Below are 57671 nucleotides of genomic sequence, written 5' to 3'. Positions count from 1 at the left end.
CTGTGGATCAGATTTATGAGAGAAGCAGTTTAGGGAGTTGTGGAGCGCCGCAGTGACGAGTGAAGTGAAGAATAGGGCGTTGAAGAAGCTGGCGGAGAGGATTGTGTATAATCGGGAAGGGAATCTGGTGGAGTTGACGGTTTGTTATAGATGAAATCCCTTTAATTGGGTTTATTTAATAGATAGGAAAGCGAGCCTCTGGAAACAGTCCAGAGGCTTGGTCATTTGTAATAAAATCTACAACTTAAGAACCTAATTTAAAGGCAAACAAACGTTCTTCAAAATTGGTAGCCTAAATGGTAGAATAAATTCATGGTAATTTTTTGAATTGTGTTTTCTTTATATACTCTATAAATTTCAATTGGGGGAAAATGTGATTATGATTAAACCAGATTGGAATATATTCAAAGCGAAGTTTAGTGAGAACCCACAGAGTAACTTTGAATGGATGTGCTATCTACTTTTTTGTGTTGAGTTTAAGTTGCCATTAGGTATTTTTCGCTACAAGAATCAATCTGGTATTGAAACCAATCCTATAACTCATGATAACGATGTGATTGGATGGCAGGCAAAATTCTATGAGACTACATTATCAGCGCACAAAATTGATCTATTAGAGATGTTGGAAAAAAGCAAAGATAGATATCCTGACTTAACAAAAATCATCATTTTTACTAATCAAGAATGGGGACAAGGTAAACTTCAAAGTGATTCTGAGGTTAAGCTTGCAGTTGAGAAAGAAGCTGAAAAACTCAAGATTCAAATAGAATGGAGAACCGCTAGTTATTTTGAATCACCTTTTGTGGTATTAGAAAATAAATTAATCTCGCATTACTTCTTCAGCTTAAAAAAGAACATTATGGATTCCATAAAGGATATGAGAAGGCACACTGAATCTTTATTATTGGAAATTCAAACCTCAATTGTTTTCAATGAGTACAGTATAGAGTTGGATAGAAGCAAGCTTCTTCAGGACTTGAATACTAATTTGGAGCGGGATTCTATAATAGTTTTAAGTGGAGAAGGAGGGGTTGGGAAAACAGCGGTTATTAAAAATTTATACAATAATTTTGGTAATAATATTCCTTTTTATATAATGAAGGCTAATGAATTTGAGGTAGCCAATGTTGATCTTTTATTTGGTGATGCCAATTTTAAAGATTTTATTGATGTTCATAACAATGATAGTAAAAAGGTGTTCGTAATAGATTCTGCTGAAAAGTTAATGGATTTAAATAATCATATTCCTTTTAAAGAGTTTCTCTCAGAAATACTGCGAACTGGATGGAAGGTTGTTTTTACTGCAAGAAGCAGATACTTAGTTGATCTTGATATTCATTTTATTGATCACTTTCAACTTAGTCCCTCAAGAATTTATGTTAGTAAATTAAGTCAGGATGAACTAGGATACTTGGCAAGTACTTATAAATTCGATCTTCCTAACGATTATAAGTTATTTGAATTAATTACAACCCCCTTTTATTTAAGTGAATATCTGAAATTTTATACTGAAGGTAGTAATGTGGGATATTTAAAATTTAAAGAATTGTTGTGGAATAAAATAATTAAAAAAGCAAGGCCATCTAGGGAGCAAAGTTTCTTGCAGATAGCGTTTAAAAGAGCAAATGAAAATCTATTCTTTTTATCATTTGATTCAAATGATATCAATATGGAAGCCCTTGTACAAGAGGGTGTACTTGGGTATGAAATTGCTGGCTATTTTATTGCACATGATATTTATGAAGAATGGGCTTTAGAAAAAATAATAGAATCTGAGTTTGTTAAAAAAGAAAGCAACATTGGCTTCTTTGAAAAAATTGGAGAATCATTTTCGATTCGTAGAAGTTTTAGAAATTGGATTTCAGAAAAACTTTATCTTGAAGTCGAGTCAGTCAAAGAATTCATTGAAGAAGTAATTGATGATGAGCAAGTAATCGGATTTTGGAAAGACGAAGTAATGATTGCCGTGTTGCTTTGCGATTACTCCCAATATTTTTTCAGTTCTTTCAAAAGAATTTTCTTGGATAAAAATAGAGAATTATTACGAAGGGCCTCTTTTTTATTAAGAATTTCTTGTAAAGAAGTGGACGATGTTTTTCGGCAGTCAGAAGCTAAGAATATCGATCTCTTGTCGATCAAATATATCTTTACGAGACCCAAAGGGAGTGGATGGAACAGCCTCATACAATTTGTATATAATAACTTAGATGAAATCGGGTTAAAGAATGTGAATTTTATTTTACCCATTGTTCATGATTGGAATTCAAACTTCAAAAAAGGCGAAACTACAAGACTATCGGGTTTAATCGCCCTTAAATATTATCAGTGGGTATTACAAGAAAATGTTTACTTTTCCCGTGACGAAGACATTAAGGATAAAATACTAGAGACAATTTTGTATAGTGCGGGGGAAATTAAAGCGGAACTAACAACTATTTTTGATGAGGTATTAACCAACAAATCAAAAGATCATAGGTCACCTTACTATGATTTGATTGAAATGTTACTGACTAAAATATTTGTGAATATGGAGATTGTCAAAGCGTTACCAGAATATGTGTTAAAACTGGGAGACTTATTTTGGTTTCGTTCAAATGAAAGAATTGATAGATTTCATTCGAGATTAGGTGTTGAAGAAGATTTTTGCATAGAAGAACGGCTAGGTAGATACTTTCCTGCAAGCGCATATCAAACTCCAATTTATTGGCTATTGAAAACTAAATTCGCACAGACAATTAACTTTATTTTAGATTTTACTAATAAAACAGCAGAATGCTTTGCAACATCTGAGCTGGGACAAAATGAAGTTGAAACAACACAGCTTTATGTTGAAGATAAAAGTTACAAACAATATATTTGTAATAGGTTGTGGAATGTCTATAGAGGGACTCAAGTTGCTCCTGATGTCCTGGAATCAATGCATATGGCTTTGGAAAAGGTGCTTCTTGAGGCTGCAAAAGATATTGATGCTAGAGCATTAGAAGGCTGGCTTTTGTATTTATTAATAAACTCCAAGTCAACTTCGATAACTGCAATTGTTGTGAGTGTTGTTCTGGCATACCCAGAAAAAACATTTAATGTTGCAATCAATTTATTTAAAACTAAAGATTTATTCTTTTATGACACTAGTAGAATGGTACTTGATCAATCTTCAAAATTTAATTATTCCATTGGATATGGATTAAACTATAGTTCTAAGCTTTATCAGGACGAACGTATCGAAACCTGTAATGATAAACATAGATCAAAGAGCCTCGAACATATTGCGCTTGAATATCAATTTTTTAGGACTAAAGGAATTAGTGAAGAGGAAGCAGAACGAAGACAAAAAGCTATTTGGGATGTTCTGGACACATACTACAAGGAATTGTCAGAAGTATCAGATGAAGATGAGTATACAAAAACGTGGAAGCTTTATTTGGCAAGAATGGATAGTAGAAAAATGAACCCTACGTTGGAAGAAGAGGATGGTAATATTCTAATAAGTTTTAATCCTGAGTTGGAGCCAGAGGTGCGTGAGTATAGTGAATCCTCATTAAGACAAAGTTCTGAAAAGATGAAATACACTTCGTTAAAGCTTTGGGCAAACTATAGAATGAAAAATGAAGAACAGTACAAGCAGTACATCAGTTATGAGGAAGACCCTAAACGTGCACTTAAGGAAGTACGGGAGATTATTGGGGAGTTTGAACGACTCTCTGAAACGGAAATACTTAACAAACATAATGAATATGAAGGTTTCTTTTTAATGAATCATTCAATTCCTTCAGAGGTTTCTGCTGTATTAATTAGGGATTTTCGCAATATGCTTACTGATGAAGATAAAGATTTTTGTAAAGAGATTATACTGGAAGCAGCCACTTCATCGTTTAGAGCGAATTACCAGTACCAGATATCAGATGGGGTGGAATCTACGATTTCAGTATTGCCTATCTTAATGCAAAAATTCCCCAATGAAAAGGACGTTATCAAGTTTATTTTGCTGATGATACTTTTTGACTCAAATAGCATTGGTATGAATGCTGACTTTTCAGACTTCTCCGTTAATGCAATCCTAAAGGATTTGTGGGATTTGAGTTTTGAAGATGCTCATGCTATTTTCATTGGGTATCTGTTTTTAATTCCCAAATATAAATTGGTTCGTGAAAAACTCTGGAAGGAAAGACATCGACAAAGTAGTTATGGTTTGAGTGAAAATGAAGTAATCGAGACTTTGGCTCGCGATTATGAAAATGATATACAAAAAATTATATCGAACGAAATTACACTAAATGATCTGGAAGCGGTTTGCGAATTAGATTTAAGTTACTTGATAATAGCCTTTCAATTGATCCCTTTGGGAACTGAAAATCCTGAGCACATACAAATTGCACAAGATATAATATCTAAATTTGCAACTGAATTTGCATCAGATAGAAGAGAAGATAGAATTGATTACTCTGTTAAACATGATTTTTTAGTCAAATTCTCAAACTTGGTTTTAAGCTCTGCTGAAACGCACATACCATTGTATTTAAAGCCGTTTATTGAAAATTTTAATAGTTCAAAGGTTTTCTCAGAATTATTTGATCAATTTATTATTGCTGAGGATACCCTTAATACTAACGATAAGTTTTGGAAAGTATGGGAAGCCTTCTTTGAGAAAGTAACCACACTCGCTAAAGAGGGAGAGCAGCACTGGTATGTAAGCGACATAATAAAAAGCTACCTATTCGCAAAGGTCCAATGGAAAGAAACAGCAACGGAGTGGCGAACCTTTGGTGAAGAGAAAAAAAGATTTTTTAAAGAAATTTCCAAAAAAATAGGCCATTGTCCTTCTACTTTATACTCACTGTCCAAGCTATTAAACAGTATTGGTGGCAGCTACTTACTCTCAGGAGTAATCTGGATTTCAGAAATGTTAAATAGAAGTGAAGTATTATGGAACTCGAAATTAGATACAAATACTGTGTATTATTTAGAGTCCATCATTAAAAAATATATTTATGTACAACGGGAGGACATAAGAAGAGGAAAAAAACAAAAACAGGAAGTTTTAGTGATATTAAATTTTTTAGTCGAACAAGGCTCTGTTGTTGGCTACATGTTGAGAGAGAAAATTTCATGAAACATACTTGTGTGTTGTTTTTTGGTTACCTTTTCCTTTCTTTAAGTCTGTCTTTACTCTTTTAGATTAAACCTCCAGTAACATTTTATCGAGAATCCCTATGTCTAGAGGTGATGCCCATGGCAACTCGAAAAGTGTCATATTTGCTATAGTACGAACGTAATCCAGTAAAATGATTTACAAGCTAGAGACTTTTGTTATCATCAAGTAAATAGCTATATTAATCAAAATATATTTATTTTGATTTTTGAAGGCTCATCATTTTGTAACAGGATATCTATAAAAGGATATCTATAAAATATCAAGAGTGTTATTTAAAATAAATTTATTAATTGCACATTTAGAATCTTACAAGATGGAGGAAAGAGATGGATTCATTTAAGATACTTAATGATAATAGAATATATAAAATTACAAGAGATAATTTCGAAAAATTAACTGATAAGAAACATCCTTACTGTCAAGAAATTAGAAAAAGGATGAGATACTTAGCAATATGTCCTGCCTGTGGTAATCCAATAAATTTTATTGGTTTATATGTTAAAGATCAAACGGATAGGAAAAGAATACGAGCACTACATGGGAGACATTTTACTGAAAATGTACCGCAATTAGCTGATTTTGACGAATATGAATATAAAGATTGTCCATTCCATAATGACAAAGCTGGTAAGTTATATACAGATATTCCTGGGCAAAAGAAGAATAACGAGATTGTAAGACTTATCAAAACTTATCCAGAAGAATTACGTGAATGTATTTCTAAGATTTTAGGCTTCCATATTTCTCAAAATAAATTCGAAAAACTTCTTACAAGTTTTGTTAGTAGTAAAGGATATTACTTTGAAGGTATAACAAAATTTAATTTACCGTATTATTTTCTATACCTTCTACCAAATCAAAAATTATTTAAATGTAAGGTATTGGATAATGACATTGAGCAGGCAATAGATCGGAAATGCAAATATTTCGAGGTGAGCAAGGAAAAGAGATTGGAGAAAAAAGTTAATGAGTATGTAGAATTTGAATTTATATTGGTTGAACACATTAAAAAAGATGAGTCTGAAAGCATAAACTACAAGTTAATTGAAAGAAAAAAAGAAATTAGAAACCTTATTTTTGAAAATCGTCTTGAAATAAATCATTATCTTTTTGTGGATATGATAAGTGGAAAATAATTCGTAAAACTTTACGGGGAATATAAGCTGGTTCCCTTTGCGATCTCTCCCACCAAATTGGGTAAACTAACCCTAAACAATACTTAACCCAAATCCAACATGAAACGACGAGGTGATACCCTATGACAACTCAAAAAGTACCCAATAGATTAGCCAAAGAAAAGTCGCTGTTTTTACTGCAACATGCCCATAATCCGGTGAACTGGTTCCCGTGGTCGGACGAGGCTTCGAAATCGCCAAGCGGAACAACAAGCCCGTCTTCCTATCTATTGGGTATAGTTATTTATTGACCCACACGTACCTGTCATTGATGGGATGTTCACGTGAATCATTACTTAACTGGAATATATATATCGAATTCAGAATCTGAGCCGCTTGCCCTGTTATCGTAATATTCCATCGTATCAAGCTCAGCTAATTCATGTCCCGATTCAGGCAGCCATACTCCATAAATATAGTTATATGTGTTTTTTAAATCATTCAAAGAACCTCTATGAGTAAAGACGGCATACTTTGAGCACTGTATTGTTTTGATGGTCATACCGTTAGGGATATTGTTGAAATCATATACTTCGACGCAAGCCGTGTAAGTAAAATCACTTTCATCGGTAATATCGGGCATATATTCGCATAGCCCTAACCATGCATCTGTTGATGAGGAACACTCGATTTCTGACCTTCTTTCATGAAATGCAGCCCACAAGGTCCCTATCGAATCAGACCCAGGCTTAACGATTTGCTTTAGTCCAACGACATGAAATGTTTTATTAAGAATAATGCGAGGCACAAAAAAAGATGCTAAGTTCAATTTCATTTGAGCTTTTTTTTCCACATTCACCTTTTCATATAGTACGATTTTCTCTTGTTGTCTTCGATATCTCACGGGCGTAATGCCGAATTGTTTGGAAAAAGCGCGGGTGAATACTTCTTGCGATTCAAAACCATAATCTATGGCAAGCTCAATGATTCGTATATCGGATGTGAGCAGTTCAATAGCTGTTTGGCTCAACCTTCTTTTACGAATATATTCTTTCACCGGATCTCCCACCATGGCTTGAAAGATTCGATAGAAATGCGTAACAGAAAAAAAAGCCTGCTCTGCAATGGAACAGGCACTTAGATTATCCTTCAAATGCTGTTCAATGTAATCGATTGATTTTTGTATTTTATCGTAATAATTCATGAAATCATCCTTAGGGTTGTGCCTTACCTATATTCATACTACTTTTTTTCTTTAATAGGAAGCCAAAATTCACACGAAAAGCCTTTCTCTGATTTTTTACTGGGAGGATAAGCCTCAATTTCCGGTACATTAGCATGAATGTATGGTGAATTCGGCAGCCATTCTTTAAATGCATACAACTCAGCCTCAATTAAGGCGTTGGGGATTTCTCCGTAGTTTTGAAATATCGCCCACTCTGAAGCGGGCACGGTATATTCCTCCAAATCAAATCCCTCCGGACAACAGTCACACTCAGTCGCGACATAAAAATAGAAGTCCCTTTTGCTTGGATCATTTTCTACGCATGAAACTCCAATTGCATTACTTTTCGTAACGGTATCCGGACTGTTTTTACGAATACTCTCAAACACATCAAGCAAACCTTCATTTTTGCATTCTTCCCAAAATTGTCCAAAAGACTCATTATCTTGTCCTACCCAGGTTTTCCGACCGACAATCTTGAAAGCAGTTTTTTTTTCAATTCTTACTTCTACCATATTTTCATCTCCTAATGATTAATAATAACAACAAGATTATAAACTACACGAACCACTCACTTTTTGATGTTTTTTACCAGAATAAAAAGCCTTTTTGGGTTGTAAAAAACGAATCATATACCCAATAGATTAATCGCCGAGAAATCGCTGTATTTGCTTCAGCACGCTTACAATCCAGTCAACTGGTACGCGTGGAGTGAGGACGTGTACTCGTTCAAAGTAATATAAAAAAACAAGTCGGAGCGCATGTTGGGCAGCGCTCTGGCTTGTTTTTATTTGTGAAGTTTCATCCTACGCATGAGTAAGATGAATTTACTCTTGCAATAATTAGTAATTAGAGTTATATTATTAATTAATTGATCGATCATTTAATTAATAGCAATTAAACTACAGAGAGTGGGGATGAATTTGGCAAGACCAATCAATGAAGAAAAAAGACAGGAGCGTCGTAGTTGTATCCTAAAAGAAGCCGTTGTCCTGTTCGCAGAAAATGGATATTCTAATACCACAACGGCTCTCATTGCACAGCGTGTGGGAGTGACTGCTGGAACCATTTTTCAGTATTTCCCAAGCAAAGAAGCCTTATTCTACGCCGCTGTCCTTGAGCCGCTTGCTGATATTCAGGTGAAGTCGCTTGCTTGTCTAAAACAAGAGGGGACGCCTAGCGTATTAATTAAGAACATGGTAGAAGAACAATTCAATCATATCTATTGCTATACAAATGAATTGCGGCTTGTTCAATATGTCTTAGGACAACGGATAAGATTTCCTGAACTTACACAGAAGGTCCTTGAAAGTACAAAAATAATGACAGATACTATCGAATGCGTCTATGCCAAGGGACAGTTAATGGGAGAATTCAACAAAAACTTTTCGCCAGCTATGATCTCTCGCGCCTATATCTCTTTCTTAAATGGAATAGGTTTAACTCTTGGAGAAAGTATTATCCATCACCCCGAGTGGGCAAATTTGAAGGAGCATGCCTTATATTTGTTCGCACCCACACAACCTAAAGAAAAAGCGAGGGAATCTAAATGAGTGAAACATCATTACAACCAAATTTGAAATTAAACGTTCGTTCGAAAAAACGGAGGAAAATTATATTGATCCTAGGGATTGTGCTATTGCTTGTGGTGGGTTTAGTATTTTTTATATCCTATAAAGTAATGGATACCTTGCTGCACATTCCTAGAGACACGAATGTCAGCTACGAATTGAATATCGATAAAACTCCCTACGAAGAGGTTGAGTTCAAGAGCTTGAAAAATGATAATACGATTAGAGGTTCCTTCTTTTATGCAAATGGTCTTTCCAATAAGGCAAGCGATCAGACGATTATTGTCGTCCATGGATATACAAGCAATCGTTTAGTCAAAGGGCGGACCAAAAAGTTAGTAGAGCATTTCGTTCCGAAAGGCTATAATGTATTGGCATTTGACCTCAATTCGCAAGGTAAATCCGATGGTAACATGATTACACTTGGCCTCAATGAAAAATATGATTTGCTTGGAGCTGTAAGCTATTTAAAATCCAGAGACCACGCTGGAGATAACATTGGAGTTATTGGCTTTTCGATGGGTGCTGCTACTACTTTGCTAGCCGCAAGTGAAAGTGCTGACATCAAAGCTGTAGTTGCAGATAGTCCTTTTCGTAATGCAGGTCTATTTCTGAAAGAGGGTTTGCCCTTCTTTTCAGGTTTACCTTCTTTTCCATTTAGTTATACATCGACATGGGTGGGTAAATGGGTCTTAAATGTTGATCTTGATTCCGTATCTCCTATGGATGCAGTAAAGAAGATGAAAGACAAGCCAGTTATGCTGATTCATGGAACTGGAGATCAGCAAATTAGTTATAAAAATACAGAGGCAATTTTTGAGTCATTAAAAGATGACCCCTATGCAGAAGTATGGTACCCGCATAATACGGAGCATATCGATGCAATCAATCATTACCCCACTGAATATTTCCAAAGAGTAGATCGCTTTATGGATAAGTATATAGGAAAAGAGTAGTAACAACATGAAAGCCGGTGTTCCTTATCGTAAGGGAAAACCGGCTTTTCTGCTGTCACTTGGCAAAATGATTTAGTAATTCGCTTAAGGACATTCTTTATATTCTTCCAAATAATAGTATAATTAGAACTCATAGGGCCAGTTTTCAATAACTTACGAATACATACACATATTCTGAAAAATAGGGAGATGATTTCATGACAGCAAATACCACTGCGGCGCAAATCCGCATTATCGAATACGATCCTTCCTACGCTGGAGCGGTCGCTGAGATGTGGAACCGCAGCAACGAAAGCTGGGGCGGCGGCACCAATCAGAGAACAGAGGACAGTGTGCGCCGGGAGATGGAGATTTCCTCCAATCTACATGTGTTTATCGCCGTCGATGGCAAAGAGGTGGTCGGCTTCTGCAGTTTCGCTCACTATCGTCAAGACGAAGGGGCCTTGTATGTACCGCTGTTGAATGTGAGACCTGATTATCACGGTCACAAGGTCGGCCGCAATCTGATTTTGAACGCCGTCCGAAAGACAGTCGAAGCGGGTTGGCCTCGTCTCGATTTGTTCACCTGGCCAGGCAACACCAAGGCGGTGCCGATGTATAAGAAATGCGGGTTTTTCTGGGAAAAAAATGAAGATTACGTCCATCTGATGAACTTCATTCCAACCGTCCTGCAAACGGAAGCGCTTGCTCCTTATTTCGAGGAGCTGGATTGGTACGCGGACAGCACCCGCGAACTCCCCATCCAACCGGATGGACGCCGGGAGCGTGGCTTTGATTTCTTTGATTACACGTGGCAAAAAGGAGAACTCTCCTTGCGGGCAGAATTCGAGAAGACCGGTCGTGGGCTGACCGCTCTTGACACACCCGACTATGCAATCTCCACGGAGATCGAAGACCACGAGCTTGTGTTTGGCTCGGCCTATAAGATTCGCTACCACATCAAGAATCGGTCTGCTACCGAGCTGGCGATTGAGATCAAGGGCCAGAACGACAAGAATATTCGTTTTGCCTTAGCCGCTGCACTAACGGTTGCTCCGGGAGAAACGATCACCGTGGAGGGTGAGTTTGAGCTTGATCCTGTTCGGGAAGAACAGAACGATAAGAAGACCCATCCCGTTGTAATGAGCAAATGGATCATCGGTGGTAAGCGGGTTGAATTCCGCACGGGTGTAGCTCCCAAATTTCCACTCAAGATGAAAATGGCGCTTCCAACCGGTGAACTGTATCCGGGCTTTCCGGCCGAACTATATTTGAATGTGGAGAATAATTTTACTTCGGAAGCGGAGTTCGCTTTTGACTTGCCGGAGGATGAATTCCTGGAATGGGCGGATCGTACGGTACGCTTCACGGTTCCGGCTAAGAGCAAAGCCTCTGTCCCTGTCCCCTTCACCCTACGGTCTTACGGCCTTTATTCACGAGATGTTGAGGTGGCGGCGGTTCCGGCTGGAAAGAAGTCGGTTTCCTTCACAAGTAAATTGTCTGTCCTAATGAAGGGAAGATATGGCCGTTTTGGTGGGCAAAACGGGGATCAGTGGGTAGCCGTGAACGGTGCATTCTCCCTCCATCTCAACAAGATCGACAACGGAATGTGGATTGAATATCCCGGCTCCAGCCACAACTTCTGGTGGACTTATCCGAAGCTAGGCAAGCCGTTCGCAGAAGAATTCTCCAAGAAGCAGGCCAAAGAAGTGAAGATCTATTCGGTAGGGGAGAGCCAGGTTCTCGAAGCCCTCTACGAGTCGGAAGATTTCCCGGGATTGGAGATAAAAACGGTGGCCAAGCTGTCCGCCAACGGAATCGCTGAGTTTCATCATGAGATCTGCAATGCCAGCGGCAAAGCGCTGGATGAGAACGTGTATGTGCTGACGAATTTCGGTTTCTTCGGCAAGCGTCTTATCCTGCCATACCAGGGCAATTACGTGGACATGGGCGACGCTTACGCCGGAGATCCGAGTCATTGGGACAGCGCTCAGATTACGGAGAACTGGCTGTTCTGCAAGGAAGAGAACGTCACATGCGGAATTTGCTGGGACCCTTCTCTGAAGCTGCTTCGTCCGGAATATCCGCTTGGGCTGGAGCATCATCTTGGTCGAATTCCGGCCGGAGATGTCGTGCGGACGAAGGCGACTGTGTTTGCTCTGAATACCTTCGCCAAGTGGTCGGATTTCCGTTCCTTCGCCCGGAAGGAGAGGAATCTGATCGTTCCGGCGCTGGATGATCATCTTGAATTAACGCTCGGCGGCGGAAATCCGTTTGCGGCGGGGACACTTCATGCGGAACTAATCGAACGAAAGATGATTCCACTTGCTGGGAGCCTTGAAATGTATGTGCAAAACGATGGCGGAGCGGAGCGGATAGCGGCTGATATCGAGTTGCAAAGGGAGCAGGATTTACGCTCCGCGGGCTTTGAGCTCTCTCCTGAAGAAATGGAATTATCGGGACACAGCGAATCCGGTAGGAAGATCAGGGTCGTCTATCGCGGAGAAGATCGCGTTCAGGAGCGGTCGGGCCTCTGGTTCCCTCAGACGGAAACACCCGTCGTTTGTGCGATGGAAGAAAGCCCGGCTGGTCCGATTTACACGGTGAGTAACGGGGTTCTCTCGATTGCGGCTGCTCCTGAGTTCGGAAGCTGCGTGCATTCCTTAAAACATCAAGGAGAAGAATGGCTGGACAGCTCCTATCCGGAAGCGGTACCGCGTTCCTGGTGGAATCCTTGGCACGGTGGGCTCGGCGTGGGAATTCCCGGTCTGGGTGGATTTAGTAGACAGCAGGAGCCGAGAACTGCAGGTTGGGTGGAGCAGATTGATGTTCACGGTAACGTCTGGAAGGGACTTCGAATAACCACTTCCATCGAGAAACAGGAAGCGAACCGGGGGATCACAATCAATCAGCATTACCTTATGCTGCCTGGCGTCCCTGTGCTCTGTGTAATGCATTCGGTGAGCAACGGAAGCGGCTTGATCCTGCAGGATTATGCTCTATCGGAGGAGAGTTACTTTAAGCCTTCGTCTATCTATTCCGAAGGGTGGATGGAACTCCCCGAGGAAGGCAAGTTCCTTCTTGGTAAGGTGGAGGCGCATCTGGAGTCCAAGGGGCTCTTGCGAATCGGTGCGACTTCGCGCAAGGACATGCTGCATATTGTGAATAGTTATCCCAATCAGAAGGGTTCCTCGTATGTGAACAATAAGGTGTTCACTTACGGTGTGAATCACCATCTTCCACTTCTGAATGGCGAAACCGCTTGGACACAGCCGACCTTTTTGATCTTGGGGAAGAACACGCTGAATCTAGAAGATGTACGTGGCCTTCTGAAGCTGACCTTTGCCAGTCCTACTAACGAAAAGGAGAACACGAATGCCGATTATTGATATTCACATTCATCTGTCCGACATCGACAGCTTTCATCAAACCGCGAGGGATCTCTCCAAAGTCGATTACACAGCCGCTGGCCTCAAGGCGGAGTTTGACAAGAACGACGTCATTCTCGGCATTGGAATGGGGGTCACGGAGCAGACGAAGGGAGCCTTTCCCGACTCGACTTCACCCAATCCAATGGGCCTTGACTTGGAAGACAATGTTCCACCGTTCTTAATGGAATGCGTGGGCATCAATCCGAACATGCTCACAGGGAAGCACGCGCAAGAGGAGCTGGATCGAATCGAAGCGCGGCTGCAAGCTCCCGAAGTAGCGGGAATGAAGTTATATGCCGGGTACTATCATCATTACGTCCATGACAAAATCTATACACCGGTCTATGAGCTGGCTGCCAAGTACGGCGTGCCCGTGGTCATTCATACCGGCGATACGTACTCGATGAATGGATTGCTCAAGTATTCGCATCCTCTTACCGTGGATGAATTAGCTTACCAGCAGCGTGACGTGAACTTTATGATCTGCCATCTGGGCGATCCCTGGGTGATGGATGCTGCCGAAGTGGTGGCCAAGAATCCGAACGTCTATGCCGATTTGTCCGGCCTCGTCGTCGGCGATCGGCCACATTTTGAACGGTTCATGAACGAACCTCTGTTCATGGACCATTTTCGCCGGGCGCTGGTGTATTCTGATCATTACGAGAAAATGCTGTTCGGAACCGATTGGCCGCTCGCGCCAATCGACCTGTATGCGGAATTCGTCCGCCGACTGGTGCCTGAGCAGCACCACGATAAAGTATTTTACGAAAATGCCTTTGGGCTGTTTCCGCGCATCCAGGAGCGGATTTCGGCGCTCTAATGACCTGCAGGTACTTCCATTGATGGGATGTTCAAGGAAACTATTTAGAAACTTCTGCGCTTGGATGCAGAAGTTTTTTTGTTTGGCTATATAGGGGGACGCTGTTTTTGTCATAATTGAGTTTGTGAAATTGTGTGGAATCCACCGTTTATTCCTCATTTTGTTCATACCCTTGGGACATGGAATGAAATATTTTAATTGTCACGATTTCGTGACAATGGTATTATTTTCATATTAAAGTACCATTACTTGGAACATAGATGGAGGGATTTATGGAGCATCTATTGTGTTTTCAGGTCATTTTGGCGAATGGGGAACGACTGTGGCCCGCATCCATATTTCCTGCTCGGAACGAGCGTGCTGCATTAACAGATTTGCAGGCGGTTCGTGAATTTTTAGAACGTGAAGGAAAGGTTGTCATTTCTGTTATTGCTTACGATGTGCATGGGGAAAGGTTGCAAGGCGGCCATAAACGGGTATATGCGCAACATGAGCTTTCGATGATTCAAGGCCCCATTCCATCCTACCCTCCGCATGGTATCAGCGTTAATGAAGTTTTTGGTTTATCCGAAGCGGCTCGATTGTGGGGGATCGAAGGCGGGGGAGCGACGATTCGTAAAGCGTTAGAGCGCGGTGAGTTTAATCCTAGTGAGATTCGTAAATCGGATGGCATATTACTTGTGACTTTTTCTGGCATGCAACGTAGATACAATGCAGTGATGAAAAACCAGTGGAGGGAGTTACATACCTATATCGTCCCAGAAGGAGCAATTCTAGAAGATACGGAGAACCTTCTTAGATCACTTAACAATCCCTTATCGAGCTTTGCACGACGTCATCGCAAGGCGGCTGAAGTCTAGTATATTCGATCATTTTAGCTTGTCCTGTAGGATTTCCAGAGGAGGATTGCATATTGTCTAGTACAAATATCATCAAATTAATAGGTCTAATGCTTATCGTAGCAGCGGTGAATATCCTCGTATTCTCACCTGGATTTATTGGCGTGCAGATCGGAACAAGCGCTCTCTCAACAGCAACGGGGGTTACATTACTTTTTGCCAGTGTATGGGCACTTGGATATGGAATCTATCATTTATTGTTCAAGAAACCCGTCATGATATCTGTGAAAGAAATGATAACGTACGAAGATTATGTCGAAAATCTAAATCGATATCGTCATGTCAAGGGAGTTGAAAGCGATATCCGTCTCGCCCTAGAGCAAATGGAGCGAATCCAGAAGAGGAAAAGTACCTTGCTCCATGTGCTGAAGCAGCGATTTGAAGAGACGGAGTTGAGTTTCAAGAAGTTCGCATCCGTATCCCAAGAGGTTGAGAAGCTGTTCTACCAGAACATCCGAAATATATTGAACATCCTTAGTGTTTTTGACGAATCCGAGTTCGAACGTGTTATCCATCGCAAGTCATCCAGTATCTCCACAGAACTTCTCCAGAAAAAAGCAAAAGTATACAACGACTACCTATCATCCATGAAAAGCTCACTATCGAATAATGAGGAAATTTTATTAAAATTTGATCAACTGCTATTAGAGATATCCAGCTTAGACAACATTGAACCCGGTGATATTGAACAACTATCCTGCATGCAGGAATTGGACGCCTTAATTAAGCAAACCAAATATTATAAATCGTGAGAGGTGCAGCGAATGACTGGAAAAAGTAAGTTTCTATTATCTGCCTTTATTTTGGTTATCGTATTTATCCTAGTCTATCTCGGGGTGAACTTTACCTCGAACTTGGGGAAAACAAAATCGCAGGTTACGGCAGAAGACGCAGGGAAGCAGCTTAACAAGCTGTACTCCAACCTATCCGTGACGACCGAAACGCCTGTAAAAGGTCAGATCGATATTAATCCAGCGGATATTGGCGAGACATTGCCGGATATATCGAAGTTTCCCATCACAGTGAATAACACGACCAATCAATTCGTGGAGATATTCTCTTCAACGGAGAAGTCAGGAACAGGTATGGATAGTTGGTTAGCGGATGTTGCAACAGAATTTAATAAGGCGAATATCGAAGTGAATGGGAAGCCTGCTTCCGTTAAAATTCGTAATATTGCCTCTGGTACGGCTGCTGATTATATTAAATCCGGCAAATATATCCCTGATGCGTATACCCCTTCGAATGAGTTATGGGGCGAAATGGTGAAGGCGAGTGGCGTGAAAACACAGCTTGTATCCAAGCGGCTTGTAGGCAACGTTCCCGGGATTGTGATTACAAAAGCCAAAAACGATGCGCTGGTCGCTTCTTATGGATCTGTGAATGTCAAAACCGTGACGGAAGCGATCGCGAATAATGAATTCAGCATGGGCTATACGGATCCTTTTGCAAGCTCAACAGGCTTGAATTTCCTTATCACCGCGCTCAATACATTTGACAGTTCGAATATCCTTAGTGATAAAGCTGTTCAAGGATTTGAGAAATTTCAAGCCAACGTTCCTTTTCTGGCTTCGACAACCATGCAAATGCGCGACGCCGCGAAATCGGGTATGCTAGATGGCTTTGTGCTGGAATATCAAACCTATCTCAACACGGCTGACTTGAAAAGCGGGTATGTATTTACACCCTTTGGGATCAGACACGACAGTCCACTGTACGCGCTAGGTGATCTCCCGAAGGAGAAATTAGATGTCATTCAGAAATTTGCTGAATTTGTGACGCAAGATAAATATCAGAAAATGGCGCACGAAAAAGGATTTAATGAGCTAAATGATTATAAATCAGAACTCGCTGTCGTGGACGGTGGCCTTCTTTCATCCGCTCAGAAAATATGGAAAGAAAAGAAAAACGGAAGTAAACCGATTGCGGCTGTTTTTGTAACAGACGTATCAGGCAGTATGGCAGGTGAACCGATCAATCGTCTTAAGGAATCGCTGCTTAAAGGCCAAAAGTATCTAGGCAAAGACAACAGCATCGGTCTTGTATCTTATTCCAATGATGTAACCATTAATTTACCGATAAAGAAGTACGACACGACACAGCAATCGATGTTCGTTGGTGCAGTGAATAGTCTACAAGCAGATGGGGGTACGGCCACATTTGACGCAATCATTGTTGCTTTAAAAATGCTTCAAGATGAGAAAGCCGTCAATCCATCGATGAAACCCATGATTTTCGTGCTAAGTGATGGCGATACCAATCGAGGTTACTCTCTCAAAGATATCAAGGATCTCGTCGCAACCTACAAAGTTCCAATTTACACCATCGGCTATAATGCAGATATTCAAGCGCTGCAGAGCATTTCGAGCATCAATGAAGCAGCGAGTATTAACGCAGATACAGATGATGTGGTCTATAAAATTGCGAACCTGTTTAACGTTCAAATGTAACTATTTATTATCAGAGGAGGATCCCTATGTCATTTTCGATGGAAGTTGTGCGTCCGGAAGAAATTCAAGCTGCGATTGAGAAAGAGGTTAAACCCGTTCCCGAAGAGGTGGCTAAGCTTCAAGCTTTGGCTGATTCCAATGTCGAATCTATTATGTCTCTAGATCTTGATTCACTTGAGAAGCGAAAAGAAATCCTGCAATCGATCGACACGTTCGGCATGAATACCATGAGAACCTCTTCAAGTAAAAATAATTTACTACAGGTTTCCGTCGGTAACTTGTCCAAAACGGGAGATGACGGAGGCCAGGTCGCAAAAGGATTAACCGAGTTGCATATGCAACTAAAAGATCTGGACCCAAGCGTCATTGACTTTACCAAAACGGGATTCCTCGGCAAGCTATTTAATCCGTTACGCGCATATTTTCTGAAGTATGAAAAAGCCGATGCGATGATTGCCGATATTGTGGTCTCGCTAGATAAAGGCAAAACGACTTTGAAGAACGACAATACGACACTCGAGATTGAACAGCAAGCGCTGCGCGATTTGACCAAGAAGCTTCAAAAGGAAATCGAGCTCGGAACATTGATGGATACCTCGATTGAAGCACAGATCGAAGCGGCCAAAGCTCGTAATGAAGATCCAGACAAAATTCGCTTCATCACGGAAGAGGTGTTGTTCCCACTACGTCAACGGGTGATGGATATGCAGCAAATGATGGTGGTCAATCAACAGGGGATTATGGCGATTGAAGTGGTCACCCGCAACAATAAAGAATTGATTCGTGGCGTCGACAGAGCGAAGAACGTGACGATCTCGGCCTTGAAAATATCCGTAACGGTAGCGAGTGCGCTCTATAATCAGAAGATTGTCTTGAAGAAGATTGAACTTCTGAATCAAACAACGAATGAACTGATTGCCGGAACGTCGAGAATGTTGAAGGATCAAGGGGCTCAAATTCATAAGCAATCGCTTGAAGCCAACATCAATGTGGAGACGTTGAAGCAAGCATTCACCGATGTGTTGTCCGCGCTGGACTCGATCAGCACTTACAAGCAGGAAGCACTGCCGAAAATGCGCGAGACGATTAGCCAGTTCCAAGAACTAGCGAATCATGGTGAACAGGAAATCCAACGTTTAGAAAAGGGACACAAACTGGGGTTGTGATGATCTATTTACAACACCTTATTGAACGAAAACAAAAGACTGCCAGCAGGCAGTCTTTTGTTCGTTCCTCTACCACTTCATGTCTCCTTATTGCAGGATTTCTTCGATACGGTTCAGAACGTCTTCGCTCAATTCGATGCCTGACGCTTTAACGTTTTCAGTTACCTGCTCTGGACGGCTGGCGCCGACAAGTGCACTCGCCACGTTGTCTTGACGTAGAATCCAAGCCAGCGCGAGGTTGCCTACGGAAATTTCCAACCCTGCTGCAATCTCTGCAAGCTGTTCTACTTGGGCGATCTTCACGTCTGTGATCTCATTGCGCACCCAATCCAACTTGGCGGCGCGGCTGTCCTGCGGGATGGCGGAAGCCGATGTGTATTTGCCGGTCAGCAAGCCTTGCGCGAGCGGACAGAACACGACCTGACCGACACCGGAACGTTTGCTGAGCGGAATGATTTCTTTTTCGATATAGCGTTCGAACATATTGTAGATCGGCTGGTTGACGACGATACGGTCCAGCAAATAACGGTCGGCAGCGCCAAGTGCTTCCGCGATCTGTGAAGCTTGCCACTCGCTTACGCCGGCATACAGCACTTTGCCTTGGCGAATCAGATCGTCGATTGCGCGCAGCGTTTCGTGCAGCGGCGTTTCTGGATCATGACGATGGCAGTAGAAAATGTCGACATACTCGTGGCCGAGACGTTTCAAGCTTGCGTTGGCCTGCTCGGTAATGTGCTTGCGCGACAATCCGCGGTCGTTCGGACCTTCACCCATAGGCCAGAACGCTTTCGTAGCGAGCACGTAGGATTCGCGCGGATAGGCCATTAGTGCTTTGCCAACCAGTTCTTCCGCGGCCCCGTTCTCATATACATTAGCAGTATCGAAAAAGTTAATGCCTAGATCGTAGGCCGTTTTAATCGAATTCACAGCGTGCTCACGTTCGACGTAACCTCCATATGTAAGCCAACTTCCCAAGCTGATTTCGCTGACTTTAAGTCCGCTTCCACCTAATCTTCTGTATTTCATGCCATAGCCTCCTTAAATCGAATCGCAACCCATTTCATTCTAAAAAATTCATAGACAATTTGAAGATGTGAAATATTTTCACTTCATTATATGGGCTATAGATACGATACAGAAGTATAGTTAGATTTGGAGGAATATCGTCACACCTGAACATATCGAATGCAATATTAAAAAACATTAGTCGTGCTGGGAGGCAAATGGGCTTTTCTCGTCATCCGAGAACTTTTCAGCAAGGTGCTTTTCAGTATCCTCCAGAAAAACGGGGGTTTCTCGACAGTCTGGCAGTCCCAATGGGGCTGCTTTTTTTGTTTTTCCTTATCTAAACGCAGTGCATGGAAAACAATAACAATGGGTACAATATTTTCAAATCTGTGCGATTGAAATGAGGGGTCTGTATTCACGCCAATAGACGTACAACCGGAGCGACAGTTCGTTCATTCCTAGCTGCTTCGCTAAAAGGGGTCTCTCAAGTCATCTTGATCGAAAATGCAATATCAGGACTCATCATTCTTGTGGCGATTGCGATCAACAATATTTGGTTAGGGATCACCACCTTACTCTCAACCATGATTGGAACGTGGATTGGTCTTGCAGGCGGGAAAGACAGAACTGCGGCCGATCAAGGCTTGTTCGGATATAACTCGGCATTAACGGGGTTAGCCCTATCGTTGTTTCTCACTGGGACGACCAAATGGGCTATTGCTCTGGCCGGAGCAGCTATTACTGCGCTGGTTACGGCTGCTGTTATGCATGTTATGAGAAATTCCGAGCTCCCCGTGCTCACGCTTCCTTATATCCTCTTAACGTGGTTCTTTTTGCTCTCAACATTCCTGTTAGGGGGAGTGACCTTAAGTCCAGAGCTAGTGCCGCAGGATCTAACCCACTGGAAATTTAGTACAGAAGGTACAATCGATTGGATCAGCGGGATGATGAATGGGATTGGACAAGTGTATTTTCAAGATCATCTGTGGTCGGGCCTCCTCATTCTAATTGCCGTATTCTGGGCAAGTTGGAAGATGGGGCTATGCGCGGTTTTGGGAACGATTGTTGCATGGATCACGGCTTATGGCTTAGGTGCAGAAGTGAAGATGTTGAATCCTGGTCTCTATGGGTTTAATGCTGTCCTGACGACACTTGCAATCGCGATAGTATTCCATTCCAAGAAGAATATCGCATGGTTGATGGCGATCATCGCCGCCATGGTCACGGTGCCGATCACAGCAGGGTTGGGGACTTGGCTCTCTCCGTATGGGGTCCCTGTCCTAACGATGCCATTCGTTCTCGTGACATGGGTGTTTATCGCGGCAAGAAAGATTCTTCCCAAGCTATAAAGGCAAAAATAACAACTTAAAGAACGATGTAAAGGAGAAACGGACGGAATGAAACTCTCTGCTAGAGAACAGGAGAAGTTAATGATTGTTGTGGCCGCCGATCTTGCGAGACGACGGAAGGACCGCGGACTGAAGCTGAATTATCCAGAAGCCGTGGCCTTGATTACATATGAAATTCTGGAAGGTGCACGTGACGGGAAGACTGTGGCAGATTTAATGAAACAAGGCCGAGAAATATTGTCCAGTGATGATGTGATGGAGGGGGTTCCCGACATGATTAACGATATTCAGGTCGAGGCAACATTTCCTGACGGTACGAAGCTAGTCACCGTTCACGACCCTGTTAGTTAGGTATTTATCTTAGATCAGAAAGGAGACAAGCGATGAGACCAGGGGAGTATGTTTTTGGCGAGGGCGATATTGTGTGTAACGAAGGCAAGGAAACGCATGTGATCCATGTATTAAATACTGGGGATCGTCCGATTCAGGTCGGATCACACTATCATTTTTATGAAGTGAACCGTGCTTTGCAATTTGATAGAAATCAAGCTTTTGGATTGCATCTGAACATCCCGTCCGGGGCGGCAGTTCGCTTTGAACCTGGAGATGGCAAGGAAGTAGAGTTAGTGGCTTTCTCAGGTGAGCGTAAGGTATACGGACTGAATAATAAGACCGAAGGACCTTTGGATAAGGAGGGATCGAGATGAGCTTGCGCTTAACAAGACAACAATATGCGGATTTATTCGGACCGACAACAGGCGATGCCATTCGGCTGGCAGATAGCGAATTATTCATTCAAATTGAGAAGGACTATACGCGGTATGGCGATGAATGCAAGTTCGGCGGCGGCAAATCGATTCGTGACGGCATGGGGCAGCATCCACTCGCAACCCGTGCAGATGGTGCGCTGGACGTCGTAATTACGAATGCGGTTATTGTAGATTATACCGGTATCTATAAAGCGGATATTGGCATTGTGGACGGTAAAATTTCCGGTATTGGGAAAAGTGGTAATCCGCTTCTGATGGATGGTGTCGATCTGATTATCGGTGCGGGAACCGAAGTGATCTCTGCTGAAGGGCTTATTGTGACTGCGGGAGGCATTGACAGTCATGTTCATGTGATTAATCCCTATCAAGTGGAGACAGCCATCTCTGCCGGCCTAACGACGATGATCGGAGGAGGTACAGGTCCGGCGGAAGGATCGAAAGCCACCACATGTACGCCAGGCGTCTGGAACATACATCGCATGTTGGAAGCAGCGGAAGGGCTGCCGATTAATTTCGGTTTCCTGGGCAAAGGGAATGGATCGGCAATCGAACCGCTAGCGGAGCAGGTTCGTGCCGGGGCCATCGGATTGAAAATCCACGAAGACTGGGGGGCTACTGCTTCAGTGATTGACCATTCGCTGCGAGTTGCCGATGAGTACGATGTACAGGTCGCGATTCACACGGATACCTTGAACGAGTTCGGATTTGTTGAAGATACGATTGGAGCGATTAATGGCCGCGTCATTCATACGTACCATACGGAAGGAGCGGGTGGAGGGCATGCGCCAGACATTATTAAGATGGCCGGCTACCCGAATGTCTTGCCTGCTTCCACGAATCCGACGAAGCCATTCACCGTGAATACGATTGATGAGCATCTAGATATGTTAATGGTATGTCATCATCTGAGCCCTAAGGTGCCTGAAGATATTGCATTTGCCGACTCACGGATTCGTCGTGAGACGATTGCGGCAGAAGATATCCTGCATGATCTTGGTGTCATCAGCATCATGAGCTCGGATTCGCAAGCGATGGGTCGGATTGGTGAAGTCATTACCCGTACGTGGCAGACGGCAGATAAGATGAAGAAGCAGCGCGGCAAGCTGACAGGCGACGAAGGGGTTGGCGATAATAACCGCGTCAAGCGATACATTGCTAAATATACGATCAACCCTGCTATTGCGCATGGAATTTCTGAGTATGTGGGTTCCGTTGAAGTGGGGAAAGTGGCGGATCTCGTTACATGGCACCCGGCTTTCTTTGGCGTGAAGCCCGAAATGATTATAAAAAGCGGCATGGTGACTCATTCGGTGATGGGAGATGCGAACGCGGCGATCCCGACACCTCAGCCTATACTGTTCCGCTCCATGTTCGGTTCGTTCGGTAAAGCACTGCAGAGTACTTCGATTACATTTGTATCCCAAGCGGCATTTGATCTGGGCGTGCACAAACAATTGGGGCTGCAGAAGCAAATTCTTCCGGTTCGAGGCATTCGCAATCTGAAGAAACAAGATATGAAACATAACGCAGAAACACCCGAAATTGAGGTAGATCCTCAGACGTTCGAGGTAAAGGTAAATGGAGAATTGATCACTTGCGAGCCTGTCGACGTGGTGCCGATGGCGCAGCGGTATTTTTTATTCTGAGAAAGGGGATGTACATATGATTATTGAGGAAATTGTAGCCCGGCTAGAGCAGTTAAGCGCAGAAAACACAGGAAACCGCCATTTGGAGAAAGTATATTTGCCAAGCGATGACCTTGTGAAACGAATTCAGCGGGTCGTTACGGATCATGGTCGAGAGTTAGGCATTTCGTTGCGTCAACCAATGGATCTGAGTCATGGTGACGTTCTCTATATGGATGACCATAATATGATCGTGGTGGAGGTTCTCCCTGAGGATATTCTAGTGATCCAGCCGCGTTGTATGCGTGAAATGGGAGATATCGCACATAAGCTGGGAAATCGACATTTACCAGCGCAGTTCGAAAGCGATCGCATGCTCATTCAGTATGATTACTTGATTGAAGAGATGTTAGTACAAGCGGATATCCCTTACCTTCGCGAGACCATGAAAGTGAGTCAACCGTTCCGTCATATCGGACACAGTCATGGATAGTTATTTATTATCGCTGCTGCAGCTTTGCGATTCCAATTTGCCAACGGGGGCCTTTAGCCATTCCTTCGGGCTCGAGACCTATATCCAGAACGAGCAAGTCGTGAGTAAGCAGACCTTTGCCAAATGGTTGCAAGTTTATGTCAGAGAGCAACTGGTCTATAATGATGGACTGGCGCTCCGACTGGCATATGAAGCGCTCGTTCAAGATCAATGGGAGACGCTCTGGAACTTGGATCGCATGATCACGGTGCAGAGCATGGCACGCGAGACGCGGGAAGGTAGTGCAAGAATGGGCCAACGAATGATGCAATTGGGAATGGAACTTTATCTTATCCCGGCACTTGTAGGTTATCAAGATCGTGTGCAGGCGAAGCAATCCTCTGGTCATCCGGCGATTGTGTTTGCCATCATTGCCCATCATCTGGCGGTTCCGAAATCCACCGCGATTCTGTCTTATCTCTATTCTTGTACGGCAAGCTTGATACAGAATGGCGTACGAGGAATACCGCTCGGCCAGACAGATGGGCAGCGTTTATTTCAAGAGCTTCAATCGTATTTGTTGCAAGCGGTAGAAAAGATCGAAGGTTTAGACGAAGATGACTTCGGCATCACATCGCCCGGCATCGAAATATCACAAATGAAGCATGAGCGGCTGCATATACGGCTGTTTATGTCCTAGAACAAGAACGATACAACGGTAAGGAAGGGATAACAATGCAACCTATTCGGATTGGCGTAGGAGGCCCGGTTGGGGCCGGCAAAACCATGCTGGTGGAGAAATTAACCCGTCATATGCATGAGGATCTTAGCATGGCGGTTATTACGAATGACATTTATACCAAGGAAGATGCCAATTTTCTCATCCATCATGGAATTCTTCCCTCAGACCGGATCATTGGCGTAGAGACTGGAGGATGCCCGCATACGGCGATCCGAGAAGATGCTTCCATGAATTTTGCTGCGATTGCGGAATTAACAAGCCGGCATCCCGATGTGGAAATCATCTTTGTGGAGAGCGGAGGAGATAATCTGGCCGCTACCTTCAGTCCAGAGCTTGTTGATTTCTCCATCTATATCATCGATGTGGCACAGGGCGAGAAAATCCCGCGTAAAGGCGGCCAAGGGATGATTAAATCCGATTTGTTCATCATTAATAAAATTGATCTTGCTCCCTATGTGGGGGCCAGTCTTGATGTAATGGAGTCAGATACGAAAACGTTCCGTGGTAACAAACCGTTCGTGTTTACAAATTTAAAAGAAGATGTCGGTCTGTCAGATGTCGTCCATTGGATTCGAGAAAATGCGCTGCTGTCGGGATTACAATAGATGGAGAATTGGACTGGATTTCTTCGGCTTGCAGTTCGGCACAAGGAAGAGAGAACGATTCCTGCTGAGGTCTATAACCGGGGAGCCTTCAAAGTTACACCTCCTATCTATCTCGATGATCCCAGTCAACCTTGTTTCTACTTGATGAATCCGGGTGGCGGCTATGTCGGCGGAGATCGGTACAAAGCCGAAATCCATGTAGGTGAACGAGCGCAGATGCTGCTTACTACCCAATCCTCCACCAAAATCTTTAAAACGTTAACATCCCCGGTAACCCAAGACACATCTATTGTTATGGAGAAAGATAGCTATCTGGAGTACATGCCCGACCCCATCATCGCGTACCAGCATGCGCAATATCTACAGAACACCGTGATACGAATGGAACGGGGAGCATCATTGATTTACGGCGATATCATCACGCCTGGATGGTCTCCGGATGGAAGCTTGTTCCGGTACAACAGGCTTCAGTTAAAGACGATCGTGTATTACGAGGGCGAACTCGTGGTGCTCGATCATCTTCAGCTTCGTCCAGAAGTGCATGAAGTAGAGGGGTTGGGAATCCTTGAAGGGCACACCCATTTCGGAACGATGACGGTAATAGGGGAGAAGGCGACCTCTGACTTCGTTGAACAAATGAGTGATGCTCTTAGCGCTTGTGCAGGTTCTTGTAAAATAGGCTTGTCTGCGTTGATTCTCCCTGGGTTCTCCTTGCGCGTACTTGCCTCTTCGACCCAGCAAATCGAAGCGATATTTGAAGCGTGTCAGCGGTGTGTGCGCAAGCAGTGGTTCGGGAAGAAACCTATTTCATTTCGGAAGTATTAATAGAAGCCCCCCTTCATAAGGATAAAGATAGAACTTTGAAAAGGGGGTGCTTTCGTGGGTCTAGGGTTATTATCGGTTCTGGGTGTAGGTTTTCTTCTTGGGATAAAGCATGCGATCGAACCTGACCATGTTATTGCTGTTTCTACGATTGCAAGTCATAGCAAGAAGCTCTGGCGAACATCGCTTGCTGGGGTGTTTTGGGGTATTGGACACACGACTACGTTATTTGTAGTAGGTCTTATTCTGATTTTGACGAAGAATAATATCTCTGAGAAGGTATCCGGATCGTTAGAATTTTTGGTGGGCATCATGCTCGTATATCTCGGGATTAGCAGTTTAATCTCGGTGGGTAGGAGTAAGAAAGCGTATTTGCATCAACATCAACATCATCATGAAGAACATACCCACTATGTTTCCCAGCCGACTGCATCACACAAAGGGATTTCTTACATCAAGTCGATGGTCATTGGTCTCGTCCATGGGATTGCCGGCAGCGGCGCCATGGTTTTACTTACGATGTCGACTGTACAATCGGTTTGGGATGGAGCTTTATATATTCTGATATTTGGCTTAGGCACGATTGCGGGGATGTTGTTGTTTACAACTATTCTGGGTATTCCATTTGTCCTGAGTGCGAGCAATAGGCATGTGAACCTGACATTGACGCAAGTCACGGGTGTTGTGAGTACATTATTCGGGTTCTATTACATATATAGTCTGGGGATCACACAAGGGTTATTTGGGTGATTTCTAAACCATCAATCGATGCGCCATATCTTCTTATCTATCGGCTATTAGATTTGCCATTGATGGGATGTTCGGATGAATCAATTTTTTCAGGAGCTTCTGCGAGTGTTGCAGGAGCTTTTTGGGTTGGAAAAAAGGGATTAGCCATCGTTCATAAATTTCATTTATTGATGCAGATCAAGGTAACAAAATGTATTCAACTATAGACTAGAGATAGAAACAGAAACAAAAACAGAAACAGAGTTGCTGTTAAATTCATTTGGAGGCGATTATATGACGACCGTTAAATTTCAATTGGAAACTCTTTCTTGCCCATCTTGCGTGAAGAAAATTGAGAGTGCTCTTAATAAACAAGAAGGTGTAAAGGATGCACACGTGTTGTTCAACTCAAGCAAAGTAAAAGCCAATTTTGACGAAACATTAATCCCCATTGAACAGTTGGAAGTAACGATAACGAAGCTGGGTTATTCCGTGCTGTCTAAAAAGGTTTCATAACGATTGTTGAAAGGAATGAGGATGATGACAGGGAAGACGAAACGAAATATTACAGCGATCACAGGATTTCTTCTTGCTATAGCCTTTATGTTCTACCTGACTGGATGGCATCTGCCCCAAGAGATTATACTTGTGATCTCGACGATCATTGCTGGATTTCCTATCTTGATCAAGGCGATTCAAGCCCTGCGAATGAAGGCCTTCAGCATCGAACTTCTCGTTTCGATTGCGATTATTGGGGCTCTATTTATCGGAGAATATGTTGAATCTGCCATCGTTTCGTTCCTGTTCTTATTTGGTGCCTACCTCGAAGCGCGTACGCTGGAACAAACGAGATCCTCTTTAAAGAAATTAATGGATATGGCACCACTTGAAGCAACGGTTCTCCGGGATGGGGTAAGATGGACCCTACCAGTAGAGGAAGTACTAATTGGCGACCTTGTTGCTATCCAATCTGGCGAGAAGGTGGCGATTGATGGGAAGGTTGTATCAGGCCAAGCTTTCATCAATGAAGCAGCCATCACCGGTGAATCAGTACCTGCGAATAAGAAAATGGAAGACACGGTGTATAGCGGGACGATGGTTGATCACGGTTATATTGAAGTCATTGCTGAAAAAATTGGAGATGATACAACATTTTCAAAAATTATTGAACTCGTCGAAGAAGCACAGGAGTCAAAGACGAAGACAGAAAAATTTCTGGAGAAATTTGCAGCTATATATACGCCCGCTATCATCGTCGTAGCCGTCTTGGTCTTTCTAGTTACAAGAAACATCGAATTCACCTTGACATTTCTCGTGATCGCTTGTCCTGGGGCGCTTGTCATTTCTGCACCCGTCTCGATTGTTGCGGGGATTGGGAATGGTGCGAAGAATGGCGTATTAATTAAAGGTGGAGAAATAATGGAGAAGCTCGCGAAGGTCAATACCATCGTGTTTGATAAGACAGGGACCATAACGAAGGGATGTCCGGAGGTTACAGATATAAGAGCATTCTCCATGAAGGAGGATGATTTGCTAAAGATCGTAGCCGAGGCAGAAGTTGTATCGGAACACCATCTTGGTCAATCCATTGTGAAAGAAGCAAAGACAAGAAGTGTACCTCTTAGCAACAAACCGGACAATGTTGAAATCATCAAAGGGAATGGTATTCGGGCCCGCCTAGCAGGACACCAGCTCACAGTTGGTAACCGCAAACTCATGCTGGGTAATGGTATATCCATTTCCCCTGAAGCGGATGCCTATGCCGTAGACCGTGAGAGACAAGGGAACACTGCCATCTATGTTGCAGTGAATAGGAGCGTGGAGGGCATCATTTCGATTGCTGACCAAATCAGGCCAGAGGCAGCGGAGGCGATTATTAACTTAAGAGCAGCGGGAATCAAACAAATTTATATGTTGACAGGTGACAATCGCTATACTGCTGAACTTGTTGCTTCCAAACTGGGTATAGATCATGTTTTTGCAGAAATGTTACCAGAAGACAAAGTGACGAAGGTTCAGCAATTAAAAGATGAAGGTCTACGTGTTGCTATGATTGGGGATGGTATCAATGATGCACCGGCGATCGCAACGGCTGACATCGGTCTCGCCATGGGCGGCTCAGGGAGTGATGTCTCTATGGAAACAGCTGATGTTGTGTTGATGGCAGACAAGCTGGATAAGTTCGCACATGCCTATTCTCTTGCACAGGCCACGGTTAGTAATATGAAGCAGAACACGTTTTTTGCCGTCGGTACCGTCGTTCTTTTGCTCATTGGAGTTATATTGCAAAAGGTGTTTCTCGCCTCAGGCATGTTCATCCATGAATTGAGCGTTCTAATTGTTATTCTCAACGCCATCCGACTTGTGCGGTATACTAGTGAAAAGGCGTGGTACAATAAGCCCACTTCAAGAAATAGTGCAACACAACAAGTACGAGAGGGTGTGTAACCGTTGAATCCGAATTCCTGTGGACACTATGATCCGAGTGCCAAAGATATGCAACAGCTTTGCATCTCTTTGGTGCCGATATTTAATCATTTACAACCTGAGGAAATGAAAGAAATTGCCGCTACAACAAAGTCGGCCCGCTATGAACGGAATGGGCAGATTTATGGTGCGGGTGACCGTTCGGCTCATTTATATATCGTGCATCGCGGCAGAGTAAAGCTCTATCGGCTTTCAGAATCCGGTAAAGAGCAATTGATTCGTATTTTAGAACCGGGCGATTTTATGGGAGAGCTAGCTCTATTCTCGGAAACTGTGCTTGACTGCTACGCCGTAGCCATGGAGAAGACGGAATTATGTACGATACAGCGTAGCGATTTGCAGGAAATATTAATGAAATATCCGGCGATTTCTCTCAAAATAATGGAGGAGTTTAGCCGTCGTCTTGAGCAGACTGAGAAACAGGTGAGCAGTCTGACTTCAGCAGATGCGGAAGGGCGAATTGCTGCCTATTTGGTACAGTTAGCGAAAAAGGTGGATGCCCATGTCCACACGATTACCTTGCCGATGACGAAGAAGGATCTTGCCTCTTATCTCGGAACAACACCGGAAACCCTCAGTCGGAAATTGGCTGAGTTTCAGGAACGGGGATTTATCGAGCAGACTAGGCAGAGAGACATTCGGGTCTTGAATATCGAGGCATTGTCAGCAATGAGAACAAAATAAATCCAATCATAATGCGGTTAATCAGATGAAGCGAAACAGAACATTCATTCGAAACGTCCATTCGCTCGCATCTTGGCCCGATCCTTTTCTTTTAATCGCGGACATGCGTAACAGTAGCCAAATTCGCTATCCAAGCAATAAGCCAGACAACAAGCGGGTTTCACTAACATTTTTTGATCAGGGATATGGGGGTGTTCAATGAAGGTTGGATTAATATCAAACGGATTTTTACGAAGTCCGAACGCGCTGGCGTCGACATCGTGTGTGAGCAATTTATAATAATATATGATCCTTGTCCTACTATCTTCATCTGACGCTTCCGCAACCGCTTCTTCCATTTGAGCATATAACACATTAACGATTTGTCCCCATAATGGGACCACATGGATGTGAGCCAATTGGGACAACATTAGGATTACAGGCGTTACCTGTTCCCTGTAAAAAGATTCGAGTGATTTCTTGTAACCATCATCATGATCCATGATCGGAACTTCTATAAATCGCGCTTCGTGAACTTGAAATGAAAAAAGCGGATAGGAGTCACCTGCATACAATTGCACGGATAGATTAGATAATGATAAATCCAAAAGCAACTCGTCACCTCGATACAGCATGTACTGCATCGCACCGCATATCCCCGCATACCAGCTGATAAAAAAAGCTGCAGCTGCAGAACGTTCTCTTGCCTTGATGAGCGAGCCGTATGTATCGATTAAGTGTTTCATATTTTCAATTTTTAATAAATCGAAGGCAGGGATGGTAAGCACGGTTTTTTCGAGTTCATTCAAAGTAAGGTGAAATTTCTCTTCCAATTGTTGAAAATCAACCGCTCCCACTGTGTACCCTCCCATTATTTTTACCTATTTTTCAAAAGCATGAACGACGTCTTCAATAGCATAAAGGTCTGCCAGTGGAGACATGCCAATACTAAACCATTCCTTGCCTCCCACGCTGTGCACCTGATTTTTCTTCACGGCAGTCATGTTTTTCCACAAAGAGCTATTCAGCATTTCCTCAGCTCTATTCCGCACTTCTTCGCTGGACTCATCATCTAACTGCAAAATGATATGGTCAGGATTATATTCCGGTATTTTTTCCAATGAAATTGAAGCACTTAACTCACCCTGTGGAAAAGTTTCAACCGGTTTTAGACCTAGCTTCTTATGGATGAAGCTACCGCGATCACTATTTTCTCCGTAAACAACGATCTCCTTCGCCATAATCATCATGTACATGACTGTCTCGTCACCCACTAAAGAATGGAGTTTCTCCTTGGCTTCGGCTTCTTTTGTTTGCAAATCTTGAATGACCTTTTCAGCCTGTTCAACTTTGCCTAGAACCTCGCCAATATCCCGCAACTCATCACGCCAATCATCCCGCTGCGGCAAAAGTACAGTTGGTGCTATTTTAGAAAGCTGATCATAATCATTATCGGACCACCATAGAGGGGCAATTATTAAATCCGGCTCAGAAGCCAGAATTGCTTCAAAATTAGGTACTTTGGCAAGTCCCATCTTCAATGTATCTTTAAACGGTTCCTTTAAATAGGATGGGAAATCATTGTGATAGTTCTGTACCGCAATGGGCGTAACGTCTAGTGCATATAAAAACTCCGGGTAGACAACAGAAAGTCCAATGACCCTTTTAGGATCTGTTGGAATGCTTATGTCTCCTTTTAAAGTATTCATAACACGCTGTTCAGCCGTTGCTTCTTCACTCACTTTTGCATCATTCCCAGCTGCGTTTCCGGCATTATCGGCTCCGCAAGCAGTACTTAACATGACTACCCCTACGATAATTAACCCTGCAATTGCATTTCGTATGTACTTCATTCTTCGATGATCCTCCTGATAGTTTGAATATATTATGACAATCTCTAATTAATATTGATTATCATTATCACATATTAGGAGTATAGATGAATTTGTAATTTCCGGATATTGACGATAGCGACTTTATATTATGCACGATCCCGCCAAATCTTTAACACTTCATCCAGCATAAGCTCATGGGTAAAGGCCGTATATTCTACCCAAGGATATGAGGGGAGGAAGTCCACCCGACTGTTACTGACGGATTTCAGATCACTCCATAACTTAGCGTTCATGAGTGTTCGCCAGCTCCTTTGTGATAGCATGTCCTCATCTACAATGAGCAACAAACGATCCGGATCAAAATCAGCAAGCTGATCCAGCGTGATTGGCTGATCCGGCCCCAAAAGATCGACGCCTTGCACGGGCACAACATGGAGATCATCATAGAACACCGTACCTAGACTTCTCTTACCCACAACATTGTAACGATCACCGGAGATTCTTAGAATGAGGAGACTATCATCCTTGAATACGTGTTGCACCTGCTCTCTTACAAATAATGCTTTACGATCATATTTTTCAAGCCAAGTCTCCGCTGCTGCTGTCTTGTCGAGAAATTGCCCAATTAAACGAAAATGCATACGCCAATCATTCTTCACCCAAGGCACAAAAAATGCAGGTGCGATCTTCCTCAGCATGTCTTGTTCCTCGGGTGGTACCAACATGTCAATGCCAATAATGAAATCGGGTTCAGCAAGTCGAATTTCTTCTCTTTTTATCCATTGATTTGAACTTAGCGGCAGCATGGAATCCATTTGATACTTTCGTTTGTAATAATCGGTCCATGGGTGATCGGCTGGCGCAGCGCAAGGATTCATTTGAAGCGCAATTAGTTGTCCAATATTGGGAAAATCATAAGCGACGATTTTTTTCCTGCTGTTCTTCATAAATGTCGCTGGAGGCACTCCTGACACCTGTTTAAATTTGCGCCGAAAATAAATATCATCCTGGTAACCTACATGTCGTGCAATATCCCGAAGGCGATTCTCCCCACCTGATCTCATCAACTGTTGTGCCTTCTCAATTCGGAAAACTGCCAAATATTCGATCGCGCTATATCCATATCTTTTTTTAAATAATCGCATAAAATGACGGGTACTGATTCCCGCCACCTTGGCCAAATGATCGATTGTCAATTCATGTTGATAATGCTGCTCGATATAGCCTTTAGCGTATTCTAAGCCGGTTTCAGAATCGTCCTCTTTTACAAGTTGAGTATCTTGCAGGATGGTAAGCAGCAGTTCTTGAAAAAGAATTTGACCACGAAAACGTTGTAGACGATCCTCGTCCTGCAAGCATTGGCACATGCTATCGCACAATGCATTGACAGAGATCGGAGATTTAACAATAACCTCCCCTTTTGCCGGGAAAGGGCTGTTCCTCTTAATCGTCTGCATCAAATGATCGGAAGACCCCTCATCATCCAGAACATCGAATCGCATATGATAGAATCCCCGTTCATCAAAGTTGTGCATGCCAGCTTCGACGAGTTGCCCTGGCGTGCATACGTAAACACTGCCCTGTCGAAGTTCGGTGAATCGCCCATCGATCGTTAGCCAGCCTTGACCGCTTGCTGCAACAAGAATCATGTGGGATTCGATAAACTGAAGTCTTAATTCCCAATCATTTGCTTTGTTCCTGATATGCTCAATTTCTCGAAGCTTGAAGCACATCCCTTCGAGCGTCGCATATTCGTTATGTTTAAAGTTCTTTTCTATATCAACCAAACCATCTCACCGTCCTCGTCCAGCTAAAAACATTTTAGCCCACAATTTTTCTCATAGCAATTTCCACGTACGATAAGATTAAGAATTGACGGGATGATGGCGTAGTTGTCATGGATATTGACCGTTTGGGTCGGGGAGAAATTATTGAAATGTTTTGAAGTATTGAAGGACAGAGAAATGTGTGTGAAATTGTCACATGGGCTGATGCATAACATTGCAAATTTGGAATAAGTTCAACGCATCCATCCCCATACAAGCCTACAACTCCCATCTTACTTTTAGACAAAAAAACATTTTTGCAGTCAAAGACATGACGTGTAAAAACGCATACATTTAAATAGAAAGCTAGATGATCTTGGGGAGTGTAATGACGATGAAAAATAGAAAGATTATGTTTATGAGCCCATACCATGTAGAAACGGTTGAAGAAGAGTATGTACCTAAGACTTTAGGTGACCATGAGGTACTCATAAAATTGATTTATTCGCTGATTAGTCCGGGCACGGAAATGGCGATGTTATCTGGCAAAGAGGATTGGGCGAAGCTCCCGCTGTGTCCAGGCTATGCAAGCGTCAGTCAGATCGTAGAAAGTGGTAAAGGGGTACAGGATTTTCAAGCTGGTGATGTGATTTTCCATTACGGAAATCATTGTGAATATCAAGTTGTAGAGGCTAGGGATGTTTTTCTTCGAGTGCCGGATGCGCTTGACTTGAAATGGGTACCGTTCACCCGGATGGCTACGGTTGCTTTTACATCGATACGTGTGTCGGATATTGAACTGGGAGACAAAGTAAGTGTGACAGGTCTTGGATTGGTGGGCAATCTTGCTGCTCAATTGGCGCGTTTGCAGGGGGCCACGGTGATTGGAATGGATTTGTCCAAGGAACGGCTGCGGACTGTGCGTCAATGCGGTGTGGATTACACCTTGGATAGCGGCGAAGGATCGGTGAAAGAGCAGATTATGACGTTGACAAATGGCAAAGGTGTCTCCTGTCATATTGAGGCAACAGGCGTCTCCAAGGTTGGGGTTGAAAGTCTTCAATATATCGGTTCACAGGGGGAAATCATCTTTTTGGGCAGCCCACGTGGGGAATACAACACAGATATTACGGATGTGCTTAATTACTGCCATCTGTATAACCGGGGATGTATTACATTTAAAGGAGCCCATGAATGGCGTTATCCAACAGAGCCTAATCCGTTTGTTAAGCATTCCTTGGTACGCAATTCTGGCATTGTGTTCGAGCTTATGCAGCAACAGAAGTTACACATCGAACCTTTGATTAGCCATGTCATCAAGCCGGAGCAGGCTAGCGAAGCATATGAGGGATTAAGAACCAACAAAGATCAGTACAATGGCGTACTGTTTGATTGGTCATAGGGGGAGAGCAACGATGATAAGAGGATTAACAACAGCAGGCTTGGGTGAAATCGGTTCTAATGAAGAATACATTAGACTTGCGAGCCAATTCGGCTTCCAGTCCGTAGACGCGAATCCATTGGAGTTGGTACAGCAGTATGACAAGGATGGGGCTGTCCAATTGCTGGCAAGCCATGGCATCATGCTAGGATCATTTGGTTTAGAGGTAGATTGGCGCACGACAGAGGATAGCTTCAGGGAGGGGCTGAAATCGCTTAGCCAGATGGCTGAGGCCGCTGCTGCATTGAAGTGCACCACATGTTGTACATATATTTTACCTTCGACAGATCTTCCGGTCGCACCGTTCATGATTGCAGCTACGAGACGTTTAAGGCTGTGTGCGGAAATATTAGGCGCTTATGGAATTTCGCTAGCTTTAGAGTTCGTAGGCCCTCATCACTTACGTACACAATGGGCAAATCCGATGATCTGGACAATGCAAGATACATTGAACTGGATGGAAACGATACAAGTGAGGAACATCGGGTTGTTACTGGATTCCTACCATTGGCATACGAATGGATTAACGAGTGTGGATCTGCTGAAATTACAACCGCATCAAATCGCGTATGTCCATATCAATGATGCTAAACCTCTGCCGATAGAGGAATTGCTAGATTTCGATCGATTGTATCCAGGGGAAGGATCTATTGATCTCACAGGATTCCTGGGAAGCCTGAAAAAGATCGGGTATACCGGCGTTATCGCCCAAGAAGTTTTAGCGCCAGCTTCCGCGCAAAGTTCATATGAATTATTTTCTCGTTCCAAAGCAGGTTTCGACAAAGTATTCTCATCGCTGGAAATCTGAACACAACACATCGAATCCCACATAGGAAGGAGAGTTAAGGATGAGACCGTTCAAAGGTAGAATCGCTGCGCACACCATCACTTGGGGGCAAGATCATATCAAGGCGTTGGAGGAAGTCTCCATGCTGGGTTACAAAGGGATTGAGCCGTGGGCGTCTTTTGCGCTTCAATATGAAGAAAAGCCAGAACAATTACAAGAGATCTTAGCTGGGTATGGGCTGGAGATGACTGCGTTGTATGGAGGTACTGCTGGGGGACAGCATCAAAGATTCGGCAATCCCGCGAACCGTTCGAGTATCATTGAATACAATGTGCGTCTAGCTAAAATTATAGCGAAATGTGGAGCGGATATTCTTGTGCTAGGGCCAGGCGGCACTCGGAACTATCCATCCACATTGGAAGAATTGAAGGTTGCCGCAGTAACGATGAATGAAGTGGCTAAAAGAACCTATGCATTAGGGGTGAAGTCATGTGTTCATCCGCATTTGTGGACGGAATTGCAAGACGAAAACGAATTGGAGATTTTGATGAGTCTGACAGATCCGAAGGTTGTATGTCTTGCACCGGATTCAGCACATTTGCTCGGAGCGGGTATGGACCCGGCATCCATGATCCGAACGTATCAAGACAGGGTGGCTTATGTTCATTTGAAGGATCTGACAGCCAAGCCTGCAGCCACACATGATATACATCTTCCTTATTTTTGCGAGCTAGGCAAAGGATCTGTTGATCTACATGGAACAATTGAAGCGCTGAATGAAATTGATTATTCCGGTTGGGTGACACTCGAAGTGGACGAATCGCCGAATACCCCGTATAATACCATGGAAATCTGCCGAGATTTTGTAGAAGAACAATTAAAGATTCCGGTTAGGATATAAAATAGGATCAATTAAATATCGAAAGAAGGAGAAGATTCGAGGTGAATGAGTCATGGATGAACAGTATTTCCCCCTATGTTCGAGCAGCAAGAGTCATGGAATCCTCCTTACTAGCAGGTGAATGGCTGGATCAAGATCACGTATATACCTATATAGATCAGGGAGAAGCGGAGTTTTTCTTGAATGGTGTAAAGTTCCTGGTTCAAGAGGGGGATGTGCTGCTCATGCATCCATGCATGCCCCATATTATTCGGTCCACCTCGGCTGTACCCTTGGTGCAGTATATCTTTCATTTTGACTTGTATTATGACGAGGATAGACTCTCATCTAATCAAGCGGGTGGACTTAGGCTCGGGATACAGGATATTGTGCCAAGAGAAATGCAGCTTGCTGATATTCATCCGCTATCTCACTTGCAGCTCCCGGACAGAATCGAATTGAAGAGAAGATTCATGCAAATGCAAAAAGAACTGCTAGATCCAACGTTCGGTGGGACATTAATCAACAAGTCAATATGCTTGGAAATGTTGTTCTTGTTCTTTAGGAATCAGAACCTGTCCAAAGATACGGAAGGTAAGAGAACCAAAGGATGGCCTTTAATTGAAGGTGCCATTCATTACATGCATCATTGTTACCAAGATCCGCTGTTAAGCAATGAATCCATCAGTAGGCATGTTGGTGTGACTGCCAATCATTTGTCGTACGTGTTCAAGACCCAGCTGGGGGTCACCATTCATAATTATTTGAAGCATGTTCGTATCGAACAGGCCAAATTGAGAATCATTCAGGGAAAGCAGAATTTGACGGAGATTGCCGAAGGTGTGGGGTTCTCTAGTATTCATCTGTTCAGCCGGACGTTCAAAACAAATGTTGGTGTAATGCCTAGTAAGTTCGCCGCGATGCAATCTGCGTTAATCAATAAGTAAAGTGGGAAGACCCGTATTATTCACAAAAGCTGGTAACTGTTGCTGACAGTGACCGGCTTTTTTGGCGTCTACATCGTCTATCTATCGATTTACATTTCATGTCAGCTTTGTTCTTCCAGAATACACAAATGTCCACGACACGAGGACAAAGTATATTAGGTGTTTTCCTGGAAGAAACATGAATAAAAAGTGTTTGACAATTATTTCGGGTTCGTTATAATGAGAAAAATTTATGGATAGGAACACTGTTCCGATTATCGAAACGCTCTAAGCAGTTAGAATTGAAGGGTCTTTTCCAGAAATTAGACTCCACAACCATGAAGAAAGGAGCGAGCCCGTGTCACTAAAAACATTATCGAAATCGATTGACCTGCTAGATTGTTTTACCGCTGAACAGCCGACATGGGGTGTACGAGAACTCGCGAAGCACTTGAACATGAATACGACCGTTGTGCATCGCATCGTATCGACCTTTGAACAGCATGGCATATTGATGCAGAACAAGGAAACCATGAAATATCATCTCGGATTAAGGCTGCTAGAGTATAGCAAAGTGGTAACAGAACAGCTCAATATTCAACAGTACGTCAGGCCGTTGTTGAAAGAAATCATGGATGCAACTGGCGAGTCCGTCTACCTAACCATGCTCGAAGGTAAAGTAGGTGTGGTTGTTGCCGTCATGCTTAGTACGCAAGAAGTGAAGCATATCATTCCCGTTGGAACGAGGGGACCCTTATATGCGGGAGCTTCCCATAAAGTGATGATGGCATTTTTGGATGAAGAGGTTCAACAGGAAATCATGGAAGAAGGGCTTCGATCTGTAACACCGGAGACCATTGTTGAACCGGATGTCCTGCGAGAACAGCTGGAGCAGATTCGGAAACACGGTTGGTGCATATCCGTTGGGGAGTTTACGGAGGATGTCATTGGTATCGCCATTCCGATTCAAGACAGTCAAGGTCGTGTTATGGGATCGGTGACGGTTGCCGGGCCGAAGTATCGATTTTCAGAGGAAATGGTAGAGCGCAGCCTGAATGTGTTACTCTTCCAACTCCCATTTTTGAGACAAAGTTTTAATATTATCTCTCATATTTGGTGAGCAGCGTCATGACATAACTTCACACTTTATCGTAATAACGAGACACAGCTTTAGTTAGGAGAGGTGCACTATGCTACAGTTCATTACCCGACGGATGATCTATTTAATTCCGAGTTTATTGGGTATCGTCCTTATCACATTCATTTTGTCCCGTGTTCTTCCGGGTGACCCAGCCCTGATGATTGCCGGGGAGCAGGCCCCACAATCCGTCGTTGAAAATATTCGTACGGAGCTCGGATTGAACGATCCACTTTATGTTCAGTTCGGTACGTATGTGAAGCAGTTATTTCAAGGCGATTTGGGAACCGCTTGGCACACAGGACACACCGTCATTGAAGATTTCGCGGTACGCCTGCCTGCAACGATTGAATTAGGAATCGTTAGTCTGCTCATTGCACTGCTTGTAGCGATTCCAGTTGGGATTATCGCGGCCACGAAGAAGGAATCGATTTTGGATCATATTTCTCGGTTCTTTTCACTGATCGGAGCATGTATGCCGGTATTCTGGCTTGGTCTCTTGCTCATCTTAATCTTTTATTCCAAATTAGGGATTGCTCCAGCGCCCATGGGGCGGATCGGGAATGATATTCTCCCACCTACTAATATTACGGGGTTGTATTTGGTAGATAGTCTGTTGACAGCAGATTGGGTCGCATTCAGACAAGCGTTATCCCATATTATTATGCCAGCCATTTGTTTAAGCGCAGGAACGATGGCCATTATCGCACGGATGATGCGTTCAAGCATGCTCGAGGTCATTGGCCAGGATTATATTCGTACCGCGAGAGCCAAAGGGCTAAGCGAAGGCAATGTCATTTATAAGCATGCGCTTGCGAATGCGTCGATTCCTACCATTACAATGGTAGGGTTACAGATTGGTTATTTACTAGGCGGTGCCGTAATTACGGAGACCCTCTTCTCATGGCCGGGCGTCGGCAGCTATGTGACCGAATCCATTCTTGCAACGGATTATGCACCAATTCAGGCTTTTACATTACTTAGTGCCGTCGTATACAGCGTCATTAACTTACTCGTGGATGTGATCTATGGATTGATTGATCCGCGTATCCGCTATGATTGATGAACGTATCGACATATCATCTCAGGAGGTGCATATACCATGAATTCCACACAACCTGTTACGGAGGTCGTCCAAGACCCTGAGGCCATATCCGCATTCCGCGAAGGATGGTTTAAGTTCTGTCAGGTGATGAAGCTTTTTCTACGCAATAAACTAGCAACGCTGGGCCTGGTATTGATCATTGCTTGGACGGTCGTGGCCGTTGTTGCTCCATTGATTGCGCCGTATGCGCCGGATGCTACTGAGCTAGATGCCAAGCTGCAATCTCCAAGCGCCGCGCATTGGTTCGGTACCGACCAGTTCGGCCGTGATATTCTCAGCCGGGTGCTGCATGCCTCTCAAATATCGATTTGGACAGGCTTGATTGCCGTTGCGATATCCTTTTTCATTGGTGTCCCACTCGGAGGCATTGCCGCTTATTATGGAGGCTGGCTCGGGAATCTAATCATGCGCATTATGGATATTTTCCTTGCATTTCCTTCTTTAATTCTTGCGATGGCGATTGCTGCGGCCATGGGCCCCGGATTAATAAGCGCCATGATTGCCGTCGGGATCGTCGGGATACCGGAGTTCGCCCGGTTAATGTACAGTCAGACGATATATTTGAAGGAACGCGAATTTGTAGAAGCGAGTCTTTCCATCGGCGTGCGTAATCGCACGATTCTGATGCGCCATATTTTCCCGAATGCACTGGCACCTTTATTGGTTCGCATCACGTTAGGGATGGGGTTTGCGATTCTAACGGCAGCCAGCTTAAGCTTCCTAGGACTTGGCGTGAAGCCGCCGCTCGCAGAGTGGGGTGCCATGATCTCCGACGGGCGTGAATATATCATCACCGGCGAATGGTGGATTGTTACCTTCCCGGGACTAGCCATTGCAACAACGATTTTAGGCTTTAACCTTCTCGGAGACGGATTGCGGGACGTACTTGATCCGCGTCTAAGAACGAGCCGTAAATAGAAACCAATTCAGATTCAATAGGGAGGACTTATTCATGAAAAAAAGTATGTGGTTTACCGTTCTATCTTTTACGCTCATGATCGCTTTACTAGCAGGTTGTGCACCGAAAGCGAACCAAGCATCGAATTCCGATGTTCATGCATCGAGCGATGCAGCCTCGTCTTCTACTGGGGGAGCCATTACCGTGGCTTATTCAGAAGGGGGTCAAACCTTAGATCCTGCCGAAGCGAATGACCTGACATCGGATACGTTAGTTCTTGCGCTATATGACCAATTGGTTACGTATGGTGTGAAGCAAGTAAATGGCGCTGACATTGCGGATACAACGGATATCAAGCCGATGCTTGCTGAATCCTGGGAAGTGGCAAGCGATAATGTGACCTATACGTTCAAACTTCGCAAAGATGCGAAATTCCAAAGCGGAAATCCTGTGACTGCCGATGACGTCGTATTTTCACTGGAACATATCAAGAACTCGAATTCCGGCGGTTTCTTATACCAACAAGCCACCATCGATTCCTTCCGTAAAGTGGATGACAGTACGGTAGAAGTGAAATTAACGCGTCCGAACCAACTTTTCCTGCAAATTCTGGCGATGTACTCCTTCTCTGTCATTGATCAAAAATCGGTTCAAGGCGATGCAGGTGATTTCCTCAAAACCAAAACTGCAGGTTCCGGCCCATTCGTCTTGGAGAAATGGGATCCATCCAGTGAAGCGATCTTAAAAGCCAACGATGCTTATTGGCAAGACCGCGCGAAGCTCGACAAAGTAACTTTGAAATTCATGAAGGAAGCTTCTACACGTACGTTGCTCTTAGGTAAAGGTGACTTAGACTTAGCGATGGAAATTCCTCCGAAGGATATTGAGACGTTAAAATCCAATGAGAACATTACGGTTCGCTCAGATGCAAGTAACCGGATTCTCTACATGGGCTTGAACACGGCTGTAAAACCTTTTGATAATGAGAAAGTCCGTCAAGCGATGTCCTATGCCATGCCAACGGATGCTTTATTGAAAGATGTGATGTTTGGCCAAGCGAAACAAATGAAAAGTATTGTTGCAAGCAACACGCCAGGATTCTCCGATGCAGGTTATGTGTATTCCTACAATTTAGATAAAGCGAAAGAACTATTGGCTGAAGCGGGTTATCCGAATGGATTTGATTTTGACTTTACCTTAGGTTCCGGATTTAAAGACTGGGAAGACAGCGCAACGATCTTGCAAGCGGAATTGAAGAAAATTGGCGTGAACATGAACATTAAGAAGTTAGCGCGTGCACAGTTCTTGGAACAAGTTCAGACGAAAAAAGTACAAGCTTATTTCTCCAAATGGACTTCATTCGTGAATGACCCTGAATATCACTTAGGTTTCTTGGCAAACAGCGCGAGCTCATCCAACTATGTGAATTACAACAATCCGAAAGTGGATGATTTATTGAAGAAAGCGGCTGTCGAGACAGATTCCGCGAAACGCAACGAAATGTATGGCCAAATACAAGAAATGATTAATACGGATATGCCTTATGCGTATTTGTATGAATATAACCGCATTGTTGCCTTTAACAAAGACTTGAAGGGATATATCTTCTTCCCGGATGAGTGCTTACGTTTCTACCCATTGTCGAAATAAACGTTCTAGCTAGAGGAGGAAATCACCATGAATGAATGGAAGCAGCGTTGGATTGATGAAGTTGAAGCACGACAAGAGGATTTACTGAAACTTTGTTCGGACTTGATCCGATTCCCATCTGAGAATCCTCCCGGGGATTCAAGAGAAATTAGCCGTTATATCGTTGATTATCTGGCAGAAGCCGGCATTCAGACCGAAATTCATGATGCTGGGGATCATATGCTCAATTTGATCGCAACGATTGGAGACGGAACGGCATCCGATCGCCACCTCATCTACTGTGGTCATACCGATGTCGTACCTGCAGGCGATTTATCCCGTTGGGATTTCGATCCGTTCAGCGGTGAAATTCGTGACGGTTACGTGCTAGGACTCGGGGCTTCGGATATGAAATGCGGGTTGGCCGGATTATTGTTCAGCGTCAAGCTTCTTAAGGAATTCAATGTTCCGTTAAAAGGACAGCTGTCGCTCTTGATTGTTCCCGATGAAGAGACGGGCGGACACCAAGGCGTGCCTTGGGTATTCGATCGCAAGCTGATTCATGGTACGGCAGCTGTCATTGCCGAGCCGTCCCATCCGCTTCACCCTACGATTGGGCAAAAGGGGAGCTGCTGGTTCCGCTTCACCGTACCAGGTACGCCAGGTCACGGCAGTTTGTCTCCCATCCTCGGTGACAATGCCATTGTCAAAGCGGCAGCAGCGATTCAGGCGCTGCAAGCATTGCATAACTTCCCGGTTCAACTGCCGGACGAAGTGAAGGAAATTATCGGGATTACGAAAGAATACATTGCTACACGTGAAAATGCAGACTTTTCTACGATTATTGATCGCGTATCGGTGAACATCGGGACCATCGAAGGCGGAACCAAAACCAATGTCGTACCGGATCGTTGTGAAATCACGGTCGATACGCGCTTGCCTTTTGGGGTAGAACCTGCACAGGTATTAGCCGAAGCGAAACGAATTCTTGCCGAAGTAGACATTCATGAGGAATTGCATCCTGAAGGGTTCCAAGGAATCGCGAACTGGACGCCTCCAACCGATCCGATCGTGGAAGAGCTTGTGCAACATATTTGTGATGTGAAACAAGAAAAAGGATATGGCGTATTGCAGTGGGCATCGAGTGACGCGCGTCATTTCCGTCGTGCGGGGATTCCGGTCCTTCAATACGGTCCTGCGGAATTATCGACCATTCATGGATTCAATGAGAAAGCACCCGTTCGTGATGTGGTGGATGCTGCCAAAGTATATACATTGACAGCACTGAGCTATTTGGGAGGTGAGTAATATGGAGCCGGTACTCTCGATCGAAAAGCTGGAGACCGAATTTAGGACAGACGGAGGCACATTCAAGACGGTTGATGGCGTTACTTTCCATGTTGCTGCTGGAGAAACACTCGGTGTCGTGGGTGAATCCGGTTGCGGGAAAAGCGTAACATCGCTGTCCGTTATGGGGCTTTTGCCGAAAAAAATTGGACGCGTGCGAGAGGGAGTCATCCGGTTCCACGGTCAGAACTTGCTAGAGAAATCGGAGAAAGAAATGCGAGCGATTCGCGGGAACCGCATTGCGATGATTTTCCAAGAACCGATGACATCCTTGAATCCTGTATTTAAGATCGGGGATCAACTCGCTGAATCGATATCGTTACATCTGAAGCTCCGCCGCAGAGACGCCATGCGTCACGCGGTGGAGATGCTTCGGAAGGTAGGGATTCCGAATCCGGAACTGGTTGTCAAGGAATATCCCCACCAATTGTCAGGCGGCATGCGTCAACGGGTGATGATTGCGATGGCGATGTCTTGTAACCCGGAGGTACTCATTGCCGATGAACCTACGACAGCGCTCGATGTAACGATTCAAGCTCAAATTCTGGACCTGATGCGTAAATTGCAGGAAGAAGAACAGACGGCAATTGTGTTAATCACCCATGACTTAGGAGTCGTTGCCGAGATGTGTCATCGCGTTGTCGTCATGTATGCGGGACAAGTGGTAGAAGAGGCGGATGTTGATACATTATTCGAGTCGCCAACCCATCCGTATACCCAAGGACTGCTGGCTTCGTTACCTCAACTTGTAGGAGACCAGAATCGATTGGAGTCCATTCCAGGAATCGTGCCGAGTCCGCTCGACATGCCGAAGGGCTGCCGGTTTGCGCCGCGCTGCAAATATCGGATGGATGCCTGTGATCAAGTCCAACCGGAATTGGTCGACGTGGCTTCAGGTCACCGCTGCCGCTGCTTATTGGTGGATAAGGAGGTCACACAATGATGCCGTTACTCGAAGTGCGCGATTTGAAAAAATATTATCCGATTCGCAAGGGTTGGTTGAATAAGCAAGTGGGAAATGTGAAGTCCGTGGATGGCATTTCCTTCGATATTATGGAAGGCGAGACGTTCGGGATCGTTGGGGAATCCGGCTGCGGGAAATCGACGACAGGTCGTTCCGTGCTTCGGTTAATCGAACCCACTGCAGGTCAAGTCCTATTCGATGGTCAAGATTTAACGGCGATGAATGCGAATGAACTTCGGGAAGCACGTACGCAAATGAGTATGATTTTCCAAGATCCATATGCATCGTTAGATCCGCGTTGGACCGTTGAACGGATTCTAGAAGAGCCTATTATAACGCATTTGAATCTGCGACATTCCGAGCGGAAGCACCGTCTTCAAGAATTGATGGAACGTGTGGGATTGTCATCGTACCAAGCGACTCGTTACCCGCATGAATTCTCGGGCGGACAGCGTCAACGGATCGGGATTGCGCGTGCACTCGCCTTGAATCCGCGATTCATCGTCTGCGATGAACCGGTTTCCGCATTGGATGTTTCCATCCAGGCTCAGGTGTTGAACCTCATGCAAGATTTACAAGATCAATTGAAATTAACGTATATGTTCATATCACATGACTTGTCTGTGGTGAAATTCTTATGTACCCGCGTGGGTGTGATGTATTTAGGACGGATGGTAGAGCTTGCACCGAAAAAAGAGCTGTTCGATCATCCGCTGCATCCATACACGCAAGCATTGATGTCTGCGGTACCTGCGACGAGTCCGAAAGCGAAGAAGGAACGTATCGTTCTATCCGGCGAAGTACCAAGTGCGAAGAATCCGCCGATAGGCTGTGCGTTCCATTCCCGATGTCCGATTGCAACCGATTTATGCCGGTCCACCAAGCCGGAGTGGCGCGAAGCTACCGATGAGCATTTTGTTGCTTGTCACTATGTTTAAAGATCAGACAACACGAGAGGGATGAATGATATGGCATTATTACAAACTTTGCAAATATACGAAGCCGTTGATAACGCATATACGTCGGGAGAAGCGGTCGCGGAAATGTTCAAGCCGTTCCCACTTACCGAAGTGCATGTAACACGTGTTCACGGGGAGAAAGGCTTTACCGATTTCATCAAAATTTTTATTCCCGGGACCGAAGGGAAATCCCATGGAGGAACGGCTCCAACGTTCGGCATTGTAGGTCGACTAGGAGGGTTAGGCGCGAGACCGCAACGGATTGGTCTTGTGTCTGACGGCGACGGTGCAATTGCTGCACTGTCCGCGGCATTGAAACTAGCGGATATGAGCGCGAAAGGCGATCGCCTGAAAGGGGATGTCTATATCACCACGCATGTCTGTCCAGATGCTCCGACTTTGCCGCATGAGCCAGTCGATTTTATGGACTCGCCTGTCGATATCGCGACGATGAATGATTACGAAGTGCTTGAAGAGATGGAAGCGATTCTCTCCATTGATACAACGAAAGGCAATCGTGTCATTAATCATAAGGGAATTGCGATCTCGCCAACGGTAAAAGAGGGTTATATCCTTCGTGTGAGTGATGATTTACTCCGGGTCATGGAAATGACGACAGGTCAACTTCCTGTGACATTCCCGATCACGATGCAAGACATCACACCATACGGTAACGATCTATACCATATCAACAGCATTCTTCAACCTTGTGTGGAGACCGATGCGCCGGTCGTTGGGGTTGCCATTACAGCGCAATCTACGGTTCCGGGCTGTGGCACGGGGGCAAGTCATGAAGTGGATATCGCGCTAGCGGCCAGATATGCTGTAGAAGTGGCCAAAGAATTTACGAATGGTGTATGCTCCTTCTATAGTCCTTCGGAATTCGAACATATCGTGAATTTGTACGGTTCCATGAAAGTCCTTCAGACGTCGGGCAAGCAAGTCGTATGTAACTAAGAAAAGCGTGGGAAAATGAGAGGAGGGTTGTTGGAATGGCATTACAACGTCATAAGGCTGTCGTCCTTACCATTGGCCAAGCACCGCGAACCGATGTCGAGCCGTTGATTTCGAAATGGCTAGACCCTTGTATGGACGTGGTACAGAAAGGTGTACTGGATGGATTAACTCCCGAGGAGATCCGTGCCAAATTCGAACCTGTTCCAGGTGAATTCATGTTAGCGACAAGGCTGGTCGACGGTCACTGCGTAACATTATCCGCCGCACGTACGGAATTGGCATTGCAAGCGATCATCGAAGACAGTGAGCAAGAAGGTTATGAGTTTATTATTCTGCTATGTACTGGCGCCTTTCCGCGATTGAAGACGCGCACGGCGTTGTTATTCGAACCAGAGCGTATTCTAACACCCTCTATCGCACGGATGGCTGGAAGTTCGCAAGTGGGACTGGTGATCCCGCTGCCTGCGCAATCCGATGAGATGCTTCATAAATGGGGCAGCCATGGTGCGAAAGTGACGACGGAAGCAGCATCGCCATACAAAGGAACGCCGGTAGAGATTGGCGAGGCTGCGCGACGTTTAGCTGAAGCGGGCGCCGAAATGATCGTCCTCGATTGCATGGGATATACACGAGAGCATCGGATCGCTGCACGTCAAGCTTCCGGCAAGCCTGTGATTTTATCCAGCGAGCTTCTGTTTAAAATGTTAAGTGAATTGGGTGAATCGTGAACGAAAGAGAGGACCTTACGAGGTCCTCTTTGTCATTCTCATGGAAGGTACTTATAGATCATTCTCGGAAAGTCTGTTACAGTAAAGGAGTTATATTCCATATGCAACAAATGGAGGAGGTCACATGAAATACAAAATCATATTTCTTTTGCTATCGATCCTATTGATGCTTGGGATGACAAGCTGCAACCTGGGTAAAGCAGATCATGATACGCTCGCGATCATCCAACAACAACCGGACAGTGAGTCTACGAATACGTTTACGAATTTACATTTGGGTAACATCTTTGATTTTTCACTAGAATTGCCACACGCGGATACGACATGGGTAAATATTTGGGTTGAAGGCTATCAGCAAGGAACTGCGATGCCGAGTACCTCTTTGGGGAGCATCTCTTACGGGAACAGCCCGAATAAGATAGATAAAGGCCATATGGGTTTTGGAATGATCCATCTAGCAAATGATAAAAAAGCGATATTCTTATACGCACCACCGACTTACACGCAACCCAAAATCGTTGATTTTACCAATATAGAGGATGGTCCTTCGGTCTGGGCTTATGCAGTAGGCGAAGACCCCGTCCATCTCAGAGCGGGTGAAGAAATTTTGTTGGCTGCCTATCGACAAATTCAAGGCACAACCATGGAATCCTTCAATCCGACGAAAGAGAAGCTGAAGAACATGATGGAAAATGACGATTTGCTGTTGCTCTTGAAAATGAAGGTAGACATGAAAGAGGGAGCTTCCTAACCTTCATGGTCTGTCTGCTGTTGCAGTGATGCGCAATGCTCAACCATAAAATCCTTAAATATTTCTACCGATGCAGGCAATATGCGCCAAGCGGTATTTTCGAACAGACATGCATAATTCGATGAGGCATGTCAGATACTTCTTTCAATGCATAAAAAAAGCAGCCAATATAGGCTGCTTTTGTATTAATTATCGATATCGGCCCACATTTCGTCTTCCACATCCAAATGGATTTGGTCGCGATAGACACGTTGCTGATATTCTTGGTAGACGTAACGTTCAATGGCTTCTAGCATGTTCGCTTCGACGAGGTATTGGAGACGACCTTGGACCGTTACTTCCGCAGAAAATCCCGTATCCTCATCCCAGCAGAGTTCGACTAACACGTCGGTTGGACGAACTTGCTTGCGATCCGCCATGTGAAGACAAATGGCATTTACAATTTCATCTTGGGATATTCGCATAGCTTAGTACCTGTTACGATCATCATTCGCTACTTTACGACGATTGACGAAATACGTATAAAGGGAACGAATCACCGCAAACAAAATAAAGATTGCTGCAACGTTAATCAACAAACCGAGCATGTTTCCCATGAATCCGGATCCGAGCATGCTGCCGAACATCATTCCTGCGAGACCACCCATCATCATACCGCCTAAGAAACTACCGCCGCCGAAAAATCCTTTTTTCCCGGTTGTATTGTTCGTTGTACCAGTGCTCTTCGATGTGCCGCTATTCGATTGATTTACTTTACTCTTCGGTGTTGTGGAATTGAACGATTTTGTTCCGGATTTGAAGCCACCGCGAGGTTTTGCATCGATGGCGCTTGGAGTTACGACGAACATGACTAGGAAGAAAGCCATCATTACGAGTACAAATTTACGCATTCCTTTGATTTCCCCTTTATGTTGAATAGTTTTGTTCCCATTTATATACGGGCTAAGTGGTTTGTGGTTTCAAATTTTTTATAAAATGATTTAAAATGTTAGATATGAACTTGCGGAAGTGGGGATCTTATGCATCAGTATCCAGACGCGTATATCAATTATTTGGTTGAGTTCCACGGGACTAGGGATTATTTTGAATGCCATGAAATTATGGAGGAATATTGGAAAGAGCAAGAAGATGCCCTCTTTGCAACGACTTGGCTGGGACTGATTCAAGCTGCGGTATCCAGTTATCATCATCGAAGAGGGAACTTGGCTGGAGCCGTTAAAATGCTGCGATCTACCTTAGAGCATAGTGAGCCGGAACGGTTAGTGAAGCTAGGCATCGACGCAGGTTCGTGGATATCTTCATTAAAGGAGCGTCTCCAATCGCTGGAGCAGGGAGAGAGCTTATTCGTAGATTTGAATATTCCCATCCAGGATATGTACCTCCTTGATCGATGTAAGCAGCATTGCTTAGAACGGGATGTAGCGTGGTGTGAACCAAGTGATATGACAGATGAATCCTTGATTCATCGCCATACACTGCGCGATCGTTCAGACGTTATCGCAGAGCGGCAACGGCAGCTGGAAGCTAGACATGTGGATGAATAAGAGGGATGAGAAAAGGGCGATGAGCCCTTTTTTTATGTTTTGATATAAATTAAAGATCAGTACCTTGCATTAATCAGTACTGTATTGTATACTCAATTACAGCTAGTGAACATTGTTTAGTACTGAACATTAAATAGACAAAAAAACGCAAGTAAAGAGGTGAGTCATCTGAACGTCAACGTACAGTTTAAAAAAGGTGTCTTAGAACTTTGTGTTCTATATCTCATTCATCAGAATGATAAATACGGCTATGAATTAGCACAGCAGGTATCCAGGCATATTGAAGTGGCTGAAGGAGCGCTGTATCCGTTGTTGCGGAGACTGGTTAGCGAGGGGTATTGCTCGACTTATCTGCAAGAATCAACGGAAGGTCCTCCGCGTAAGTATTATCAGATTACGCCCATCGGCGAAGTGTATTTGAAAGAAATGATAACCGAGTGGCGTTCATTCGTCCAGAGTGTCTCGAATTTGATTGGGGAGGATGAGATCCTTGAATAAAGCAGAGTTTATGGGATTATTGGAGCGTCACGTCGTATTGATGCCACCACAGGAACGATATGAATTATTAGCAGAGTATTCGGCACATTTTGAATTTGGTCGTCAGCATGGAAAGACGGAAGAAGAGATTGCGAGGGAGCTAGGGAATCCCGTGGAACTGGCATATGAAATCCTTGGAGACAATTATGTGGATCCGCAGTTATACACGCCTGTGAAGCGTTCTGCTGGGGCTCGGGTAGGTATTGGAGTTGGGTTGTTTTTCTTAAACTTGGTTGCCATTCCACTCATGGTTGCGCTGTATGCATTGTGCATTGGACTGTCCGCTGGTGTAATTGCTTGCGTCGGGTCACCGTTATTGGTCGTATTCGATTACTTCTGGAACGGATACCTTGTTAATTATAAAATCTTCATGTCGCTGATATGCATTGGTATCGGATTATTTATGTGGCTTGGTGTAAAGCCGTTGTGGGTCAGCTCACTTAAAATCACAAAAAAATATATTCTTTGGAATTCTCGTGCATTACATGGAGGGGGGAACGACTAATGAGAAAAAGTGGAGTTATATTTATTGCGACATGTTGTATTATCGTTGGTATTATCGGATTAATCATGTATGGTGTAGAAGATCCGAAAAATAAAATGGTTGATTATACGAAAAAATGGAGTATCGATGCAGCAGGTCTGAAGAATCTGAAGATTACAACAGACTTTAATATGGATGTGGAATTTATTGAGAGCACAGATCAATCGAACTATATTGAGCTTACGGGTAAGCTTCCGGAAGATGTGATTCAACATTTGGATTCATTGCAGCCGAATGCGGGTTCGTTTGACTTGAGCCTACAATACTCGCGGAGTTTCCAGTTATTCTCTTTTGACTTTCCCAAGGATCAGAAGGTGGTCGTTGCGCTAGCCAAAGACGCAAAACTTCAGTCGATTGAATCTGATTCAGGTTCCAGCAATATAAGCTTTGAAGGCGTACATGCCGAGAAAATAAATTTCGTTGCCAGTTCAGGTAATATTGACGTGGAACATATTCAGGGGGCCCACATTCAGATCGAAGGGAACTCTGGGAATATATCCGGAAAGGGAATCGAAGGGGATCTACAGACGAAATTGACATCTGGAAATATAAAGCTGCAAGATGTGAAGGGCGACCTTCAAGCTCATGCTACATCCGGGAATATTAAAGTGAATAACCATGAGGGCGCAGCATCGATTCGCGCATCTTCCGGCAATGTCGAACTTGAGCAGCGAACGATTTCACCATTAGATGTAAGCGCGGAATCAGGGAATGTGAGAATATTTGTTCCGGAGACATTCGATGGGTTCTATGATGTTCAGACCGGATCAGGAGATATGTCTGTACCTGAGTCAAAGTTAACGACGAAGGATGTCATTAAAGCCCGTACGAGTTCGGGGAATGTTAAAATTACAAAAGAATAAAAGAAAGGCACTGCTTCACGAATGTTTCGTGCTAGGCAGTGCCTTTTATATTTCGTCGTGAATTTTCTTACGCTTCATCCACGACCATATCGAGTTTACCTGTCTCGGAATCGATGATGAGGCCATGAACATGTACGCCCTCTGGCATGAGAGGATGGTTGCGAATAACATTGACGCTGTTGCGAACCCCTTCTTCAACACTGTTAAATCCACGTAAGAAACGATTCATTTTGATACCGGAATTTTCGAGTGTGTCTAAGACGGTTGTTGAAATGCCTCTTGCTTTGATCTTCTCGACAATGGCATCGGAATTGAGTTGCGTCATGCCGCATCCGCTATGTCCGATGATCAAGACTTCATCTGCATTGAATTCATAGATCCCAATCAGAATACTCCGTACGACAGAACCAAAAGGTTGCGTAATAATGGCACCGGCATTTTTGATGATTTTGGCGTCGCCGTTACGTAAATTCATAGCTTTCTGGAGTAATTCCACAAGACGAGCATCCATGCAGGTGAGAATGACTATTTTTTTCTCCGGATATTTATCCGTGATGTAGGTTTCGTACTCTTTGTTTTCGACGAATTTTTGGTTGTATTCTAGGATTTCGGATAGTATTGTCATAAGCTTGGGTTCCTCCCTAAATATCTAAAAGTCTATATACCACGCCTACCGGAGGTCGACGAGCATCACATGTCTGCTATAGATCTGCTGGTCACTTGAGAGCTTAAACGAATCGGGCCCGCTGGTATCTATGTTCATGCGTTCTTCAAAATAAATCTTGAGAAATCGATCTGTCCACATCGCCGGCCCATTCGTATCCACCGGTTCGAGTGCATCTGTAAGTGAAGAGACAAGGTGAAGGGAAGGTGTGCCGTTATCTGCGCATCCGCTGCCCTTGTTGTCATGGACAAGCAATAAGTAGCCTTCATCATTACCCTTTTTACGTTCAATCACATGTATTGCGCTCTCTGTTAATGTAACAAACAACGGTTTTGTCCCTCCTTCATGCTTAAAATTTTAACTATCGTTTTCTCTTAACAGTTGATTATATACCTAACAAAAAGTATCATCAAGAGTAGATTATGCAAATGATGATTCTATAAAATGCTCGAAAGGCGGTAGGAAAATGAGTACAAACCACGAACAGCAATTGAAAGATTTCCGTGAATTAGTTCAGAAAATCAAAAGTTACGAAGAAGCGCTATCGCTGATGTACTGGGATTTAAGAACCGGAGCGCCGCGAAAAGGCATGGACACCCGTTCCGAGGTGATCGGTGTAATGTCGACTGAAATGTTCAAATTATCTACTTCGGATGAAATGGGAGCTTATGTAGAAGCATTATCCCAGCCAGATGTATATGCCCAATTGGATGACTTGAATCAAAAAACGGTAACAGAGTGTAAGAAAGAATATGAGAAGAGCAAGAAAATTCCTGCGAAGATGTATCAAGAATATGTGGTTCTGGCAACACAAGCAGAGAACATCTGGGAAGAAGCGAAGGAAGCGAACGACTTTGCCCGCTACAAGCCGTATTTGGAGAAGGTCGTGGCCTATAATCAACAATTTATTGATTTATGGGGACCGAAAGAGACACGGTATGATACTTTATTGGATATGTATGAGCCAGGATTGACCGTGGCCAAATTGGATGAGGTATTCGGCGAATTGCGTGCGAAATCCGTTCCGCTCGTGGCGGCTATTGCAGCGTCCAAAAATCAACCGGATATGTCCACATTGGAGCAAAAGTTCGATATCGAGAAACAGCATCAGTATAGTCTGTTTGCACTGGAACAAATGGGATTTGATTTCCAAGCCGGACGATTAGATGAGAGTGTGCATCCTTTTGCAACGGGCATCAACCCGGGCGATGTGCGGATTACGACTCGTTATGATGAAAATGACTTGGCGAATTCTTTGTTCAGTTCATTGCATGAAGGCGGACACGCGTTGTATGAGCAGAATATTTCGAAGGATCTGATCGGTACACCCCTGTGCACGGGAACATCGATGGGCATTCATGAATCCCAATCGCGATTCTGGGAGAATATGATTGGCCGCAGCCGGATGTTCTGGAACCGCTACTATGGTGATTTACAGAATATTTTCCCTGGTCAATTACATGCAGATGTGGACACGTTCTATCGTGCGATCAACCGCGTGCAACCATCCTTAATCCGTACCGAATCAGATGAATTGACATACAACCTACATATCATCATTCGCTATGAAATCGAGAAAATGATCTTCAATGAAGGGTTAGCGGTTGAAGACTTGCCAGCGGTCTGGAATGCGAAGTACCAAGAATACCTAGGCATTACACCGCCAACGGATGCGCTCGGTATCTTGCAAGACGTTCACTGGTCCAGCGGTGGCTTCGGTTACTTCCCGTCCTACTCATTAGGGAATATGTATGCTGCGCAAATGATGAATACGCTGCGCAGAGAAATGCCGGAATTGGATTCCCTGATCGAAGCAGGAGATTTGCATCCGATCAAAGCTTGGTTAACCGACAAGGTGTATCAGTATGGCAAGAGCCTAACACCTTCGGAAATTATTCTACAAATTACGGGCGAAGAGCTGAATCCAGCGTATTTGATCGAGTATTTGGAGACCAAGTTCAGCGAAGTATATAAATTATAATAAGAGCATAACAAAAAGGGCTATTCATCAGTGCGTTACGGTGAATAGCCCTTTTCGAATGTAATCGGTCTATGTATCCAAGATGGATAAGTCCGATGTTGTAGAGAAGAGAACGAGCGAAAGAATGACAATTAAAATAATTACCGCGTAAATAGCCGTACCAACAATACCACAGACGAGACCCGCAACGGCCATACCTTTGCCGTCTTCTCCGGTCCGTTTGATTTCATTCGAAGCAATACGAGAGAAAACAATTGCAATTATGCCAATAATAAAACCAAGATAAGGAACCACGACAGCTAAAATGCCTAAGACTAGAGCTGCAATGGATTTCGAATTGGTCTTACGATACATGGGTTGATAATAACCGGGTTGTTGTTGTGGTGGTGTTTGCATAGGATCCATGAACACACCTCCTTACAAAATGATGGATGGGATACGACTTGCATGCGAACCCAAGTTCCATAACATTGTAACGGAAATACCACGATTTTACAAAGGAATAATTTTGACACAAAACAAGATGTCTGAGGGAGAGGAAGGTAACTTTTCCACGCAGCGAGACAAGGAGTAATTTCATACGACGAATAACGGCACCCACAAGGGTGTCTTTTTTTTGTGTCCCTTCCCTAGGCGCATGCATACATTGGAGTACACAACGATTTACGAATAGGGAGGACTTGTTTATGAAGAAACGATTACTCCTCGGTTTGCTGTTGACGGTGCTGTTCAGCAGCGTTGTATTATCAGCTTGTTCCGGGGGCAAGCAAGCAACAGTCAAAGTGAAAATTGGCGAAGTGACGCGCTCGATGTTCTATGCGCCGGAATATGTGGCACTTGCGAAAGGTTTTTTCAAAGATGAAGGGCTGGATGTGGAACTTCAGACGACTGCAGGTGGAGATAAAACCATGACAGCCTTATTGTCCGGCGGGATTGATGTGGCGTTAGTCGGTTCAGAAACGTCCGTTTACGTGTTCCAGCAAGGATCGGATGATCCCATCATCAATTTTGCGCAGATCACGCAGACCGACGGCACATTTCTTGTATCTCGCAATGAAGTGAAGGATTTCAATTGGGACCAGTTAAAAGGGTCTGTTTTTCTTGGGCAAAGAAAAGGCGGTATGCCACAAATGGCGGGTGAATTCGCGCTGAAAAAGCATGGGATTAACCCACAGCAGGATATGAAGCTTATTCAGAATATCGATTTTGCGAATATAGCAACGGCGTTTGCATCGGGTACAGGGGATTATGTGCAGTTATTTGAGCCGCAAGCTTCTATTTTTGAACAGCAAGGAAAAGGTCATGTCATTGCATCCTTTGGGGTTGAGAGCGGTCATTTGCCATATACCGTATTTATGACGAAGAAAAGCTTCATCGATAAAAATGGGGATACCGTTCAGAAATTTACGAATGCCATTTATAAAGCACAGCAGTGGGTGAAAGAGAACAGTCCAGAGACGATTGCGGATACGATCTTGCCTTATTTCAAAGATACGGATCGCAATATCGCGATCTCCGTCGTGAAACGGTATAAAGATCAAGGCTCGTATGCAACCGATCCGATTCTTGACGAAGCAGAATGGAAAAATCTGATGGATGTGATGTCAACCGCAGGCGAGCTCAAATCTAAAGTTGAGCATGGAAGTATCGTCAATAATACGTTCGCCGAGAAGTCCATGAAATAAGGGGGAGGGAGTCCGATGTCTATGGTTCCCGTCGTTGAATTGAAGGAAGTCACACAGGTATATGTTACAGATCGTGAGGCGACGTTAGCCATAGATCGAATCTCCCTCACGGTAAATCCAGGCGAGTTCGTCAGCTTAGTGGGTCCGAGCGGTTGTGGGAAAACAACGATTCTCTCGATGATCGCCGGCCTGTTGCATTCTACAACCGGAGAGGTGAAGGTCCACGGTACCAATGTACAGGGCCCTTCACCGACTGTAGGATATATGCTGCAGCAAGATTATTTGTTTCCGTGGCGCACGATCGCGGATAACGTGTGTATTGGATTAGAACTGACAGGACAGTTAACTGCGCAACTGCGGGATTACACCTTGCAATTATTAGAAGAAATGGGGCTCTCGAATACAGCGCAGCTGTATCCGCATCAATTATCCGGCGGTATGCGGCAGCGTGTTGCACTTGTACGGACGCTCGCGACGAATCCAGATCTATTATTGCTGGATGAGCCTTTTTCCGCGCTCGATTATCAGACGAAGCTCCAGTTGGAAGATCTGATCGTGGAGACGATGAAACAGCATCAGAAGACAGCGATTCTTGTGACACATGACTTATCCGAAGCGATTGCGGTCAGTGACCGAGTCATTGTCTTGGAACGAAACCCTGGACGCGTACGCAAAGAATTCGTCATCCCGGATGGAATCCGTCAAGCACAGCCTTTCTACGCACGTGAACAAGAGGGGTTCAATCAACTATTTCATAACGTCTGGAAAGAGCTCGAAGCAACGGAAAGGAGGGAATCTTGATGCAGCAGCCTATGGAAGCACAAGACCCAATCCGATCCCTTCATCAACAGCATTTGCAGCAGAAGAAGCGACTGCGGCACGTTGTATTCGGGACCCAACTGGTTATTCTCGTTGCTTTTTTTGCACTGTGGGAAATCGCGGGGCGTTTGAAATGGATCGACGTCTTATTGTTCAGCTACCCCTCAAAGGTATTTAACCAAATCGGAAATGATATGATGGATGGTTCGATCTGGCCGCATTTGGGGGCGACGGTTGGGGAGACGATTGTTGGATTTTTGCTCGGCACGCTGCTAGGTACGCTGCTAGCTGCTTTTATCTGGTGGTGGGATTTTGCGGCAAAAGTGTTAGATCCCTATATGGTTGTGTTTAACAGCATGCCAAAAGTGGCGTTAGGCCCTTTATTTATCGTAGGCTTCGGCCCAGGCTTCATGGCGATCGTCGCTACCACGCTATCGATTACGGTTATTATTACAACCTTGACGGTCTATCAGAGCTTTCGTGATGTGGATCCCAATTATGTAAAAGTCATTCGTGTCTTCGGCGGTCGGAAGCGGGATATTTTCTATAAAGTGATTCTGCGAGCATCTTATCCTGCAATTTTATCCACGTTAAAAGTCAATGTTGGTTTAGCTTGGGTTGGGGTAATCGTCGGTGAGTTTCTCGTTTCCAAAGTCGGGCTCGGGTATTTGATTATTTACGGCTTCCAAGTGTTCAATTTCACGTTGGTCATGTCGACCTTGGTATTAATTGCTGTTGTCGCAACGGTGATGTACCAATTGGTTGCTTATTTGGAGCGCAGGCTCCGCTAATGTTGTTCAATCGGATAAAATGAAGTACCATAGAAGTCAGACATTAAATAAAGAGGGTTGGCTTTCATGGGATTTCGAGTGATAAAAACAGCGATAGCG

General features: G+C 44.1%; 59 protein-coding genes and 1 pseudogene (1 of these 60 running past the window's edge). 49 read left to right on the top strand and 11 right to left on the bottom strand.

Features of this window, described 5'->3' with window-relative positions; genetic code table 11:
• Positions 1–379 precede the first annotated feature (379 nt).
• The 3 genes from avs4 (at position 380) to BVG16_RS23715 (ending at position 6575) form a co-directional block, all read left to right on the top strand.
• Positions 380–5107: an AVAST type 4 anti-phage nuclease Avs4 gene (avs4, locus tag BVG16_RS23725; RefSeq protein WP_078501671.1), complete on the top strand. Its 4728-nt coding sequence runs from the start codon at positions 380–382 to the stop codon at positions 5105–5107.
• Positions 5108–5475: 368 nt separating this feature from the next.
• The gene (locus BVG16_RS23720; protein ID WP_078501670.1) at positions 5476–6285 is read left to right on the top strand and encodes a hypothetical protein; all 810 of its coding nucleotides are present in this window, start codon (positions 5476–5478) and stop codon (positions 6283–6285) included.
• Positions 6286–6407: 122 nt separating this feature from the next.
• Positions 6408–6575: a DUF255 domain-containing protein gene (locus BVG16_RS23715; RefSeq protein ID WP_233147154.1), complete on the top strand. Its 168-nt coding sequence runs from the start codon at positions 6408–6410 to the stop codon at positions 6573–6575.
• Positions 6576–6616: 41 nt separating this feature from the next.
• Here BVG16_RS23715 and BVG16_RS23710 read toward each other — a convergent pair whose 3' ends face one another.
• Together BVG16_RS23710 and BVG16_RS23705 are read right to left on the bottom strand one after the other, a co-directional pair.
• On the bottom strand, positions 6617–7468 hold the full coding sequence (locus BVG16_RS23710) for an AraC family transcriptional regulator (RefSeq protein WP_078501669.1): 852 nt from the start codon (positions 7466–7468) through the stop codon (positions 6617–6619).
• Between the two features lie 38 nt (positions 7469–7506).
• A complete protein-coding gene (locus tag BVG16_RS23705) occupies positions 7507–8004 on the bottom strand; it encodes a GyrI-like domain-containing protein (protein ID WP_078501668.1) in 498 nt (165 codons plus the stop codon).
• 117 nt (positions 8005–8121) lie between these two features.
• On the opposite strand from BVG16_RS23705, the gene BVG16_RS23700 reads away from it, so the two are divergent.
• The 9 genes from BVG16_RS23700 (at position 8122) to BVG16_RS23660 (ending at position 18761) form a co-directional block, all read left to right on the top strand.
• Positions 8122–8232, top strand: a complete 111-nt coding sequence (locus tag BVG16_RS23700; protein ID WP_198957527.1) for a DUF255 domain-containing protein — start codon at positions 8122–8124, stop codon at positions 8230–8232.
• 174 nt (positions 8233–8406) lie between these two features.
• Positions 8407–9042, top strand: a complete 636-nt coding sequence (locus BVG16_RS23695) for a TetR/AcrR family transcriptional regulator (protein WP_233147153.1) — start codon at positions 8407–8409, stop codon at positions 9040–9042.
• On the top strand, positions 9039–10016 hold the full coding sequence (locus tag BVG16_RS23690) for an alpha/beta hydrolase (RefSeq protein WP_078501667.1): 978 nt from the start codon (positions 9039–9041) through the stop codon (positions 10014–10016). The genes BVG16_RS23695 and BVG16_RS23690 overlap by 4 nt, the downstream gene beginning before the upstream one ends.
• 197 nt (positions 10017–10213) lie before the next feature.
• Complete coding sequence (locus BVG16_RS23685; RefSeq protein ID WP_078501666.1) at positions 10214–13384, top strand: GNAT family N-acetyltransferase; 3171 nt, start codon at positions 10214–10216, stop codon at positions 13382–13384.
• Positions 13371–14246 carry an amidohydrolase family protein gene (locus tag BVG16_RS23680; RefSeq protein ID WP_078501665.1) on the top strand — a complete coding sequence of 292 codons (876 nt, stop codon included), beginning with the start codon at positions 13371–13373 and terminating at the stop codon, positions 14244–14246. The genes BVG16_RS23685 and BVG16_RS23680 overlap by 14 nt, the downstream gene beginning before the upstream one ends.
• Before the next feature lie 272 nt (positions 14247–14518).
• Positions 14519–15106, top strand: coding sequence for a helix-turn-helix domain-containing protein (locus BVG16_RS23675; protein ID WP_078501664.1), 588 nt, complete (start codon positions 14519–14521; stop codon positions 15104–15106).
• Positions 15107–15159: 53 nt separating this feature from the next.
• The gene (locus tag BVG16_RS23670) at positions 15160–15897 is read left to right on the top strand and encodes a hypothetical protein (protein WP_078501663.1); all 738 of its coding nucleotides are present in this window, start codon (positions 15160–15162) and stop codon (positions 15895–15897) included.
• A 12-nt stretch (positions 15898–15909) separates the two neighbouring features.
• Positions 15910–17595 carry a vWA domain-containing protein gene (locus BVG16_RS23665; RefSeq protein ID WP_078501662.1) on the top strand — a complete coding sequence of 562 codons (1686 nt, stop codon included), beginning with the start codon at positions 15910–15912 and terminating at the stop codon, positions 17593–17595.
• Between the two features lie 26 nt (positions 17596–17621).
• Positions 17622–18761, top strand: a complete 1140-nt coding sequence (locus BVG16_RS23660) for a toxic anion resistance protein (protein WP_078501661.1) — start codon at positions 17622–17624, stop codon at positions 18759–18761.
• 87 nt (positions 18762–18848) lie between these two features.
• Here the strand turns inward: BVG16_RS23660 and BVG16_RS23655 are convergent, their stop codons facing one another.
• The gene (locus tag BVG16_RS23655; RefSeq protein WP_078501660.1) at positions 18849–19787 is read right to left on the bottom strand and encodes an aldo/keto reductase family protein; all 939 of its coding nucleotides are present in this window, start codon (positions 19785–19787) and stop codon (positions 18849–18851) included.
• A 124-nt stretch (positions 19788–19911) separates the two neighbouring features.
• Between BVG16_RS23655 and BVG16_RS33890 the strand changes: the two are divergent.
• The 14 genes and pseudogenes from BVG16_RS33890 to BVG16_RS23590 all read left to right on the top strand — a co-directional run.
• Positions 19912–20015 (top strand): annotated as a pseudogene (locus BVG16_RS33890) (winged helix-turn-helix transcriptional regulator); the annotation flags it as partial.
• Between the two features lie 167 nt (positions 20016–20182).
• Entirely contained in the window at positions 20183–21118 is a 936-nt protein-coding gene (locus BVG16_RS23650) for an urea transporter (RefSeq protein ID WP_078501659.1), read from the top strand.
• A gap of 48 nt (positions 21119–21166) precedes the next feature.
• Positions 21167–21469, top strand: a complete 303-nt coding sequence (locus tag BVG16_RS23645; RefSeq protein ID WP_018759222.1) for an urease subunit gamma — start codon at positions 21167–21169, stop codon at positions 21467–21469.
• A 32-nt stretch (positions 21470–21501) separates the two neighbouring features.
• Complete coding sequence (locus BVG16_RS23640) at positions 21502–21825, top strand: urease subunit beta (RefSeq protein ID WP_078501658.1); 324 nt, start codon at positions 21502–21504, stop codon at positions 21823–21825.
• Positions 21822–23534: an urease subunit alpha gene (gene ureC / locus BVG16_RS23635; RefSeq protein WP_078501657.1), complete on the top strand. Its 1713-nt coding sequence runs from the start codon at positions 21822–21824 to the stop codon at positions 23532–23534. The genes BVG16_RS23640 and ureC overlap by 4 nt, the downstream gene beginning before the upstream one ends.
• Positions 23535–23550: 16 nt before the next feature.
• Positions 23551–24006 (top strand): urease accessory protein UreE, encoded by a 456-nt coding sequence (gene ureE / locus BVG16_RS23630; RefSeq protein ID WP_078501656.1) that lies wholly within the window; start codon positions 23551–23553, stop codon positions 24004–24006.
• Positions 23999–24685 (top strand): urease accessory protein UreF, encoded by a 687-nt coding sequence (locus BVG16_RS23625; RefSeq protein ID WP_078501655.1) that lies wholly within the window; start codon positions 23999–24001, stop codon positions 24683–24685. The genes ureE and BVG16_RS23625 overlap by 8 nt, the downstream gene beginning before the upstream one ends.
• Positions 24686–24720: 35 nt before the next feature.
• Complete coding sequence (gene ureG / locus BVG16_RS23620) at positions 24721–25332, top strand: urease accessory protein UreG (protein WP_078501654.1); 612 nt, start codon at positions 24721–24723, stop codon at positions 25330–25332.
• Positions 25333–26157 carry an urease accessory protein UreD gene (locus BVG16_RS23615; RefSeq protein WP_078501653.1) on the top strand — a complete coding sequence of 275 codons (825 nt, stop codon included), beginning with the start codon at positions 25333–25335 and terminating at the stop codon, positions 26155–26157.
• 54 nt (positions 26158–26211) lie between these two features.
• Positions 26212–26904 (top strand): HoxN/HupN/NixA family nickel/cobalt transporter, encoded by a 693-nt coding sequence (locus BVG16_RS23610; RefSeq protein WP_018759215.1) that lies wholly within the window; start codon positions 26212–26214, stop codon positions 26902–26904.
• Complete coding sequence (locus tag BVG16_RS23605; protein WP_078501652.1) at positions 26901–27110, top strand: hypothetical protein; 210 nt, start codon at positions 26901–26903, stop codon at positions 27108–27110. Before BVG16_RS23610 ends, BVG16_RS23605 begins: the two co-directional genes overlap by 4 nt.
• Before the next feature lie 67 nt (positions 27111–27177).
• A complete protein-coding gene (locus BVG16_RS23600) occupies positions 27178–27399 on the top strand; it encodes a heavy-metal-associated domain-containing protein (protein WP_078501651.1) in 222 nt (73 codons plus the stop codon).
• A gap of 21 nt (positions 27400–27420) precedes the next feature.
• Complete coding sequence (locus tag BVG16_RS23595) at positions 27421–29331, top strand: heavy metal translocating P-type ATPase (protein ID WP_332888808.1); 1911 nt, start codon at positions 27421–27423, stop codon at positions 29329–29331.
• Positions 29332–29334: 3 nt separating this feature from the next.
• On the top strand, positions 29335–30054 hold the full coding sequence (locus BVG16_RS23590) for a Crp/Fnr family transcriptional regulator (protein WP_233147151.1): 720 nt from the start codon (positions 29335–29337) through the stop codon (positions 30052–30054).
• Between the two features lie 44 nt (positions 30055–30098).
• Here BVG16_RS23590 and BVG16_RS23585 read toward each other — a convergent pair whose 3' ends face one another.
• The 3 genes from BVG16_RS23585 to BVG16_RS23575 all read right to left on the bottom strand — a co-directional run bounded on the left by BVG16_RS23585 (position 30099) and on the right by BVG16_RS23575 (position 33655).
• Positions 30099–30890 carry a hypothetical protein gene (locus BVG16_RS23585; protein WP_078501650.1) on the bottom strand — a complete coding sequence of 264 codons (792 nt, stop codon included), beginning with the start codon at positions 30888–30890 and terminating at the stop codon, positions 30099–30101.
• 24 nt (positions 30891–30914) lie between these two features.
• Positions 30915–31886, bottom strand: coding sequence for an ABC transporter substrate-binding protein (locus tag BVG16_RS23580; protein WP_078501649.1), 972 nt, complete (start codon positions 31884–31886; stop codon positions 30915–30917).
• Positions 31887–32014: 128 nt separating this feature from the next.
• The gene (locus BVG16_RS23575) at positions 32015–33655 is read right to left on the bottom strand and encodes a helix-turn-helix domain-containing protein (RefSeq protein ID WP_078501648.1); all 1641 of its coding nucleotides are present in this window, start codon (positions 33653–33655) and stop codon (positions 32015–32017) included.
• A 373-nt stretch (positions 33656–34028) separates the two neighbouring features.
• Here BVG16_RS23575 and BVG16_RS23570 point away from each other — a divergent pair, with 373 nt between their 5' ends.
• The 14 genes from BVG16_RS23570 (at position 34029) to BVG16_RS23505 (ending at position 48144) form a co-directional block, all read left to right on the top strand.
• Positions 34029–35036: a zinc-dependent alcohol dehydrogenase gene (locus tag BVG16_RS23570; protein ID WP_078501647.1), complete on the top strand. Its 1008-nt coding sequence runs from the start codon at positions 34029–34031 to the stop codon at positions 35034–35036.
• Between the two features lie 13 nt (positions 35037–35049).
• Positions 35050–35883 (top strand): sugar phosphate isomerase/epimerase family protein, encoded by an 834-nt coding sequence (locus BVG16_RS23565; RefSeq protein WP_078501646.1) that lies wholly within the window; start codon positions 35050–35052, stop codon positions 35881–35883.
• Between the two features lie 40 nt (positions 35884–35923).
• Positions 35924–36763 carry a sugar phosphate isomerase/epimerase family protein gene (locus BVG16_RS23560; protein ID WP_078501645.1) on the top strand — a complete coding sequence of 280 codons (840 nt, stop codon included), beginning with the start codon at positions 35924–35926 and terminating at the stop codon, positions 36761–36763.
• 41 nt (positions 36764–36804) lie between these two features.
• Positions 36805–37689 (top strand): helix-turn-helix transcriptional regulator, encoded by an 885-nt coding sequence (locus BVG16_RS23555; protein ID WP_078501644.1) that lies wholly within the window; start codon positions 36805–36807, stop codon positions 37687–37689.
• A gap of 337 nt (positions 37690–38026) precedes the next feature.
• On the top strand, positions 38027–38788 hold the full coding sequence (locus BVG16_RS23550; RefSeq protein ID WP_078501643.1) for an IclR family transcriptional regulator: 762 nt from the start codon (positions 38027–38029) through the stop codon (positions 38786–38788).
• A 70-nt stretch (positions 38789–38858) separates the two neighbouring features.
• Positions 38859–39869: an ABC transporter permease gene (locus BVG16_RS23545; RefSeq protein ID WP_078501642.1), complete on the top strand. Its 1011-nt coding sequence runs from the start codon at positions 38859–38861 to the stop codon at positions 39867–39869.
• A gap of 129 nt (positions 39870–39998) precedes the next feature.
• A complete protein-coding gene (locus tag BVG16_RS23540; RefSeq protein ID WP_233147155.1) occupies positions 39999–40829 on the top strand; it encodes an ABC transporter permease in 831 nt (276 codons plus the stop codon).
• A 34-nt stretch (positions 40830–40863) separates the two neighbouring features.
• Complete coding sequence (locus BVG16_RS23535; protein WP_078501640.1) at positions 40864–42459, top strand: ABC transporter substrate-binding protein; 1596 nt, start codon at positions 40864–40866, stop codon at positions 42457–42459.
• A 27-nt stretch (positions 42460–42486) separates the two neighbouring features.
• Positions 42487–43746, top strand: coding sequence for a M20 family metallopeptidase (locus BVG16_RS23530; protein WP_078501639.1), 1260 nt, complete (start codon positions 42487–42489; stop codon positions 43744–43746).
• A 1-nt stretch (position 43747) separates the two neighbouring features.
• Positions 43748–44728, top strand: a complete 981-nt coding sequence (locus BVG16_RS23525; protein WP_078501638.1) for an ABC transporter ATP-binding protein — start codon at positions 43748–43750, stop codon at positions 44726–44728.
• The gene (locus tag BVG16_RS23520; RefSeq protein WP_078501637.1) at positions 44725–45687 is read left to right on the top strand and encodes an ABC transporter ATP-binding protein; all 963 of its coding nucleotides are present in this window, start codon (positions 44725–44727) and stop codon (positions 45685–45687) included. Before BVG16_RS23525 ends, BVG16_RS23520 begins: the two co-directional genes overlap by 4 nt.
• 30 nt (positions 45688–45717) lie before the next feature.
• Positions 45718–46665 (top strand): DUF1177 domain-containing protein, encoded by a 948-nt coding sequence (locus BVG16_RS23515; RefSeq protein WP_078501636.1) that lies wholly within the window; start codon positions 45718–45720, stop codon positions 46663–46665.
• Between the two features lie 35 nt (positions 46666–46700).
• Entirely contained in the window at positions 46701–47393 is a 693-nt protein-coding gene (locus tag BVG16_RS23510; RefSeq protein ID WP_078501635.1) for an AroM family protein, read from the top strand.
• Positions 47394–47517: 124 nt separating this feature from the next.
• Complete coding sequence (locus tag BVG16_RS23505; RefSeq protein WP_078501634.1) at positions 47518–48144, top strand: hypothetical protein; 627 nt, start codon at positions 47518–47520, stop codon at positions 48142–48144.
• A 185-nt stretch (positions 48145–48329) separates the two neighbouring features.
• On the opposite strand, the gene BVG16_RS23500 is transcribed toward BVG16_RS23505, so the two are convergent.
• Positions 48330–48608, bottom strand: a complete 279-nt coding sequence (locus tag BVG16_RS23500; RefSeq protein ID WP_078501633.1) for a YxcD family protein — start codon at positions 48606–48608, stop codon at positions 48330–48332.
• A gap of 3 nt (positions 48609–48611) precedes the next feature.
• Positions 48612–49034, bottom strand: a complete 423-nt coding sequence (locus BVG16_RS23495; protein WP_078501632.1) for a hypothetical protein — start codon at positions 49032–49034, stop codon at positions 48612–48614.
• A gap of 129 nt (positions 49035–49163) precedes the next feature.
• Between BVG16_RS23495 and BVG16_RS23490 the strand changes: the two genes are divergently transcribed.
• The 4 genes from BVG16_RS23490 (at position 49164) to BVG16_RS23475 (ending at position 51632) form a co-directional block, all read left to right on the top strand.
• Positions 49164–49688: a DUF309 domain-containing protein gene (locus BVG16_RS23490; RefSeq protein ID WP_078501631.1), complete on the top strand. Its 525-nt coding sequence runs from the start codon at positions 49164–49166 to the stop codon at positions 49686–49688.
• A gap of 168 nt (positions 49689–49856) precedes the next feature.
• Positions 49857–50186 carry a PadR family transcriptional regulator gene (locus BVG16_RS23485; protein WP_078501715.1) on the top strand — a complete coding sequence of 110 codons (330 nt, stop codon included), beginning with the start codon at positions 49857–49859 and terminating at the stop codon, positions 50184–50186.
• Positions 50179–50730, top strand: a complete 552-nt coding sequence (locus BVG16_RS23480) for a DUF1700 domain-containing protein (RefSeq protein WP_158081767.1) — start codon at positions 50179–50181, stop codon at positions 50728–50730. Before BVG16_RS23485 ends, BVG16_RS23480 begins: the two co-directional genes overlap by 8 nt.
• A complete protein-coding gene (locus tag BVG16_RS23475; protein ID WP_078501629.1) occupies positions 50730–51632 on the top strand; it encodes a DUF4097 family beta strand repeat-containing protein in 903 nt (300 codons plus the stop codon). Before BVG16_RS23480 ends, BVG16_RS23475 begins: the two co-directional genes overlap by 1 nt.
• Positions 51633–51699: 67 nt before the next feature.
• Here the strand turns inward: BVG16_RS23475 and BVG16_RS23470 are convergent, their stop codons facing one another.
• Together BVG16_RS23470 and BVG16_RS23465 are read right to left on the bottom strand one after the other, a co-directional pair.
• Positions 51700–52257 (bottom strand): beta-class carbonic anhydrase, encoded by a 558-nt coding sequence (locus tag BVG16_RS23470; RefSeq protein WP_078501628.1) that lies wholly within the window; start codon positions 52255–52257, stop codon positions 51700–51702.
• 45 nt (positions 52258–52302) lie between these two features.
• Positions 52303–52623, bottom strand: a complete 321-nt coding sequence (locus tag BVG16_RS23465) for an iron-sulfur cluster biosynthesis family protein (RefSeq protein ID WP_078501627.1) — start codon at positions 52621–52623, stop codon at positions 52303–52305.
• Positions 52624–52762: 139 nt separating this feature from the next.
• Here BVG16_RS23465 and BVG16_RS23460 point away from each other — a divergent pair, with 139 nt between their 5' ends.
• Positions 52763–54277: a carboxypeptidase M32 gene (locus BVG16_RS23460; protein ID WP_078501626.1), complete on the top strand. Its 1515-nt coding sequence runs from the start codon at positions 52763–52765 to the stop codon at positions 54275–54277.
• 69 nt (positions 54278–54346) lie between these two features.
• Here the strand turns inward: BVG16_RS23460 and BVG16_RS23455 are convergent, their stop codons facing one another.
• A complete protein-coding gene (locus BVG16_RS23455) occupies positions 54347–54682 on the bottom strand; it encodes a DUF4190 domain-containing protein (RefSeq protein ID WP_078501625.1) in 336 nt (111 codons plus the stop codon).
• Between the two features lie 281 nt (positions 54683–54963).
• On the opposite strand from BVG16_RS23455, the gene BVG16_RS23450 reads away from it, so the two are divergent.
• The 4 genes from BVG16_RS23450 to BVG16_RS23435 form a co-directional block, all read left to right on the top strand.
• Positions 54964–55962: an ABC transporter substrate-binding protein gene (locus BVG16_RS23450; protein ID WP_078501624.1), complete on the top strand. Its 999-nt coding sequence runs from the start codon at positions 54964–54966 to the stop codon at positions 55960–55962.
• Between the two features lie 21 nt (positions 55963–55983).
• The gene (locus tag BVG16_RS23445) at positions 55984–56763 is read left to right on the top strand and encodes an ABC transporter ATP-binding protein (RefSeq protein ID WP_078501714.1); all 780 of its coding nucleotides are present in this window, start codon (positions 55984–55986) and stop codon (positions 56761–56763) included.
• Entirely contained in the window at positions 56763–57572 is an 810-nt protein-coding gene (locus BVG16_RS23440; RefSeq protein WP_078501623.1) for an ABC transporter permease, read from the top strand. Before BVG16_RS23445 ends, BVG16_RS23440 begins: the two co-directional genes overlap by 1 nt.
• 66 nt (positions 57573–57638) lie before the next feature.
• Positions 57639–57671, top strand: the 5' end (the start) of a protein-coding gene (locus BVG16_RS23435; protein WP_078501622.1) for an aromatic acid exporter family protein. Its footprint extends 918 nt past the window's final position; the window shows 33 of its 951 coding nt (coding positions 1–33); it begins with the start codon at positions 57639–57641; the stop codon falls past the right edge of the window.

It is taken from the genome of Paenibacillus selenitireducens (assembly GCF_002021565.1).
Lineage (GTDB): Bacteria > Bacillota > Bacilli > Paenibacillales > Paenibacillaceae > Paenibacillus_K > Paenibacillus_K selenitireducens.
This window is presented reverse-complemented; position numbering and strand designations above follow the sequence as displayed.

Coding starts and splice junctions, on each gene's coding strand:
- BVG16_RS23495 (WP_078501632.1), bottom strand. CDS start 49,034: ATGCGTAAATTTGTACTCGTAATGATGGCTTTCTTCCTAGTCATGTTC.
- BVG16_RS23510 (WP_078501635.1), top strand. CDS start 46,701: ATGGCATTACAACGTCATAAGGCTGTCGTCCTTACCATTGGCCAAGCA.
- BVG16_RS23685 (WP_078501666.1), top strand. CDS start 10,214: ATGACAGCAAATACCACTGCGGCGCAAATCCGCATTATCGAATACGAT.
- BVG16_RS23545 (WP_078501642.1), top strand. CDS start 38,859: ATGCTACAGTTCATTACCCGACGGATGATCTATTTAATTCCGAGTTTA.
- BVG16_RS23615 (WP_078501653.1), top strand. CDS start 25,333: ATGGAGAATTGGACTGGATTTCTTCGGCTTGCAGTTCGGCACAAGGAA.
- BVG16_RS23640 (WP_078501658.1), top strand. CDS start 21,502: ATGAGACCAGGGGAGTATGTTTTTGGCGAGGGCGATATTGTGTGTAAC.
- BVG16_RS23540 (WP_233147155.1), top strand. CDS start 39,999: ATGAAGCTTTTTCTACGCAATAAACTAGCAACGCTGGGCCTGGTATTG.
- BVG16_RS23680 (WP_078501665.1), top strand. CDS start 13,371: ATGCCGATTATTGATATTCACATTCATCTGTCCGACATCGACAGCTTT.
- BVG16_RS23600 (WP_078501651.1), top strand. CDS start 27,178: ATGACGACCGTTAAATTTCAATTGGAAACTCTTTCTTGCCCATCTTGC.
- BVG16_RS23455 (WP_078501625.1), bottom strand. CDS start 54,682: ATGGATCCTATGCAAACACCACCACAACAACAACCCGGTTATTATCAA.
- BVG16_RS23595 (WP_332888808.1), top strand. CDS start 27,421: ATGATGACAGGGAAGACGAAACGAAATATTACAGCGATCACAGGATTT.
- BVG16_RS23710 (WP_078501669.1), bottom strand. CDS start 7,468: ATGAATTATTACGATAAAATACAAAAATCAATCGATTACATTGAACAG.
- BVG16_RS23580 (WP_078501649.1), bottom strand. CDS start 31,886: ATGAAGTACATACGAAATGCAATTGCAGGGTTAATTATCGTAGGGGTA.
- BVG16_RS23665 (WP_078501662.1), top strand. CDS start 15,910: ATGACTGGAAAAAGTAAGTTTCTATTATCTGCCTTTATTTTGGTTATC.
- BVG16_RS23625 (WP_078501655.1), top strand. CDS start 23,999: ATGGATAGTTATTTATTATCGCTGCTGCAGCTTTGCGATTCCAATTTG.
- BVG16_RS23675 (WP_078501664.1), top strand. CDS start 14,519: ATGGAGCATCTATTGTGTTTTCAGGTCATTTTGGCGAATGGGGAACGA.
- BVG16_RS23515 (WP_078501636.1), top strand. CDS start 45,718: ATGGCATTATTACAAACTTTGCAAATATACGAAGCCGTTGATAACGCA.
- BVG16_RS23690 (WP_078501667.1), top strand. CDS start 9,039: ATGAGTGAAACATCATTACAACCAAATTTGAAATTAAACGTTCGTTCG.
- BVG16_RS23440 (WP_078501623.1), top strand. CDS start 56,763: ATGCAGCAGCCTATGGAAGCACAAGACCCAATCCGATCCCTTCATCAA.
- BVG16_RS23470 (WP_078501628.1), bottom strand. CDS start 52,257: ATGACAATACTATCCGAAATCCTAGAATACAACCAAAAATTCGTCGAA.
- BVG16_RS23720 (WP_078501670.1), top strand. CDS start 5,476: ATGGATTCATTTAAGATACTTAATGATAATAGAATATATAAAATTACA.
- BVG16_RS23500 (WP_078501633.1), bottom strand. CDS start 48,608: ATGCGAATATCCCAAGATGAAATTGTAAATGCCATTTGTCTTCACATG.
- BVG16_RS23460 (WP_078501626.1), top strand. CDS start 52,763: ATGAGTACAAACCACGAACAGCAATTGAAAGATTTCCGTGAATTAGTT.
- avs4 (WP_078501671.1), top strand. CDS start 380: ATGATTAAACCAGATTGGAATATATTCAAAGCGAAGTTTAGTGAGAAC.
- BVG16_RS23645 (WP_018759222.1), top strand. CDS start 21,167: ATGAAACTCTCTGCTAGAGAACAGGAGAAGTTAATGATTGTTGTGGCC.
- BVG16_RS23705 (WP_078501668.1), bottom strand. CDS start 8,004: ATGGTAGAAGTAAGAATTGAAAAAAAAACTGCTTTCAAGATTGTCGGT.
- BVG16_RS23535 (WP_078501640.1), top strand. CDS start 40,864: ATGAAAAAAAGTATGTGGTTTACCGTTCTATCTTTTACGCTCATGATC.
- BVG16_RS23570 (WP_078501647.1), top strand. CDS start 34,029: ATGAAAAATAGAAAGATTATGTTTATGAGCCCATACCATGTAGAAACG.
- BVG16_RS23530 (WP_078501639.1), top strand. CDS start 42,487: ATGAATGAATGGAAGCAGCGTTGGATTGATGAAGTTGAAGCACGACAA.
- BVG16_RS23520 (WP_078501637.1), top strand. CDS start 44,725: ATGATGCCGTTACTCGAAGTGCGCGATTTGAAAAAATATTATCCGATT.
- BVG16_RS23475 (WP_078501629.1), top strand. CDS start 50,730: ATGAGAAAAAGTGGAGTTATATTTATTGCGACATGTTGTATTATCGTT.
- BVG16_RS23695 (WP_233147153.1), top strand. CDS start 8,407: ATGAATTTGGCAAGACCAATCAATGAAGAAAAAAGACAGGAGCGTCGT.
- BVG16_RS23490 (WP_078501631.1), top strand. CDS start 49,164: ATGCATCAGTATCCAGACGCGTATATCAATTATTTGGTTGAGTTCCAC.
- BVG16_RS23560 (WP_078501645.1), top strand. CDS start 35,924: ATGAGACCGTTCAAAGGTAGAATCGCTGCGCACACCATCACTTGGGGG.
- BVG16_RS23565 (WP_078501646.1), top strand. CDS start 35,050: ATGATAAGAGGATTAACAACAGCAGGCTTGGGTGAAATCGGTTCTAAT.
- BVG16_RS23525 (WP_078501638.1), top strand. CDS start 43,748: ATGGAGCCGGTACTCTCGATCGAAAAGCTGGAGACCGAATTTAGGACA.
- ureC (WP_078501657.1), top strand. CDS start 21,822: ATGAGCTTGCGCTTAACAAGACAACAATATGCGGATTTATTCGGACCG.
- ureE (WP_078501656.1), top strand. CDS start 23,551: ATGATTATTGAGGAAATTGTAGCCCGGCTAGAGCAGTTAAGCGCAGAA.
- BVG16_RS23505 (WP_078501634.1), top strand. CDS start 47,518: ATGAAATACAAAATCATATTTCTTTTGCTATCGATCCTATTGATGCTT.
- BVG16_RS23715 (WP_233147154.1), top strand. CDS start 6,408: ATGACAACTCAAAAAGTACCCAATAGATTAGCCAAAGAAAAGTCGCTG.
- BVG16_RS23655 (WP_078501660.1), bottom strand. CDS start 19,787: ATGAAATACAGAAGATTAGGTGGAAGCGGACTTAAAGTCAGCGAAATC.
- BVG16_RS23450 (WP_078501624.1), top strand. CDS start 54,964: ATGAAGAAACGATTACTCCTCGGTTTGCTGTTGACGGTGCTGTTCAGC.
- BVG16_RS23445 (WP_078501714.1), top strand. CDS start 55,984: ATGGTTCCCGTCGTTGAATTGAAGGAAGTCACACAGGTATATGTTACA.
- BVG16_RS23660 (WP_078501661.1), top strand. CDS start 17,622: ATGTCATTTTCGATGGAAGTTGTGCGTCCGGAAGAAATTCAAGCTGCG.
- ureG (WP_078501654.1), top strand. CDS start 24,721: ATGCAACCTATTCGGATTGGCGTAGGAGGCCCGGTTGGGGCCGGCAAA.